We start from the raw sequence: 57,671 nt of genomic DNA, 5'->3' as shown, positions 1-57,671 counted from the left end.
GGACTCGCCCATCTTCAGCCGCAGCCGATTGAAGGAGAGGACCGGGTTCGAGAAAGCGACCTCCGAGGAGAGCTCGATGGGTCGCCCATCCAGGGCCGTCAGCAGCGGCGAGTTCAGGCGGATCTTGGCAAGATAGCGCGCGAGACGGTCGGATTGGTTGGAGGCCAACGCCACCTTGCCATTGATGCCGCCTCTCGTGTTGAGGCCGAGCTGGCCTTCGAGAGCCACCTTCGTGTCGCCCGGAGCCGTGAACTCGATCCGGTCCAACGTCGCCCGTCCGGTATCGAGGGACAGGCGCAGATTGGCATTCGTCAAATCCTCCTGGCCCAACCCGATGCTGTCGATCTTGAGATTCAGATCGATGGGCACCCGGATCAGCGGCAGGGACCATTGCTGAAGGCGGCTCGCAAAGTCCTGCCCATTGCCGGAGAGGATGAAGCTGTCCGCATCGAGCCTGCGCCCTTCGAGACGTAAGGAAATGCGCGGATCGGTAAGCCCGACTCTTCCCTCGCCGGTCATGCGCAGGCTCGCCCCGCCCTCGCCCGCTTCCACGCTGACGGGATTGAGCTCGACTGCGCCCGGCACCGTCTTGAACTCGGTCTCGACGACGATCGGAATCGGGATGCCGGCTGCGGCGACCTGCGCCGGGGGGCCGAACAGGATCTTCGCCTTGCCGGAAACGTTCGGGGTCGCAGCCTCGCCGGTGCCTTCGCTCAGTCCCAGACGGGCATCGAGATCGAAGCGCGGATAGATGTCGCCACCACCCGAGAGCTTGACCTGGATAGTCTTGTCCTCAGCCAGTTCTCCGGTCACGAGCCGGAAGGGAACTCCGGATGTCGTTCCCTCGACCCGCCAGGGGCCGATGAGCTTCTGCCCCTCGATAAGGACGTTCTCGGCAAAAGCCTGATTGGTGCGGCCGGTGCTTGCGCTCTGGGTGGTCACGAGGAGTTGCCCGACCGTGAGGTTCTCGATCGCCCATTCACGCGCTCGGCCGCTGCCCGAGACCAGTTCCGGCGGCAAGCGCCACTCGCCGTCGCCGGATACCGGGATGCGAATATCGGCGCGCCCGACCCGAGTTTCCGTGAAGCGCACCTCGCCCCGCAGCAGCGGCGTGAGGGCGACTTCGGCCCAGACATTGTCGGCGGTCAGAACCGGCGAGTCCGGCGTCTTCCCGCCAAGCCTCAGCCGGTCGAGGATGATCCGCGGCTCAGGCAGCAGGCGAATGCCGATGCTGCCCTCGGTCTGTGCCTCGGTTCCCGATGCGCGCGCGATCATCTGGTCGATGGTGTCGCGATGGGCCTCCCAGGAGATGAGGGGAGGAGCCGCCACGGCAATCGCCAGGATCAGGATCACGATGGAGGCGATGATCGTCAGGATATCGCGCAAGAAGCTGCCTTTTCTCCGTTACTCTGAGACGTCCTTAACCCATGACGGCCAGGACCGGGAGCGCTGTTCACCGTGGTCCACCGTCAAAGCACGATGATCTTGCCCGGATTCATGATGTTGTGTGGGTCGATGGCCTGTTTCAAGACGCGCATGAGGCCCAGCGCTACTGGTCCATGCTCGATCTCCAGGTACTTCATCTTCTTCTGACCGACGCCATGCTCGCCCGTGCAGGTGCCCTCCATGGCCACCGCCCGCCGCACGAGCCGGTCGATAAACGCCTCGCAGGCCTCGATTTCCGCCGGATCGTCCGTGTTCACGAGGGGCTGGACGTGGAAATTTCCGTCGCCCACGTGGCCCACGATGGGTGCGATGAGTCCGCTCTCAAGAATGTCCTGCTTCGTGGCATCGACGCATTCGGCCAAGCGCGAGATCGGCACGCAGACGTCGGTTGCCACCGATTGAGCCCCCGGACGCAGGCCCTTGGCGGCCCAATAGGCATCATGCCGGGCCTGCCAGAGGCGCGAGCGTTCCTCGGGCTTCGTGGCCCACTCAAATGGCCCGCCGCTGAACTCGGCTGCGATCTCGCCGAAGCGCTCGGCCTGTTCCTGCACGCCGGCCCCGGAGCCGTGGAATTCAAGCAGGAGCAGGGGGCTCTCCGGCAGGGCCAGCTTGGAGTGGAGGTTGACCGCCCTCACCTGGACCTCGTCGAGCAGCTCGATACGGGCCATTGGAATGCCGGACTGGATCGTCATGATCACGGCGTCGCAGGCGGCTTTCACCGACGGGAACGGGCAGATGCCGGCTGAGATCGCCTCAGGAATGCCGTTGAGCTTGAGGGTGATCTCGGTGACAATGCCCAGCGTCCCCTCCGAGCCGATCAGAAGCCGGGTGAGATCGTAGCCCGCCGAGCTTTTCCTGGCGCGGCTTGCCGTCTTCACGATCTCGCCATTGGGCAGCACGGCGGTCAGCGCCAGAACCACGTCCTTCATGGTCCCGTAGCGCACCGCGTTGGTGCCGGAGGCTCGCGTCGCGACCATGCCGCCGATGGAGGCATCCGCGCCGGGATCGATCGGGAAGAACAGGCCCTTGTCGCGCAGGTGCTCATTGAGCTCCTTGCGCGTCACGCCGGCCTCGACCACGCAGTCCAGATCCTCGTCATGGACGGCGATGATGCGCTTCATCAGGCTCAGATCGATGGAAACGCCGCCGTATGGGGCGTTGATGTGCCCTTCCAGCGAGGTGCCGGTGCCGTAGGGGATGATCGGGGTCTCGTGCGCTGCACAGAGCCTGACGATCTCCGACACTTCCTCCGTCGTCCGGGGATACACCACGATGTCCGGCGGCTGGTTCTTCACCCAAGTGAGAGAATGCCCGTGCTGCTCGCGCACAGCGGCCGAAGTGGCGACCCGGTCGCCGAAGCGCCCGGACAGTTCGGTCTGGAGGGAGGCAAGGGCGGCATCCGTCGCTTTCTGGCGGGTGGCAGCGTGGGGCGCATTCATGGAGGCTTCAGATCCGGTTGTGATGCTCAGGTGATCCATAGCTACCAGAACCGTTGCAAAGGCAACACTCGGATGAGAAAGATGCCGCACCCCTCATGCACAATCTGCCGGAACATGCTAACATTGTTTCTTCTGGCCCTGCAGGATGAGCATCCGAGAAGCGTCGAGGGACGAGACTGACCATGGAGAAGCGGACGCCCGTCTTTTTCTTCGCGCCCTTCGTGTCCTCCACGATGCGCATCGAGCCTGCTTGGATCGATTACAACGGCCACATGAACATGGCCTATTACCACGTGCTCTTCGACCGGGCCGTTGAGGAGGGCTTCAGCCTGGTCGGGCTGGGTCACGCCTATTTGGAGAAGCGCAAAGCTTCCTTTTTCGCGGCCGAGATCCACACGACCTACAAGCGCGAGCTGACGATGCACGACAGGGTGCGCGTCACGCTCCAACTGATCGATCATGACGAGAAGCGCATTCACTACTACATGGAAATCCGCCATGCGGGCGAAGGCTGGGTGGCCGCCACCATGGAGGGTCTGTCCCTTCACGTGGACATGGAGACCCGGAAGGTCAGCACTTTCCCGGATGACATCATGGCCAATCTTGCCGTGATGAGGACCACCCATGCCCGGCTGCCGAGGCCATCAGCCTTGGGCCGCATCATCGGCATCCCGCACCGGGCCGAAATCCAGGAGGCTTTATCAGCCTCGGGCACCCGTCACTAGCGCATCAAAGAAGAAGCATCGAATTGATCCCAAAAGTGCAAATCCACTTTTGGGTCCGATGCTCTAGCAGCTGATCGAGCCGCGCGGGCAGGCTCCGCGACGGATTGCGGGCAGTGTACGGGGCGCAAAGAGACGCTCGCGCTGGATGTCCTGCCGGATCTGGTTGTTCTCCATCTGGATGCGTTCCTCCAGGTTCAGCAGTTGCTGATCCTGACGGATCCTCCTGTTGGTCTCCTTCGAACTCCGCTCCGATGGGCTCACGCGGGGCAGGCGCGTCTGGGCGTCGGCGGGCACGGCCAGGGGCAGGATGAGGCTTGAGCCGATGGCAAGGGCCACCATGAAACGCATGGGATATTCCTCTTCAGGATCTTCATCCCCATATGAGGATGAGCCCTCTCGTCAACAATGACAACTTGGCTCCGAAGTTCACGCCTGCGGCAGGATCGACAGGCATTCAGGCTCGACGCCGTTCGCCTTTTGATCCATGGTCCCGCCGATGAATCAGTCCGATCCCAGACCCGATCCGCAGGACAGCTTGGCTCATGAGCCGGCGTCCGGCTCGCTGAGCGCCCGCGCCCGTGCGGCGGTTGCGCCGCAATCCCCTTATCTGAACGGCCTGAACCCGGAGCAGCGCGCCGCCGTGGAGGCGACCGAGGGCCCGGTCCTTGTGCTGGCCGGCGCCGGCACCGGCAAGACCCGCGTGCTCACCACGCGGATCGCCCACCTGATCGCCACCGGAAAAGCCTACCCGTCCCAGATCCTGTCCGTGACCTTCACCAACAAGGCCGCGCGGGAGATGCGCGAGCGCATCACGGCCGTGATCGGCCCTGTGGCCGAGGGCATGCAGTGGCTCGGCACGTTCCACTCCATCGGGACCAAGATCCTGCGCCGCCATGCGGAGCTTGTCGGCCTGCGCTCCGACTTCACGATCTTAGGGACAGACGACCAGCTTCGCCTGATGAAGCAGGTGATCGAGGTCGAGGGCATCGACGAGAAGCGCTGGCCGGCCCGTCAGCTTGCCGGCCATATCGATAACTGGAAGAACCGCGGCCTCGGACCGGATCAGGTGCCGGCCGGTGAGGCCGGGGCCTTCGCCAACGGCAAGGGCGGGCGGCTCTACCGAGCCTACCAGGAGCGCCTGAAGGTTCTGAATGCCGTCGATTTCGGCGACCTCCTGCTCGAATGCCTGCGCCTGTGGCGCGAGCATCCGGACATTCTGGAGCAGTACCAGAACCGCTTCCGCTACATGCTGGTGGACGAGTACCAGGACACCAACGTCGCCCAGTATCTCTGGCTGCGGCTTCTCGCCCAGACGCGCAAGAACCTGTGCTGCGTCGGCGACGACGACCAGTCGATCTATGGCTGGCGCGGCGCCGAGGTCGACAACATCCTGCGCTTCGAGCACGACTTTCCTGGCGCGACCGTGATCCGCCTGGAGCGCAACTACCGCTCCACCGGTCATATCCTCTCGGCAGCCTCCGGCCTGATTGCCAAGAACCAGGGGCGCCTCGGCAAGACGCTTCGCACCGAAGACGAGCCCGGCGAGAAGGTGACGATCACCGGCGCCTGGGATTCCGAGGAGGAAGCCCGGCTCATCGGCGAGGAGATCGAGGCGCTGCACGCTAAGAAGCATTCGCTCTCCGAGATCGCCATCCTGGTGCGCATCTCCGCTCAGATGCGCGAGATCGAAGACCGGCTCGTGACGCTCGGCGCGCCTTATCGGGTCATCGGCGGCCCGCGCTTCTATGAGCGTGCGGAAATCCGCGATGCGCTTGCGTACCTGCGCGTCGTCAACCAGCCGGCTGACGACCTCGCTTTCGAGCGGATCGTGAATACACCGAAGCGTGGCCTGGGCGATGCGACGATCCAGGTGCTGCACAACCATGCCCGTGCGGCTCGCGTGCCGCTGATGGAGGCCGCGCGCTTCATCGTCGAGACCGACGAGTTGAAGCCGAAGCCGCGCGGCACCCTGCGCGATCTTCTCATCTCCTTCGGTCGCTGGGCGAAGCTCTCCGAGACCCTGTCGCAGTCCGAAGTTGCGCAGACCGTGCTGGAGGAATCCGGCTACACCGACATGTGGCAGAAGGACAAATCGGCCGATGCGGCGGGACGGCTCGAAAACCTCAAGGAGCTTGTGCGCTCCATGGAGGAATTCCCGGACCTGCAGAGCTTCCTTGAGCATGTCTCGCTGGTCATGGAAGCGAACGAATCCGACACCACTGAGCGCGTGAGCCTGATGACGCTCCATGCGGCGAAGGGCCTGGAATTCGACACGGTCTTCCTGCCCGGCTGGGAGGAAGGTCTTTTCCCGAACCAGCGCGCTCTTGACGAGATCGGGCGCGCTGGACTTGAAGAGGAGCGGCGCCTCGCCCATGTGGGCCTCACCCGCGCCCGGCGCCGGGCAAAAATCTACTTTGCCTCCAACCGGCGCATCCACGGCCTGTGGAATTCGACCGTGCCGAGCCGCTTCATTGACGACCTGCCCGAGTCGAATGTGGAGATCGCCGAGGCTCCGGCCAATTTCTCCTATGGCGGCTCGCGCTTTGACCGCATGCAGCCCTTCAGCGGCTCGTCCTACCAGACGCCCGGTTGGCAGCGGGCCCAGGCCCATCGCGCAACGACGGACGATGGCGGCTACTCCGCCCGCCGCTCCGGCGACCGGCGCGGGCCGATGCTGATCGAAGGCGAGCTGGTGGCAAAGTCCAGCGGCGGCTCGGGCTTCAAGCTGGGTGGGCGCGTCCTGCACACCAAGTTCGGCCCCGGCACCATCGAGGCTGTGGACGGCAACAAGCTCACGGTCGAGTTCGACAAGGCCGGACGGAAGATGGTGCTCGACAGTTTCGTGGAAGCATTGGGCTGAGGCGCGGCACACTTCGGCTGTCATTCCGGGGCGAGCAAAGCGAGAGCCCGGAATGACAGTGGGACGTCAAAATGCAAATGGCCGGGACAAGCCCGGCCATGATGTAATTTAAAGTTGGTAGCGATCACTCCGCAGCAGCCGGCGGCACCGGCATCGGAGGTGTACCATAGGTGCGGGGATCCACCGGATTGAGGTTGCCCTCGTCCTCCGTATAGGCCGGCGGACGATCAATATAGGTGAAGGTGCCCTTCCCGTCCGGCGCAGGTCCCTGAGCCCAGCGGCCCTGCTCGCTCTCCGTGCCTTCGGAATGGTTGAGGAACTGGTAGGCGACTTCGCTCTTCTCCAGGTTCTGCGGGAAATTCGACGGGCACGGCGTCATCTCAAGGCCGTCCTCTTCCAGCTCGCGGATTGCGGCGAGCCACTGGTTCTGGTGCATGGTGTCGCGTGCGAGGAGATAGGACAGCATGTCCCGCACGCCGGTGTCGTTCGTCATGTTGTAGAGACGGGCGACCTGCAGGCGTCCCTGGCTCTCCGCTGTCACGTTGAAACGGAAGTCGGCCAGCAGATTTCCACTCGCGATGATGTAGGTTGCAGTCCACGGATTGCCGATGCTGTCCGACGGGCGCGAGCCGAGGCCGGATACGATGTAGTGCTGAGGATTCATGCCGGCCATGATGGCATCCTCGACCCGTGCACCGCCCATCACGGCCCCCACAACCGAATTCTTGGCCATGTCCTCCTGCTGCTCGATCGGCGAGGTCTCGAGCAGGCGCGCGATCATGGTGGCCAGCATCTCGACATGGCCGATCTCCTCGGTGCCGATATCCATGATCATATCTTTGTATTTCTGCGGACCGCGGCAGTTCCAGCCCTGGAACAGATAGGTCATCATCACGCTGATCTCGCCCCATTGGCCGCCCAGGGGCTCCTGGAGCATCTTGGCGAAGAGCGGGTCGGGTTTGTCAGGCTTGGCGTGATACGCCATCTGCTTCTGGCGGAAGAACATCGGCTGCTCCTGTCTGGTGGATTGAGTGGCGACTCTCAGCCCCACAAGAGTCAGCCTTCCAACCAAGGCGATTCCCTGTTGTTCCCATTTTAGGTCGTGGTTCCTGTACTTTAGACGAGTTCTGATCTGACCTCCCTCTAGCCACCTGCCCGCAACTGTGGAACCATCCGGCCCCAAACGACTGATCGCGAGAGGTACCGATGTTTCCCCTGTCCAACATGCTGAAATCCTTCATCCGCGCCGGAACCTTGAAGGTGATCGATGCGGAGGGCGGCACCCACACGTTCGGCGGGGAAAGACCGGGACCGAGCGTCACCATGCGGCTTACGGACCGCTCGCTCTATCATAAGCTGTTCCTCAATCCGGAACTGCATGCCGGCGAAGCCTATATGGACGGCCGCATGAGCTTCGAGGATGGCTCTAACCTGCGCGACTTCCTGAACCTCTTTTCGATGAACCGCTCGTCCCTGGCGAACTATCCGCTGCAGAGTGTGCTCAAGCGCATCTCACGGGGAGTGAAGCGCTTTCAGCAGGCAAACCCTGTCGGCAAGGCGCAACAGAACGTGGCGCATCACTACGATCTGGGCAACGACTTCTACAAGCTGTTCCTCGACAAGGGCATGCAGTATTCCTGCGCCTATTTCGTCAACGATGATGACACGCTGGAAGAGGCACAGCAGAACAAGCTTCGTCTCATTGCCTCAAAGCTCCGGCTAAAGCCCGGCATGAAGATCCTCGATATCGGCAGCGGCTGGGGCGATCTCGCGCTTTATCTCGCCGCCATGGAGGACGTGGACGTGACCGGCGTCACGCTGTCCAAGGAGCAGCATGAACTCTCCAACGAGAAGGCGCGGCGCGCGGGCCTGTCGGACCGGGTGCGCTTTGAACTCCTCGACTATCGCAAGGTCGACAGGAAGTTCGACCGCATCGTTTCGGTCGGCATGTTCGAGCACGTGGGCGTGCATCATTACGGCGAGTTCTTCGCCAAGATCAACGCGCTGCTCGACGATGACGGGCTGATGGTGCTGCACTCCATCGGCAAGATGAGCCCGCCCGGCACCGCAAGCCCGTGGCTGCGCAAGTACATCTTCCCCGGCGCCTACTCCCCTGCCCTGTCGGAGGTGTTCCCCGTCGTCGAGCAGAATCAGCTGTGGGTGACGGATCTCGAATTCCTGCGCCTGCATTACGCGAAGACACTCAATCACTGGCACCGACGCTTCGAGGCCAACCGCGAGAAGATCGCCGCCATGTACGACGAGCGCTTCTGCCGCATGTTCGAGTTCTATCTCATCAGCGCCGAGACCATGTTCACGACAGGCAGCCAGCTCGTGTTCCACATGCAGCTCGGGCGCAAGCGCGATGCAGCACCGATCGTGCGCGACTACGTCACGGATGTGCAGCGCGAGTACAAAGAAAAGGAGGCGGAGCGTCTCAAGGTTCTCGAGCCGGCCAGGGAGCTGACGCCGGTTTGAGGAACCGGCGTCAGCTTGATCTCAAGTCTTGATCAGCGTCGCTCGCCGGCAAGATGCCGTGACGTGATTGTCGGATCGACGGCGCCTGCACGACCGCCGAACCAGCCGGCAAGAGCCCCCAGGATGAGACCCAGCGCGCCGAGGAGTGCGGCGGTCGAGACACCTGTGGCGGCCGTGTCGGCTGCCTGCTTCGCCCGATCCACGGTCTGGCGGTATTGCTGCTCGTACTGCGTGACCCGGTTGCGGGCTTCCTCAGGCGGGATGTTCTGCGCACGAGCCAGGGCATCGGTCGCCCGGTCACGGGCTTGCTGAGCCTGTGCCTGATCGCCGGTCAGCATGGCGCGCAGGCTCGTGACGGCCGTGTCCCGCAGTTGCGCGGGATCAGTTCCGCCTGCTGCACCGCGCACCTGCTGCTCGATAGCCGCGAACGGATCCGGGTTCTGCGCCAAAGCGGGCGCTGCGGTCTGAACCGCCGTCCGGCCTAAGCCGCCGACTGCGCTGGACAGGGTGTTGTAGGCGCCACCCAGCAGGCTGCCGAGGGTCGAGGTCAGCAGGTAGAAGATGACCAAAGTCGTTGCAGCCCAGGCGATCAAGCCGTGGAAACCTGCCGTCGATTCCTTAGGACGTCCCGAGAGCCGGCCCGCCAGATAGCCGCCTGCGAAAGAGGCGATGATGCCCGAGAGCGTCCACCAGATGCCGGCGGCAATCGAGAAGGTTGATGCCTGCGGGTTGTCGCTCGTCGCCGGATCGAGCGTCGCCACGCCGATGCCGATCCCGAGCATGTTGAGGATAAGCTGGGTCACCAGCGCCGTCACCACACCGGCCAGCACTGCACCCCAGGAGATGCGGTTTAGCATGATGGTGCGCGCATCTTCGGCCGGAGTGACCGGGGACATATGCGGCGCATCTTTATCGCCAAGGTTTCGAGGCGTCGCCGGATGATCAACCATGGCTTTCTCCTATGGCTTTCGTGGCAAAGAGCAGCCCGTCCTGAACGGACTATTTTCACGCCCATAACCAGAGGGTCAGCACATATGTTCCATGATTTTGCCATGAGCCGAGAAGACGCAGCGCCTCATCGCTTGGGCCAGGGTCTCGTAATCCTTGTTTTCTCAAGCCGTACAGACTGAATATCCCGGATGAGAAAAGTGCCGCGGCTGCGATGCCGCTGGATAACGGCTGACAAATGGGTCACCTATGACGCTTCAGACAATCCCGACCTAACAGACAGGTGACCTGCGCCTCGAGCAGTGATAAGGCGACCGCATGCTTGAAGGTCTTCACCCCAACCGCCCCACCCACATCTTCCGTATCACCACGGACGAGCGCTCCGCGCGCGCCATGACCGACATGATCGGCGAGATATTCGATCCGGCCGAGACGGCCGTCGCGTCTTTTGAGACGGAAGACGACGGCCCCTGGATGCTGGAGGCCTATTTTGCGCATCAGCCGGATGAGGCGGCGATCCGCAACCTGCTGCGCCCCATCGTGGGCGCAGAGGCCGACAAGGGTGTCTTCCTGCCTCTCGAGCAGAAGGATTGGGTGAAGTCGTCGCTGGAAGGGCTCAAGCCCGTTCGCGCCGGCCGCATCTTCGTCCACGGCTCCCATGACCGCGAGCAGCGCCTGCCCAGCGACATCGCTATCGAGATCGAGGCGGGCCTCGCCTTCGGCACCGGCCACCATGGCACCACCAAAGGCTGCCTGCTGGCCTTTGTGGATGAACTGAAAATGCGCACGCCGCGTCACGTGCTCGATGTCGGCACCGGCACCGGCATCCTCGCGTTTGCTGCGGCAAAGGTTCTAAAACGTCCCGTCGTGGCGGGCGATATCGATCCGGAAGCTGTGCGGGTGGCGCGGGAGAACGCGCGGCTCAACGGGATCGGGACCTGGATGAGGCTCTATGTCGGTCCCGGCATCCGCCATGCGGACGCGGACCGTCCCGGGCACTTCGACCTTGTCTTCGCTAATATCCTGGCCAAACCCCTGCGGATGCTGGCTCCGGCGCTGGCGCATGTGGCGAGCGATGACGGGACGATCATTCTGTCGGGGCTTCTCTACCGCGACGTTCCTGGCGTCCTGTCGGCCTATGCGCACCAGGGCTGGTATCTGCAGCGCCGGTACAATCTGGACGGCTGGGCGGCGTTGGTCATGACACGAGGCAGCGCCCGGGCACTGCCTCGTCTGTGAGCGTACTTACTCGGACAGAACGCCTGGGTAGCGCTTGGAGAGTTCGCGGCGGAGCTTGAGGGTCTCGGTCCAGACTTCGCGGACGGCCTTGAGGGCGGTGATGATGATCATTGTCTTATCTTTCTTCGAAAATGGCGTGATTAAAGCTTGAAGGGCAAATCGTCGGACTGGTCGAGGAACAGCGGCGAGTGATCCTGCCGGCGGCCGAGATCCGACATGAGGGCCTCGTGGCGGCGCAGTTCCCGCGCGGCGCTCCGGGCACGGCTCTCGATGAGAGCGTTCATCACGCGCGTTGCGACCTGCGAAAGCCGGGATGGCACGGTCGAAGAATCGGCGAGGTGGGACGAAAATACAGCTGCGGTCATCGGTTTATCTCCAACAGATCGGTGCTGAGAACCCTTCAGCACTCCTCTCTTCTTGTTGTGAGGAAGATAAGCGCGGTTCGACTTTGGTTGTAGTCATAAGATCACATGCAAGCCATGCGCTAGTCGCAGGACGATATTAAAAATGATTAAGATCTAGTCACCTGACGCATAATCCTCGGGCATTCTGCCTGAAGACGCGGCCTGTCCGCCGAGGGTCGTAGCAGTTGCAGCCGCGCCCTCTCCGGCCTAGCGTGCAGACCTCTTCATTCCTGACTGCCGGTGCACCTTTCCATGGCTCAGTTCCAGTTCTTCGACGACACGACCTCTCCTGCCCAAGGCCCCAAACACATTGCCAAGCTGCGCGCCGAAATGGCCCGTCGCGGCTTCGATGGCTTCATCGTGCCCCGCGCCGACGAGCATCAGGGCGAGTACGTGCCGAAGAGCGCGGAGCGTCTGGCGTGGCTCACCGGATTTACGGGCTCCGCCGGGACGGCCGTCATCCTGCAGAACAAGGCCGCTCTCGTGGTCGACGGTCGCTATACGGTCCAGGCGGCCGAGCAGGTGGACACCTCCGTCATCGCGCCGGTTCAGCTCGCCGACTTCAGCCCTGAAGACTGGATTGCCGAGAACCTGCCGCAGGGCGGCACCTTCGCCTATGACCCGTGGCTTCACACCAGCGACAGCCTGAAGCGCCTGGATCAGGCGGTGAACCGGGCTGGTGGGCAGCTCGCTCCTGTCGACATGAATCTCGTCGATGTGGTTTGGATCGATCGCCCGGCCCCGCCGCAGGCACCTGTTCGGCCGCATCCGATCAACTATGCCGGCGAGACCGCGCCCGCCAAGCTAGAGCGCATCCGCCGCAAGATGGCGGAGGCCAAGATCGACGCTCTCGTCATTTCCGATCCTCACAACCTCGCCTGGGCCTTCAACCTGCGTGGTGGCGACGTGGGGCACACGCCCCTGCCGCTCGGCTACGCGATCCTCCCCAGAGAGGGCCGCGCCAGCCTGTTCTTCGATCCTGCGAAGGTGACGAATGAGGCCGGCAACGCGGTCGGCGACCTCGCCGCGTTCGCGCCGATCAGCGGCTTCCAGGGCGCTCTCGACGAGTTGGGTCAGACCAATGGCAAGATCCGCATCGACTCGGCGACCGGCGCAGTCGCGTTGATCCGGCGCATCGAGGCGGCAGGCGGCAAGGTGGATGTGGGGGCCGATCCGATTGCCCTCATGAAGGCCGTCAAGAACGAGGCCGAGATCGCAGGCTCGCATGCGGCGCATCTGCGCGATGGCGTGGCAGTGGCCCACTTCCTCGCATGGCTCGACCGAGAGGCGCTATCGGGCAAGCTCACAGAGATCGATGCGGTCGAGGCGCTGGAGGCGTTCCGCGTCGAGACGGGCGCGTTGAAGAACGTTTCATTCCCGAGCATTTCGGGCGCTGGCCCGAACGCCGCCCTGCCGCATTACCGCGTGACGAGTTCGAGCAATCGCTCCATCGAGCGCAATCAGATCTTCCTGATCGATTCCGGCGCGCAGTACGAGGACGGCACCACCGACATCACGCGCACGATCATCGTGGGCGAGCCGAGTGCCGAAATGAAGGACCGCTTTACCCGCGTGCTGAAGGGCCATATCGCCATCGCCCAGGCGGTATTCCCGAAGGGCACAACGGGTGCGCAGATTGACGCGTTCGCGCGCAAGCCCCTGTGGGAAGCAGGCCTCGACTTCGATCACGGCACGGGCCATGGCATCGGCAGCTATCTCTCCGTGCACGAGGGCCCGCAGCGCATCGCCAAGACCGGACACACGCCACTTGAGATCGGCATGATGCTGTCCAATGAGCCGGGCTTCTACAAGCCCGGCGCCTATGGCATCCGCATCGAAAACCTCATCCTCGTCGAGCCGCGCACGATCCCCGGTGGCGACCGCGAGATGATGGGCTTCGAGACGCTGACCTTCACGCCCATCGACTTGCGCCTCGTTGAACCCGCGATCATGACAGCCGATGAGATCGCGTGGCTCAACGCGTATCATGCAGCGGTGCGTGAAAAGACCGGTCCGCATCTCGATGCCGAGACGCGCGCTTGGTTGGAGAACGCGACGCAGGCGATCGGTTAGAGCAAGTTCCGCAACACCACGACCGCGATCACGCCGACCGCCACCGCGCCGAGCAGTGGAAGCCTGAACGCCGCAATCGCTGTGATCGCCGCCGCGATGGCTTCTGCCCATCCGGTGGTGAGTGCGGTCGGCGCAATAACTGCTACGAGCACAGCGGGCGGAATCGCGTCGAAGGCGGCCTTGGCGCGTCCCGTGAGCACGAGGCGATCCGCGACGAACAAGCCGGCGATGCGCGTGAAGTAGGTCACCACCGCCATGGCCAGGATGGCGATCAGGGTTGTCGTGTCGAGGTTCATGAGCGCGGCTCCTCAGGCGCTGCGAGATAGGCGGCCGCAATGCCTGCGAGCGCACCCGATGCCACGTGCCAGGGAGCGCCGATGAAGTAATGCACGAGGGCTGCGACGCCGGCACTGGCGGCAACGGTAACGAGGGTCACACGGCTCCTCCCGAAGCCGGCCACGAGGCCGATGAACAGCGCCGTGAAGGCGAAGTCGGCGCCGATGCGCTCGGGATCTCCGAGGAAGGAGCCGAGGATCGCGCCGATTGTCGACGAGAGCGTCCAGTTTGCCCAGAGCACCACTGCCATAGCGAACCAATAGGCTCCCGTCACAGGCCGCTCCAGCGCGCGGCGCTCGGACAGCGCCCAGGCCTCATCGGTGAGAAAGAAATAGGCCAACAGGGTCTGGACCCGCGACATGCGGACTTTCGGCGTCAGCGACGCCCCCATCAGCACATGGCGCGCATTGATCAGCAGGGTCGCGAAGGTAAGCGTGAGGATGGGCGCGGGACTGATCCAGGTCTCGATGGCGGCGAACTGCGCGCCGCCCGCGAAGACCAGAGCGGACATCAGCGTGACTTCGAGCGGCGACATCCCCTTGGCGGCAGCAACTGCACCGAACAGGAGACCGATGGGAAGCGCCGCGACGGCGACGGGCGCGATATCGCGCAGGCCTGCGCGGATCTCCCGGCGGGGTGTGGAGACGAAGGGGCTTGCCTGATCCATGACATTCCTCATTGTCCCGGCCTTATGCGGGATGAATGCCGCGGCGTCTTGGATGAAAGTGCTGTTTCAAGAATGGATCATCGGATAGATCCCAAAAGTGCAAATCCACTTTTGGGTCCGATGCTCTAGGCAGCCCGATACGCCCCTGGCGTCACGCCCATGCGAGCCTTGAAGACCCGGTTGAGATGGCTCTGGTCGAAGAACCCGCAGGCGGCCGCCACATCGCCTGGAGCCTCGCCCTGCTGCAGCAGGCGCGTCGCAGCCCGGAAGCGCCGGTCGAGCAGATAGGCATGGGGCGTCAGCCCGGTCTCCCTGGCGAAAGCGCGGATGAAATGGCTGCGCGACAGACATGCCAGGTTCGCCAGGTTGGCGAGGTCTGCCTCCTCGCCGATATGAGCATCGAGATAATCCCGCACTCGCAGGATGCTCGTCGATCCGTAGCGGACACTCGGCAGCGCATCGAGATCGGCCCAGCGGGCGATCAGACGGCTCAGGAAGTCGATGAGCCGGGTGTCCTGCTCCATCTCGGAGGCCCAGCTGTCCTCCTGGCAGAGGCAGGCATGGAGCCTGACCTGAGCCTGGAACAGTTCGGGATCGTTGATGACGGAATGCCGGAACCAGGGCGGACGGGAGAGCGGACGGCCCGCGACGTCCTCGGCGATCTCCTGCATCAGCTCGGGCGACGGATAGAAGGTGCGGTATTCGAAGCCGCCGCCATAGGGCTCGCCGTCGTGGATCTCGTCCGGGCAGACGACCGCTACGCAGCCGGCCGGGACATAACGCTGCTCGCCGCGATGGAAGAAGGTCTCGCAGCCTGCCAGTACCGCCGCGATGGCATAGGTATCGTGGCTGTGGCGGGCGTAAGAATGACGGCGGAAGGTCGCGCGCAGGCAGTCGAGGCCGCGATAGCGCGGCACCCGCCAGAAATGCGTCACGTCGCCTGCCCCAACCTGATTAGGATCGAGCGAGACCTCGGGGGTGATCACCGTCATGGGCGCACCATGGCACATTGAGCCTGCCGAGTCTTGGACAGGAGTCTCACCCCCGCCCGACGAGGGCGAACCAGCCGTCCTCGTCCATGACCTGGAGACCGAGCTCGGCCGCCTTGGCGAGCTTGGAGCCTGCCCCTGGTCCCGCTACCACGATGTCGGTCTTCTTGGACACGGAGCCCGCCACCTTGGCCCCGAGCCGCTCGGCCATGGCCTTGGCCTCTTCGCGGGTCATCTGCTCGAGGGAGCCGGTGAACACCACGGTCTTGCCCGCGACCGCCGAACTCGCGGAAGCCGGCGCCTCCATCGGCTCAGTGGTGACCTCGGCCAGCAGCGCATCGAGCATCTCCTCGTTGTGCTGTTCCTTGAAGAACTCGACGATGGCTTCCGCCACCACCGGGCCGATGCCGCCGATGGAGGTGAGTTCCGCGTGCGCCTCCGATGTCTCATCGGCTGCGGCCTTCGCGGCTTCGCGCAGATGCTCGAAGGTGCCGAAATGGCGCGCGAGCAGCCGCGCGGAAGTCTCGCCCACATGCGGGATGCCGAGCGCGAAGATGAAGCGGTTCAGCGAAATCGAGCGACGCGCCTGAATGGCCGCGAACAGGTTCTTGGCGCTCGTCTCGCCCCAACCCTCCCGGTTCTCCAGTCGCTTGAGGCTGCGCGCATTGCGCGCCTCCAAGGTGAAGATGTCCTGCGGGCGCTGGATCAAGCCTTCCTCATAGAACTCGTCGATGCGCTGCAGCCCGAGGCCCTCGATGTCGAAGGCGTTGCGCGACACGAAATGCTTTAAGCGCTCGCGGGCCTGCGCCGGGCAGATGAGGCCGCCGGTGCAACGGCGCACCGCATCCTCCTTAGCCGTACGCGGATTGACCTCGCGCACCGCGTGGCTGCCGCAGGCCGGGCATGTGGTGGGAAACTCATATGGCTTCGCCTCAGTTGGGCGCTTCTCCAGCACCACGTCGAGCACCTTGGGGATCACATCGCCGGCGCGGTTGATGACGACCGTATCGCCGATGCGGATGTCGACGCCGCCCCGGATCTTCTCGCCGTTGCCGCCGATGCCCTTGATGTAATCCTCGTTGTGCAGCGTCGCGTTCGACACCACGACGCCGCCCACCGTGACGGGCTTCAAGCGCGCAATCGGATTGAGAGAGCCCGTGCGGCCCACATTGATTTCGATGCCCTCCAGCACCGTAATCGCCTTCTGCGCCGGGAACTTGTGCGCCAGCGCCCAGCGCGGCGAGCGCGATACGAAGCCGAGGCGCTGCTGCAGGCTCAATGAATCGACCTTGTAGACGACGCCATCGATGTCGTAGCCGAGGGTGGCGCGGTCGGTCTCGATGGCGTGGTAATGCTCCAGCAATTCCGCAATGCTCTCGCAGCGGCGCGTCAGCGGATTGACCGTGAGGCCGAAGCTCCTGAAGCACTCCATCATGCCGTGTTGCGTGTCCGCCGGCATGGCGCTCACCTCGCCCCAGGCATAGGCGAAGAAGCGCAGGGGACGCGAGGCGGTGATCGACGCATCGAGCTGGCGCAGGCTTCCCGCAGCCGCATTGCGCGGGTTGGCGAAGAGCGCCTTGCCGGCCGCTTCCTGGCGCGCATTGATGGCGGCGAAATCCTCGTGCGAGAGATAGACCTCGCCGCGCACCTCGAAGATCTCCGGAACGCCGGAGCCCTTGAGCTTGTGCGGGATGTCGCCCACCGTGCGGGCATTGTTGGTCACGTCCTCGCCCATGGCGCCGTCGCCGCGGGTGGCGGCGGACACGAGCTTTCCGTTCTCGTAGCGCAGACTCAAGGACAGGCCGTCGATCTTGGGTTCGGCCGTGAAGGCGAGCGGCGCGTCGTCTTTCAGGTTGAGGAAGCGGCGGATGCGTTCGACGAACTCCTCCACCTCCTCGTCGGCAAAACCGTTGGCGAGCGAGAGCATCGGCACGCGATGCCGGACCTTGCCGAACTTCTCCGACACCTTGGAGCCGACCTTCTGGGTCAGGCTCTCGGGCGATTTCAGCTCGGGGAACTGATCCTCCAGCGCCTCGTAGCGCTTGCGCAAGGCATCGTATTCGGCGTCCGAGACGGTGGGCGCATCCTCCTCGTAATAGTGCCGGTCGTGCTCCGCGATCTCGGCGCCGAGCGCCTCGTGCTCGGCACGGGCTTCATCGGGCGTCAGGTGATCGGCGGGCGTTGAGGAGGTGTTGCGTGGGGGCATGATCGAATCGGGTTTGAGGATGCTTGAACCATAGCGCTCGGCGTTTCAGTCTCCAGAGCCTACCGCAGAGGTTTCACCGGTTTCCGGCATTCTCCTCTTTCGTGATGACCCATTTCTTAAGGTCACGTGAGGGCGTTCCCTCCCCTTGTGGGGCTGGCGGCTGTGGGCTTGGTCCTGGCTTGTCTCGGAAGTCGAGGGAAGCGCGGGACGTGAGGCAACCTCGCCGCTCCAGCGGAGCGCGCAGAGGTGAGTTCGGGACGGGAGGTCCGCCCGGACGGGAAGCAGCCTTGCTCCCGCGCACGGCTTTTCGGCCTTAAGCCTTGCGCTTCAGCCCATCAGGGACGAACCCTCAGAGAGCTTCACGGCGCTTGCATGCGCAGCCCCGGGTGCACCGGTGCCGGCAAGGCTTGGGAGGAGCGGAGACAGGAGCCTGCCCGAGCAGGTCGGTCTTTCTGCCTCCTCCACTAAAGGACCCTGACCACCGGAGGGTGCGACTCCCCTGGCGGGTCAGAACCGTATCCTGCCTCCACAACCGACGCCTCGGGCGCGTCCCTCGTGAGACAGGACGGCACCAGCTATAGCCAAGGTTAGGAGGAAAGTCAAGAACAAAGAGGGAACATAAGAAGGCTCTCACCTGCTCTCCTGTCATTCCGGGGCGACCGCAGGTCGAGCCCGGAATCCATAAACACGACGTCTCAATAAAGGACGAGCGGCGTTGCGCCTCTTTCTTGCACCGTTAGCGGTTATGGATTCCGGGCTCCGCTGCGCGGCCCCGGAATGACAGCGGCGGCAGCGCTCCACACTGATTCCACCATCAGCAAAGATGCCGCTGCGGAAGTTGACCTCCCGAGGAACCTCCATCCTCATAGGTGGGTGCTCAACGTGAGTCGGGATGGCTGCGATGAATGTGCTTGTGGTCGGCGGAACGGGGTTTCTGGGTGGGGCGGTTGCGGATGCTGCGCTCAAGGCGGGCCACAGGGTTGCAATCTTCACCCGCGGCCAGACCGTCAATCCGGCGGTCGGAGCCGGTTTCGAGACGATCGTCGGCGACCGGCACAGCGACCTCTCGGCTCTCAAGGGCCGCAGCTTCGACCTTGTCGTCGACACTTGCGCCTTCGCGCCCGACGCCGTGGCGGGCCTGCTCGATGCGCTCTCGCCGGATATCGGCCGCTATGCGCTCGTGACGAGCGCGTCCGTCTATGCGGATTTCGCAACGCCCGGCCTGACGGAGCAGGCGCCGACGAGCCGCGCGATCCCTGAGCAACTGGACCTCGCGCGATCGCTGCCCATGGAGCGACGCTCCAGCGCGGCATCCTACGGCACGGCTTATGGACCGCTGAAACGCGAATGCGAGCTCGTGGCGCTCGAGCGTCTCGGCGACCGGGCGCTCATTCTTCGCTCCGGGCTTCTGGTGGGCGCAGGCGATTATACGGACCGCCTCACCTATTGGGTGCGTCGTGTGGATCAGGGCGGCCCCATTCCGGCCCCCGGGGATCCGCAGCGGCTCGTTCAGCTCATCGATGTCCGCGATGCCGCGCGCTTCATCGTCGAGGGTGCCAAGAAGGGGTTGGGCGGTGTGTTCAACCTCACCGGTCGCCCTCTTCCGATGAGCGCCCTCCTCGCATCGTGCCGCGAGGTTTCAGGGTCGGATGCGCGCTTCGTCTGGCGCCCGGATGAGGCTATCCTGGCCGCGGGCCTCGAGCCCTGGAGCGAGGTTCCCCTCTGGTTGCCGCATTCCGACGAGCCGTTCCGCCATTTTCTGGAGATCGATACGGAGAAAGCCTTCGCCCATGGGCTTCGGCCCCGGCCGCTGGCTGAAACGCTCGACAACATCCTCGCCTGGGATCGGACCCGCCGTGCAACGCCCCTGAAGGCCGGGATGCCGCCCGAGAAGGAGGCCGCGCTGCTGGCGTCGGTTACTGCGGATGCAACCGGCTGAACCTGCAGCGCCTTCCTTAAATGTTCATCGATCCGGCATGATCGGGCGCGCACTCCGCAGCACCTGGGTCAGCGCATCGGTCATCTGCCCCAGCACCACGCGATCCACGTTCTCCGCATTGTCACAGGCCTTGTGATAGCAGGGATCGTAAGGCTGCCCGGCTTGGCCGCCGAAACGCGCTGCATGCTCGTCGCTCTTCGCATTGCCGGCGCCGGTGAAGAGGCCGAGCGTCGGGATGCTCTTGCCCGCGAAGGCCGCATCGTCGGAGCCGAAACCGCGCTGGTTGCGGGACCGCTCCTCCACGACAAGGTTTCTGGACGCGAACGTGTCGTTGAAGGCCTGGATGATGCCGGCGGTCTCGGCGGTGCGCTCCGTCTGCGACAGCTGGATGAAGCGCCCGGGATTCACCGAGCCGACCATGTCGAGATTGATGTAGAACCGGATCCGGCGCCGCTCCTCGTCCGTGAGCGCATCGACGTGATGGCGCGAGCCGATGAGGCCGCGCTCCTCCGCACCCCAGAAGGCGAAGCGGACCGGCGTGGCGGTGGCGGGCTCCTTTGCCAGCCGCAGGGCCGTCTCCAGAACGGCGGCCGAACCGCTGGCATTGTCGTTCATGCCGGGCCCCTCCGACACGCTGTCGAGATGCGCTCCCACCACGATGAAGGAACCGCTAATTTCATTGCGGTCAGCCAGGACGTTCCGGGTCGAGCGGGTGCCGGTCTCGACATCAACCTTCAGGCGCACCCGGCTGCGGGACGGATCCCGCGCCGCCTCGGCAAGCCTGCGGCCCACCTCGGTGGTCACGCCCAGCACGGGGATCGCCGCCTGCGTCGACAGGCGTCCGCCAAAGGTGCCGGTCTGGTCGCCGGTGCCCTGGTTCATGATGATGAGGCCTGCGGCACCCGCCGCCTGTGCCTGCTCCGCCTTGGTCTGGAACGGACAGGTGCCTCGCCGGACGAGGGCGATGCTGCCGGCGTTGAAGCCCGCGAAATCCTCACGCTCGCAGCCACTGGTCGAAATCTGCAGAGGCTCCTCGCCTAACCCGAGATCCACCGCCTGGACCGGCGCCGTCACGTCGCCGGAGCCGGAACTCGCCAGGGTACGCAGCGCCTCCCGAGGCGGCGTAAAGGGATCGGGTTCGCCGGGCCCCGAGACAAGGACTGGCGGAGACCGCTCCTCGAAAAACGGAAAGGTGAATTCCTCGAACCGCACCGTGTAGCCGGCGGCGCGCAGCTGGTCGGCCACGTACTCGGCGGAGCGGTCATAGCCGGGGGTTCCGGCCGCCCTGTTGCCGCCATTCGCCGTCGCAATGTCCTGCAGGGCCTGAACATGGCGGAACGGATCGGTCTGCCCTGCCGACGCTAGGCCGACATCGGCATGGGACGATCCTGCGCCCGTCAGGACGACGAAAGCCGCAAGGGCGGTTTGACGGATATTCGGCTGCAGACGGGGCACGCGGTTCTCATTTCCCATGGCCGCACTCTTGGTACGCCTTAAGGGAAATCGGGTTTGCGTGCGCCGCCACAAGTGCGGCAGCCTGTGCACTCACACAGACGTGAGACTTCGGGTCTAGTGCGCCGCCGCTTCGAGCAGGCGCGCGGCGGCCGCGCGGGCTTCCTCGGTGATGGTCGCGCCGGCGAGCATGCGGGCGATCTCTTCACGGCGCGGCGTGGCCTCCAGCGGGATGACGCGGGTGGCGACCCGGTCCTTTTCACCGCGCACGCCCTCCTTGGCGATGAGGAAGTGGCTCTCGGCCTTGGCGGCCACCTGCGGCGCGTGGGTCACGGCCATGACCTGGACCCTGCGGGCGAGCCGCGCGAGGCGCTGGCCGATGGCGTCCGCAACGGCCCCGCCGACGCCGGTGTCGATTTCGTCGAAGACCAGGGTCGGGGCTGAGCCCTTGTCCGCCAGCACCACCTTGAGCGCCAGCATGAAGCGCGAGAGCTCGCCGCCTGACGCCACCTTCATGAGCGGGCCTGCGCGGGTGCCAGGATTGGTCTGGGCCCAGAACTCGACGCGCTCGAAACCGCTCGGGTCGCGGCTCTCTTCGTCGGTGGTGATCTCGGTGATGAAGCGCGCCCGTTCCAGCTTGAGGGGCGGCAGCTCGGCCTGCACGGCGGCATCAAGAGCCTGAGCGGCCTTCTTGCGGCCGGCGGACAACGCTTTGGCGGCCTTCACATAAGCGGCGTCGGCCTCTTTGAGGGCCTTTTCCAGGCCGGCGAGCTTCTCCTCGCCGGCATCGATGGCGGCCACGTCCTCGTCGAAGCGCTGGCGCAGACCGGCCAGCTCATCGGCCGGAACATCATATTTGCGGGCGGCGGCGCGCAGCGCAAAAAGGCGCTCCTCCGTCTGCTCCAGCTCGCGGGGGTCGTATTCCGTGGCGCGGATCGCTTCCTCTAGGGCGGCACGCGCCTCGTCGATGGCGACCAGCGCGGCGTCGAGGGCTTTGACGCTCGGGTCCACGAGAGCCGGCGCTTGGGCGCCGCGGCGCTCCAGCTTGCGCACGGCAGCCGAGAGCTCGTTGACCGGGGATGCGTTGCCGGCCACGACCTCGTAGGCCTCGTTCAGGTCCGTCGACACCTTCTCCGACTGCATCATGATCACGCGCCGCTCGGCCAGCGTTTCCTCCTCGCCTGCCAGCGGGTTGAGCTTCGTCAGCTCCTCGACCGCATGGCGCAGAAAATCGGCCTCCTTGCGGGCCTTCTGGATGCGGTTGCGGTGATCCTGCAGGGCTGTGCGCGCCTCGCGCACTTTTCGCGCGGCATCGGACACGGCCTGAACCTCGGACGACAGGCCGCCGAAGGCATCGAGAATGGCGCGGTGGGAGACGGGATCAACGAGGGCGCGATCGTCGTGCTGGCCGTGGATCTCGACCAGGGTTGCGCCGATGGCCTTGAGCACCTGCACGCTGACCGGCTGGTCGTTGACGAACGCGCGGGTGCGCCCGTCGGCCACCTGCACGCGGCGCAAGATCAGATCGCCGTCGATGTCGATATCCGCATCCGCCGCGATGCGGCGGGCCGGGTGATTCATGGGGCAGTCGAAGACGGCCGTAACCTGGCCCTGGTTCTCGCCATGGCGCACGAGGCTGCCGTCGCCGCGGCCGCCGAGGGCCAGGGCGAAGGCGTCGAGCAGGATCGACTTGCCAGCGCCGGTCTCCCCCGTGAGGACGCTCAGGCCCTCATGGAAGTGAAGCTCAAGCCTGTCGATGAGGACGATATCGCGAATCGCCAGCTGGATGAGCATGGATGGTGAGGCTTAGCCCGTCCGCTGACCGACCTGGGGAACGCCGCGGAAGGCCTTGCTGATCCAGGACTGGGAGTCCTCGCGAGGCTCAACGCCGCCTTTCGTCAGAAGGGCGTGGGCGTCCTTGTACCAGGGAGAGTCGGGGAAGTTGTGGCCGAGAACGGCGGCGGCGGTCTGCGCCTCGCCCACGATGCCCATGGCCATGTAGGCCTCGGTGAGGCGCTCGAGAGCCTCTTCCACGTGGCGGGTCGTCTGGTAGCGCGAAACCACTTGGCGGAAGCGGTTGATGGCGCCCGCGTAGTTGCGCTTCTGAAGGTAGAAGCGGCCCACCTCCAGCTCCTTGCCGGCGAGCTGGTCGCTGGCCACCTGGATCTTCTTCTTGGCGTCAGCCACGTACTCGGAGCTGGGATAACGCTGGACCAGCTCCTGCAGGGCCAGAATGGCGCGCTCGGACTTCTCCTGGTCGCGGGTGATGTCCGGGATCTGGTCGTAATAGGACGAGGCCATCAGATACTGGGCATAGGCCGCGTCCGTGGTGTTCGGATAGCCCTGGAGGTAGCGCTTCGAGGCGGTAATGGCCTCGTCATAGAAGCCGCCCTCGTAATTGGCATAGGCCTCCATGATCAGGCCTTTGCGGGCCCAGTCGGTGTAGGGATACTGCTTGTCGAGGCTGCTGAACTTGGTGACCGCGCCGTCGAAGTCGCCCTTCTGCACCCGGGCGAGACCGTCGTTGTAGACCTCCTCGGCCGGCAGGTTGGAAACGATCTCGGGCTTGTAGGTGGTGTCCTTCTCGAACGGGTTCAGCGACGAAAGAGTGTCGCACCCCGCGAGCCCCAAGCCGCAGACGCCAAGGATCAGGGCGCGGGCGGCCGCGCCTTTCATACCCGAATAAGCCTTCGCGAACGACATGCTTCGCGGTCCTCCAAAAACCGTGCCCGATATTTTAACGGTGCATCAAAGGTTCTTTAACCCAAGCACAGGGCAAGAGCCAAGCCCATAGCACAGGGTTTACCCAATAGGAATTAAGAAAGCCTGCACGAAATCATGCGGCCAATGGGCGCCTTGAAGCCGATGGTGCCGAAGCGTTGCTTCAGAGAAGTGATTTAGTGGACTTCCGGAGCGAAAACGGAAGCGACCGCGCTGCCGATCTCGGCATAGCCCGTCTCGCGGCGCGGCGTGGCGTCGACGATGGCGTAGTTGGAGCGGCTCGAGAACAGGGCTTCCAGCACCGAGAAGTTCATGCGGTGACCGCCGCAATAGGAGCGGTAGGTGCCGAGCAGCGGCAGGCCGGCGAGCGACAGGTCGCCGACGGCATCGAGGAGCTTGTGTCGGACGAACTCGTCGGCATAGCGCAGGCCCTCGGGGTTCATGATGCCGTCGTCACCGATGGCCACAGTGTTCTCGAGAGAGGCGCCGAGCGCGAAGCCAGCGCTCCAGAGCTTTTCCACGTCGCGCATGAAGCCGAAGGTGCGGGCGCGGGAAATCTCGCGGCGGAACACAGAGGGAGACAGATCGATGGCCTTGCGCTGGCGGCCGATCACCGGGGTCGGGAAATCGATTTCCACGTCGAGGCGGAAGGCGCGCTCGTTCGGGAGCAGCTCGGCGAAGGCCCGGCCCTGCGTGACGCGGACGGGCTTGAGAACCTTGATATAGCGGCGGGTGACGCCCTGAACCGTGATGCCGACCTGGTCGATGGCATCGATGTACGGCGCCGAGCTGCCGTCGAGGATCGGAACCTCCGGCCCGTCGATCTCGACGAGAACATTGTCGATACCGAGTCCGGCAAGTGCCGCCATGAGGTGTTCGATGGTGGCGACCGCGCCCGAGTCGCGGTCGCCGATCACTGTGCAGAGCTCGGTGGCGGTCACCGCCAGATGCCGAGCATCGATCAGCCGGTCCAGGCCGCCCGGAAGGCCGGTGCGGAGGAAAGCAATGCCATGGTTCGCTTCAGCCGGATGAAGGATCATCTTCACTTCATCGCCGGAATGAACTCCGGTTCCGATGAGGGTCACGGCGGCGCGAAGCGTGGTTTGCTGGCTTTGCTTCATAAGTCCTGGACCTCAACTACCCTTGTCGCCTCGCAGAGCCTGTTTCGCCGAAGGAAGCTGCATTGGCTGCGTTTTGCTTCCCGTCGGCAGGCTTCTTGTGAGCACTGCCCCTTTTGATGTGAGGCACCATAGTCCCGCGGTCAGGCTAGGCCAAATCACGCTTTCTTACCGTGTGTTACAAAGGGGATAAGCCATAAACTCTTGTAATTAATACTTTTTTAACGAAGAAGGCCCCCAGCCGGTTGCGGACTGGGGGCCTTCTGTAACAGCCATTACAGTGCTGGCAGGCTCACTCAGTTGGCCTGGCGGCGGAGGAAGGCGGGAATCTCCAGCTGATCGTCCTCCGAAGCAGCGCGGGGGGCCGGAGCCGGCTGGCCCTGCGGCGGCCGCTGCGCCTGGGCCGGCGCAGGCCGGCGGGCGTATTCGGCGTGGACCGAGGACATGGACTGGCGCGGGGCTTCCTGCCGGGGCTCGGCCGGGGCCTGCTGCGGCTCCTCGCGGCGGCCGAAGCCGATGGTCGCGAGACGCTGGATCAGCGAGGGCTTGTGCTCCTGGACCGGCTCCTCGCCACGGCTGGCGCGCAGGGCGACCTGCCCGGGCATGGGCAGCTCGTCGATACGCGGCATCCGGGCCGGGCGCATGGCGCGCTCGGCGTGTGGCGGGATGAAGGCGCCCTGATCCATGGGCTCCTCGTAAGCCAGAGCCTGAGCCGGAGCCTCATAGGCAACCGCCTGCCGCGGCTGGGCCGGGGTGAGGACCACATCGTCGCGCACGATCGGCTGGAGAGTGTGCTCCAAAGGCTGGGCCGTGGCCATGGGGGCCGCAATCGGAGCCGGGGCCAGAACGGGCGAACCCTGGGTCAGGATCTGAGCCGCCTTCACCGGTTCGGGCTGGGCGGCGGAGCGAAAGGTCGGCGTGGCCTGGGTGGCGCGGGCGCGGGCTTCGGCCCGCAGGCGCTCGGCGACCTCGGAGATGCGCTGCTCGGTGGCGGTGAGATCGCCGCCGTTCTCCATGAGCGCGTGGTCGATGCCGGTCGCCACGACGGAGACGCGGATGATGCCTTCCAGGCTCTCGTCGAAGGTGGCGCCGAGGATGATGTTGGCGTCCTGGTCCACTTCCTCGCGGATGCGGGTGGCTGCCTCGTCGAGCTCATAGAGGGTGAGGTCGTTGCCGCCGGTGATGGAGATCAGCAGGCCGCGCGCGCCCTTCATCGACACGTCGTCGAGGAGCGGGTTGGCGATGGCTGCCTCGGCCGCGCGGATCGCGCGCTTCTCGCCGGAGGCTTCGCCGGTGCCCATCATGGCCTTGCCCATGCCGCGCATGACGGAGCGCACGTCGGCGAAGTCGAGGTTGATGAGGCCTTCCTTCACCATCAGGTCGGTGATGCAGGCGACGCCCGAATAGAGCACCTGGTCGGCCATGGCGAAGGCGTCCGCGAAGGTCGTCTTCTCGGTGGCGACCCGGAACAGGTTCTGGTTCGGGATCACGATGAGCGTGTCGACCGCCTGCTGCAGCTCGGTGATGCCGGCTTCCGCCAGCTTCATGCGGCGCACGCCCTCGAACTGGAACGGCTTCGTCACGACGCCGACCGTCAGTATGCCGAGCTCGCGGGCCGCGCGGGCCACGACCGGGGCAGCGCCCGTGCCGGTGCCGCCGCCCATGCCGGCGGTGATGAACACCATGTGCGAGCCTGCGAGCTGATCGCGGATCTCGTCGATCACCTCTTCGGCAGCCGCGCGGCCGACTTCCGGCTGCGATCCGGCGCCGAGGCCTTCAGTCACCTGAATGCCCATCTGGACCACGCGCTGGGCCTTGGAAGAAGCCAGTGCCTGCGCGTCGGTGTTCGACACCACGAACTCGACGCCTTCCAGACCGGATTCGATCATGTTGTTCACGGCATTTCCGCCGGCACCGCCGACGCCGAAAACCGTGATATGCGGCCTGAGTTCCCGGATGTCCGGAGCTTGCTGATTGATAGCCATGACCTGCGCCTCTTCTGGCATTTAGTGATGAGCGTTTGGCTGACGCTGACCTTTGCTAACTTTAACTCTCACGATGGCCCGCCGCGCCAACGCGTTACTCGTCTTAGAAACTGTCGCGAATCCAACGGCCCATTCGCGAGAAGTAGCCGTCGGTTCCCGTACTCTGAAACAAGCCGCTGGATTGCGGCTCGAAATACTCGATGTGTGCCACCTGCGGATAAACCAGGAGGCCGACCACCGCCGAGAAGGCAGGGCCCTTTGCCGCTTCGGGCAAACCCTTGATGCCGAGCGGACGCCCGACACGAACCTGGCCCTGCAAGATGCGGCGCGCCGTTTCCGGCAGCCCGACGAGCTGGCTTGCGCCGCCCGTCAGCACGACCCGCCGTCCGGCCTGGGCTGCAAAGCCCGCACCTTTCAACCGATCGCGCACGAGTTCGAGAACCTCCTCGACCCGCGGCTTGATGATGCGAACGAGGTGCGACTTCGGCAGATGATTCGGAACGTCCCGTTCGTCCTCATCGACCTGCGGCACCGCGATCATGTCCCGGTCATCCGCGCTCGAAGAGATGGCGGAGCCGTAGAAGGTCTTGAGCCGTTCGGCAGCGGACACGCGGGTCGTGAGACCGCGCGCAATGTCCATGGTCACATGATGACCGCCGACCGCAATGGCATCGGTGTGGACCAGATGCCCGTTGGAGAAGATGCCCACGCTCGTGGTGCCGCCGCCCATGTCGACGACCGCGCAGCCCATGTCGGCTTCATCGTCGACGAGAGCGGAAAGGCCTGCCGCATAAGGCGTGGAAATCACCGCCTCGACGCCGAGATGGCAGCGCTCGACCGCAATCATGAGGTTGCGCGCAGCAGCAGCCTCGGAGGTCACTACATGCAGATCCGCGCCGAGGCGCTCACCGATCATGCCGGCCGGATCGACGATGTGATTCTGCGCATCGAGCGAAAAGCCCGTAGGTAGAGCGTGCAGCACCGTGCGGCCGCGACGCAGATCGTAGCTCGATGCGGCATCGAGCACGCGATGCACATCGTTTTCGCTGACCGCGCCGCGCACGGGAACATGCGCCTCGAAATGCTCGGACGTGAGCCGCCCACCAGTGAGATTGACGATCACCGACTGGATTTCGACCTTCGCCATCCGCTCGGCCGCATGCACCGCCTGACGGATCGCAGCCTCGGCCGCCTCCAGATCGACGACAACGCCGCCCTTGAGGCCCATGGAGCGCTGATGGCCGATGCCGAGAATGCGCGCCACATGGGTGCGGCTGCGCAGCGACTCGACCTCGTCGGCCGGCTTCAGTTCCGCCACGACGCAGACGATCTTGCTCGTTCCCACGTCGAGCACCGAGAGAATGGCGCTCTTGCGTGCGGAGAGTGGCTTCAGGCGAGGTGTCAAACCGTGACCCGAGAGACTCATGTATCGACCCCCTTGCCGCGCATTGGTTTTTTCTTGAGCGCCTCGGCGCGGGCCAAGGCGGCCTCTTCCGTCAAGCGGACGACGACGCGATCCGCCATGCGCAGATCGATCGCCAGCACGTCCTTTTCCAGAATCTTCTGCTCGTTTTCGAGCTTCACGAGACGGGCCAGCGCGTCAGTTGCCCCGAGCTCCGGCAGGCGCACGTCCATGCCGTTATCCATCTTCAGCGTCCAGCGCCGCCCGGCAACGAGCGTGCCGGCGCGGATGCGCTGTTTCAGCGGACCGGCCGCCTCGACCAGAGCGAGATAATCCTTGCTGCGGGCGTTGGCGCCCTCACCTACCACGAAAGGCAGGCTCACATAGCGCTCGTCCTGCATCAGATCGATCACCGTGCCGTCCGCCGCGATGACGAAGAGCTCGCCGTTGTTCTGCCAGATGGCATGGGCTTCGCGCTCGGCGAGCGTGATGACGAGTTCGTTCGGATAGAGCTTGCGTACGGTCGCCGACTTGACCATCGGCACGCGCTCGAGGCGCTCGCGCAGGTCGTTCACGTCGAGGAAGGCGAGCGACAACTTGCCGTTGATGCCGGCCGCCGCGAGAACCTCGTTCTCGCCCATCTGCGAGATGCCGGAGATCGTCACCTGCTCGAGGCCGAGACCCACGGACCGCGCCAGCGCATGATGCGGCTCGCCGTGCTGGCGGATGAAATCGTCGATATGGCCGCCCTGCCACAGACCGTAGCCGACGACCGCCGAGAAAAAGGCAAGTGTCAGGCCGGTTCCGAGGAAACGCGGGAGGCGCTGCTCGATCGGAGCGGCCGAGGAGCGCCGGCGCACGCTGCCGGAGGCGCCGAACAGCTTTTTGATTCGGGAGGGCTGCTTGAACGAGGGGGCGGTCCTCCGGCCTCCGGAGGCAGCGCGCGCAACGGCGAATCCGGCCGGGTAGGCCGTCATCGGTTGCAGGTAGCGTCCTCCACCATCCATTGCACAAGCTCGCCAAACGTATAGCCCGCATGGGCTGCCAGTTCTGGCACCAAGCTCGTCTCGGTCATGCCGGGTTGCGTGTTGACTTCTAGAACGACGAGTTCCCCGGTTCCCCCAGGAGTGTCGTCGTACCGCAAGTCGGCGCGGCTGATTCCCCGACAGCCGAGCGCTTGATGCGCCGTTAACGCCAACTCTTGGACCTTTTGGTAAATATTCGGTTTAATTTCTGCCGGGAGGACGTGAATGGAGCCCCCCTTCACATATTTCGCGTCATAATCGTAGAAGACCCCGGTGGCGGGCCGGATGTCGATGACCCCGAGGGCCTTGTCGCCCATGACCGCGCAGGTCAGCTCGCGGCCTGCAACGTATGATTCCACAAGGACTTGGTCGCCGAAGGCCCAGTCCTCGCGCAGCAGCTCCTGGGGCGGATGGGAGCGGTCCTCGCGGACGATGATGACCCCGTAGGACGAGCCTTCGCTGATCGGCTTGATCACATAGGGCGCCGGCAGGACGTGGCTTTTCGCCGCCTCGAAACGGTTAACGACCATGCCCTTTGGAACCGGCACGCCGGCCGCCTCCATGACGATTTTCGCCTTGTCCTTCTGCATGGCGAGCGCCGAGGCGAGGACGCCGGAATGGGTGTAGGGAATTCTCAAGAGTTCGAGCAGACCCTGAATGGTCCCGTCCTCGCCCACCCGCCCATGGAGCGCATTGAACACCACGTCCGGCGCCACCGCCTGGAGAACGGTGGCGATATCGGACTGCACGTCGATGGGAGTGACCTTGTAGCCCTGGTCCTCCAGGGCCTTGCAGCAGGCCCGGCCCGACGCCAGGCTGACCTCGCGCTCCGCCGACCAGCCGCCATAAAGGATGGCAACATGCTTCGCCATGGTCTCTCTCCGTCATGCGCCCCGGCGCGCCGGGTCAAAAGTGATTCGAATCAGGCCTTAGGTAACCCGACCCGCTTGATCTCCCATTCCAGCTCCACGCCCGACGTCTCGCGGACGCGGCGGCGGACCTCTTCTCCCAAGCCCTCGATATCGGCTGCGGAGGCGGAGCCATGGTTGATCAGGAAGTTGCAGTGCATCTCGGACACCTGGGCATCGCCCACCCGTAAGCCCCGGCACCCAGCGGCATCGACCAGCTCCCAGGCCTTCTGGCCCGGCGGGTTCTTGAAGGTGGAGCCGCCCGTGCGGGTGTTGACCGGCTGGGTCGAGGAGCGCGCCTCGGTGATGGCGTTCATCTCGGCCAGAATGTCTTCCGGATTGCCGGGACGGCCCTCGAACAGCGCCTCGGTGAAGATCACGTCGTCCGGCACACTCGTGTGGCGATAGGTGAAGCCCATCTGGGCGTTGGTGAAGGTCACCGCCTCGCCGGTGCGGGTCACGCCTTTGGCCTCGACCAGCACATCCTTGGTCTCGCCCCCATAGGCGCCGCCATTCATGCGCAAGGCTCCGCCGATGGCGCCGGGAATGCCGCGCAGGAAGGACAGACCCGCAATGCCCGCTTCCGCCGCCGCGCGCGCCACCTTCACGTCGGGAGCGCCGGCGCCGGTGCGCACGCGCAGGTTCGGCTCGATCGTCACTTCGGTAAAGCCCTTGCCGAGACGAATGATGACCCCTTCCCACCCGCCGTCGCGGATGAGCAGATTGGAGCCGAGACCTACGACAAGAACCGGCACGCTGCGGTCGAGGTGCTGCAGAAAATACGCGAGATCGTCCGCATCCGCCGGCGTGAACAGCACCTGCGCCGGGCCGCCCGTACGAAACCAGGACAGGGGCGCCGTCGGCGCATTCGCCTCCAGCTTGCCGCGCAGCTCGGGCATGCGGGCTTTCAAGTCGGCGGTGATGTCGGCGAACATCAGGCTGCCTTCTCGCCCAGAGCCTCAAGCTCAGTGGGGAGCGCATAGGCCCATTGGGTGATGTTGCCGGCGCCGAGGCAGATCACGTAGTCGCCCGGCTTCGCCACGCCCTTGACGAGGCCCGCGAGCTCTTCCGACTTCTCCAGCGCCATCACGTTGCGATGGCCGCGGGCTTTCAGGCCCGACACGAGACCGTCGCGATCCATACCGGGGATCGGCTGCTCGCCCGCCGCGTAGACCGGCGCGACGATGACGGCATCCGCATCGTTGAAGCAGGTGCAGAACTGATCGAACAGGGACGACAGGCGCGAATAACGGTGCGGCTGCACTACGGCGATCACCTGACCGTCGGTCGAGGCGCGCGCGGCTTTCAGCACCGCGGCGATCTCGATGGGGTGGTGGCCGTAATCGTCGAACACCGTGACGCCGTTCCACTCGCCCGTGCGGGTGAAGCGGCGCTTCACGCCGCCAAAGCCCGCGAGCGCCTTGCGGATCGCATCGGGCGAGACGCCGAGCTCGTGCGCCACCGCAATGGCCGCCGTGGCATTGAGCGCGTTGTGTGCGCCCGGCATCGGCAGGACGAGGTCCTCGAGTTCGAGGCGGAAGCCGGGGCGACGGTCGCGGATCATCACGCGGAACTTGGTCTGCCCGCCGCGCGGATCGACATCCATGATCCGCACGTCGGCCTGCGGGTTCTCGCCATAGGTGATGATGCGCCGGTCCTCGATGCGGCCCACGAGGTCCTGCACGGTCGGATGGTCGATGCACATCACGGCAAAGCCGTAGAACGGGATCGAGTTGATGAAGGAGTGGAAGGAATCCTTGATCGCATCGAAGGTGCCGAAATGGTCGAGATGCTCGGCGTCGATATTGGTCACGATGGCCACATCGGCCGGCAGCTTGAGGAAGGTGCCGTCGGATTCGTCCGCCTCCACCACCATCCACTGGCCGTCGCCCATGCGTGCATTGGTGCCGTAGGCGTTGATGATGCCGCCGTTGATGACGGTCGGATCGAGGCCGCCCGCGTCCAGCAGCGTTGCGACGAGCGATGTCGTCGTGGTCTTGCCGTGGGTGCCGGCCACCGCCACGCAGGACTTGAAGCGCATGAGCTCGGCGAGCATCTCGGCGCGGCGCACCACGGGCAGGCGCTTCTCGCGGGCCACCACCAGTTCCGGGTTGTCGCGCTTGATGGCGGTCGAGACCACCACGATCTCGGCATCCTCTACGTTCTCGGCCTTGTGGCCGATGAAGGTCTTGATGCCTTTATCGGCCAGGCGCTTGACGTTGTAGTTGTCGGCCGCATCCGAGCCCTGAACCGTGTAGCCCAGATTGTGCATGACCTCGGCGATGCCCGACATGCCGATGCCGCCGATGCCGATGAAGTGAATGGGTCCAAGCTTCGGCGGCAATTTCATGGGGTTTTTCCGTTATGATTCGCAGAAATGAGGGTGAGAACGGCTTGAGCCAGCCGCTCCGCCGCATCCGTGATGCTGGCGCTATGTGCGGCGGCGGCGGCTTTGGTCAAGCGGTCAGGCTCTTGAAAAAAGGCGTGAATCTCGTTTGCCAGCCGCTCAGGGGTGAACTCCGATTGCGGGCAAACGATGGCGGCACCCAGATCGCCTAAGGTCTTGGCATTGGCCGCCTGGTCCTGATCGAGCGAGCCCGGAAGGGGCACGAGGATCGAGGGGCGGCCGATCACCGCAAGCTCCGCCACCGTCGAGGCGCCGGAGCGGGAGACGACGAGATGAGCCTGCGCCAGCCGGTGCGGCAGGTCCTTGAAGAAGGGCTCGGCCTCGAATTCCACATTAAGGCGCGTGTAATGATCGCGGACCCGGTCCAGGTCCTCGCCCCTCGCCTGCTGCGTGATGACGATGCGGGACCGAAGCTCTGGCGATAAAAGATCAATGGCGGGCGGCACCACGTCGCTCATCACCCGCGCGCCCTGGCTGCCGCCGACCACGAGGAGGCGAAGTTTGCCGTTGGGTTCAAGCGGCGCATAAGCCTGCTTGGCCGCCTCCAGCACCGCGGGACGGATCGGGTTGCCGGTATGGATCAGTTTGCCCGGCACGTTGGCGGGAACGCCCTTGATGTCGGCGAAGCCCGTTGCGATCACGGTAGCGCGGCGGGCGAGCAGGCGGTTGGCCCGCCCCATCACGCCATTCGCCTCATGGATCACGGTCGGCACCTTGAGGAGCGAGGCGGCGATCACCGGCGGCACGGTGGGATAGCCGCCGAAGCCTACGACCACCGCAGGCTTCATCCGGCGGATCGCCGACATGGACTTCAGGGTCCCCTGCCCGAGCATAAGCGCGGCCTTCGCCATCTGCGGGATGGAACGGCCTGACGGCGTGGCGGAGGGGATCTCGACGATCTCGTCGGCCGGGAACGAGCCCGCATAGGCGTTGGCGCGCTTGTCGGTGGCGAGCGCCACCCTCGCGCCGGATGCCTTCAGAGCATTGGCAAGCGCTTCCGCCGGAAAGAGATGACCGCCGGTGCCGCCGGCGGTCAGGAGGATGAGAGGAGCGTTCATTCTCAAAGTCGATCCTGGCCGAAATGGTTCATCATCTCGGCGCGCGGGCGCCGCCGCGTGAGCGCGATGAGGAAGCCCATGCCGAGCGCCAGAGACAGCAGCGACGAGCCGCCATAGGAGATGAAAGGCAGCGTCATGCCCTTGGCCGGCATCAGGTGGACGTTCACCATCATGTTGATGCAGGCCTGCAGGCCGAACATGAAGATGAGGCCCGTGGCCGCAAGGCGGCAGAAGGTGTCCTCGCTGCGGCGAGCCAAGGAGAGGCCGCGCAGCACGATGAAGGCGAAGACCATGAGCAGCGCGATACACACCACGATGCCGAACTCCTCCGCCGTCACGGCAAAGATGAAGTCGGTATGCGCATCCGGCAGGATGCGCTTGACCGAGCCCTCACCCGGGCCGCGCCCGAGCCAGCCGCCGCGGGAGAAGGATTCCATAGCCGTGTCGACCTGGAAGGTGTCGCCGGAATCCTTGTCGAGGAAGCGCTCGATGCGGGCGCGCACGTGCGGCAGGAACTGATAGGCCGCGCCGATGCCGAGGAGCCCTGCACCACCGAGGCCCATCACCCAGAACCAGTGCAGGCCGGCGACGAAGAACAGGCCGCACCACACGATGGTGACCAGCATGGTCTGGCCGAAATCCGGCTGCAGGATGAGCGGGATGATGGTGGCCGGCAGGAGCAGGAAGGCCAGCAACGTGCCCGGCACGTCCTTGCGCCGCGCGCCTTCCGAGAAGGCCCAGGCGGAGAGCACCACGAAGGCGGGCTTCACGAACTCGGAGGGCTGGAGACCCAGCGGCCCGATCATGATCCAGCGATGCGCGCCCTTGATCTCGGGACCGTACTGAAACGCCAGCAGGATCAGCACCATCCCGGCCGCATAGACGAAGAGAGCCACCCGCCGCAGATGGCGCAGGGACAGGAATGAGACCGTGACGATGATCAACATGGCGGGGACGAGGAACATCACCTGCCGGTTCACGAAGTGGAAGGTGGAGAGCCCGAGTCGCTCCGCAACCGGCGGACCGCCCGCCATGAGGAAGACGAGGCCAGCCAGCATGAGGATGGCGAGGCCTGCGAGCAGCGAACGATCGACCGTCCACCACCAGTCGCCGAAAGCCGAGCGTTCCGCGCGTGACACCATGTCTAAGCCCCCTTGGCTTCGATGCCGGGTAATGCCCGGACCAGATCGCGGAAATGGTTTCCGCGTATTTCGTAATTGGGAAATTGGTCGTAGGACGCGCAGGCCGGCGACAGCAGCACGACAGCCGGAGCACCGAGTGCCTGCGCATCGGATGCCGCCTGCTCTACGGCTTTGTCGAGGGTGCCGCAATGGACGTGCGGAACTTGCGTGCCCAGCGTCCCGGCAAAGTCATCCGCAGCGGCGCCGATGAGATAGGCCTTGCGGATCTTCGGGAAGTATTCCTTCAGCGGCTCGATGCCGCCTTCCTTCGCCTTGCCGCCGAGAATCCAGAAGATGTCGTCGAAAGACTTCAGCGCCTTCTCGGTGGAATCCGCGTTGGTGGCCTTGGAGTCGTTGATGAAGAGAGTCGACCGGATGCGACCGACCTCTTCCATGCGGTGCGGCAGGCCGGGGAAGGTATAAAGCCCCGAGCGAACTTTCTCTGGGGGTACGTTCAAAGCTAGGGCTATGGCGACAGCAGCGGCGGCGTTCTGCGCGTTGTGAGCGCCGCGCAGGGAGCCGATGCCCGACAGATTGGCTACAGCGGCTGTATCGGTCTCCGTCACTCCTACAAGAGTATCTTCGTCTGCAAATATGCCCTTTACACCAAGGGGCTCGACCGAAACGCGGGCGACGTTCACGCCCTTGGCTTCACAGGAAGCTGCAATCGCACGGCTCATCGGGTCGTCAACGCCAATAATGGCGAGACCCGCCTTCGCCACCAGCCGCTCCTTGATTGCCGCATAGAGCTCCATCGTCCCATGCCGGTCGATGTGATCGGGTGAGAGATTAAGATGAACGCCAATGGTAGGCGCAAGCGAAGGCGCGAGGTCGATCTGGAACGACGAACACTCGATCACGTGGATACGGCTGTCGGAGGGTGGATCCAGCGATAGGATCGCCGTGCCGATATTGCCGCCCATCTGCACATCGCGCCCCGCTTCGCGCAGGATATGGGCGATAAGGGCCGTCGTAGTGGACTTGCCGTTGGTGCCGGTGATCGCGATGAAGGGCGCGTTCGGCGCAATCTTTGCCCGCTCGCGGCAGAACAGCTCGATGTCGCCGATGGTTTCGACGCCTGCTTCACGCGCCAGCTTTGCCGACCAGTGCGGCTCGGGATGGGTGAGTGGCACGCCAGGCGAGAGGATGAAGGACGACACCTTCGACCAGTCGATCTGGCGCAGGTCGGCAGTCTCGATGCCCTTGGCGCCAGCTTCCGCCATTTTCGCCGGGTTGTCGTCGCAGGCGATGACCCGCGCCCCACCCTCCTTCAAGGCAAGCGCCGTCGCCAGCCCCGATCCGCCAAGACCGAAGAGAGCGACCGTTTTGCCTGAGAAGGAGGTGACGGGCGTCATGCGTCTTACCGGAGTTTCAGGGTGGCGAGGCCGGTGATCGCGAGAACCACGGCGATGATCCAGAAGCGGATCACCACCTGCGGCTCAGTCCAGCCCAGCTGCTCGAAATGGTGGTGGATCGGCGCCATCTTGAAGACGCGCTTGCCGGTGAGCTTGAACGACGTCACCTGGATGATCACGGACAGGATCTCCAGCACGAACAGGCCGCCCACGATGGCGAGAACGATTTCGTGCTTGGCCGCGACCGCAATGGCGCCGAGCATGCCGCCGAGCGCCAGGGAGCCCGTATCGCCCATGAAGATCTGAGCCGGCGGCGCATTGAACCAGAGGAAGCCGAGACCTGCGCCGATGAGGGCACCGCAGAGCACGGCGAGCTCGCCGGTGCCGGGCACGAAATGGATCTGCAGGTAGTTGGAGAACACCGCGTTACCGGACAGATAGGCGATGAAGCCGAAGGTGCCGGCGGCGATCATCACCGGCACAATGGCGAGCCCGTCGAGCCCGTCGGTGATGTTCACCGCGTTGCCGGCGCCGACAATCACGAAACCGGCGAAGATCACGTAGAACCAGCCGAGATTGATGATCAGATCCTTTGAGAAGGGCAGCGCCAGCTTGTTCGCCAATCCCGGCGTGGCCATGTAGGAGATCGCCAGACAGGCCACGACAGCGATCACCGCCTCGATGGTGAGACGCGAGCGTCCGGAGAAGCCCTTGTGCGACTGCTTCGTGACTTTCAAAAAATCGTCATAGAAGCCGATGGCACCGAAGCCCACGGTGACGAACAGCACGATCCAGACATAGTGGTTCTCGAGATTCGCCCAGAGCAGGGTCGAGACCAGCACGCCGGCGAGGATCATCAGGCCGCCCATGGTGGGCGTACCGCGCTTCGTCAGCAGGTGCGATTGCGGCCCGTCCTCGCGGATCGGTTGTCCCTTGCCCTGGCGCACGCGCAGGAGCGAGATGATCGCCGGGCCGAACAGGAACACGAACAGCATGCCGGTCGCCGTTGCGCCGCCGGTGCGGAACGTGATGTAGCGGAAGATGTTGAGAGGGCTGAAATAGGGGCTGAGCTCAGCCAACCAGGTTAACATCGATCATCCTTTCAGCGCGTGGGCCGTTGAGCTCGCGCCGTAACGTTCTTTCAGAGCTTTGACAACCAGGGCCATCTTCATGCTGAGCGAGCCTTTGACGGTCACCGCATCGCCGGGACGGATCGCCGCGCAGACCGCGTCGACCAGATCGGCGGAGGTCTCCGCATGAGCGGCCACAAGGGCTTTCGGCAGCGCATCGACGAGGTTCTGCATCAGGGCGCCAGCGGCAAAGACCAGGTCAATCCTGTGGGTGCGAACCGCCTCTGCCAATTCCGCGTGAAGTCGCGGCCCTATCTCGCCCAGTTCCTTCATGTCGCCCAGCACGGCAATCCGCCGCGCCCCGCGCCCGAGTTCGATCGCACCGAGATTGGCCAGCGCTGCGCGCATGGAGGCCGGGTTGGCGTTGTAGCTCTCGTCGATCAGCAGGGCCTCGCCCTCCCCGATCGCGAGCATGGTGCGCTCGCCGCGCCCGACCGGGGGCTTCAATTCGGCGAAGGAGAGCGCCACGAGCGCGAGATCCGCGCCGAGCGCATGGGAGGCTGCGAGCACGCTCAATGAGTTGAGCGCGTGGTGCCGGCCCGCTGTGCCGATCCTGTAGGTCAGCGGCTGGCCGAAGATCGTGGCGTCGACCACCGAATGGTCGGGCTTTACGATGATGCGGTTTGCGCGGATATCCGCCGCCTCATGCTCGCCGAAGCTGATCACGCGCCCGGCCGCGGAGGCGAACGCGTGAGCGCGCATGCGCTCGAAATAGGCGTTGTCGCGGTTGATGACCGCCGTGCCGCCGGGCTCCAGGCCTGAAAAAATCTCACCCTTGGCGTCCGCAATGCCCCAGAGCGAGGGAAAGAACTCGATATGAACCGGCTCGACCGTGGTGATTACGGCAACATGCGGCCGGACCATGCCGGTGAGCGGCAGGATCTCATGAGAATGGTTCATGCCGATCTCGAACACGCCAAATTCGGTTTCGCGCGGCATGCGGGCGAGCGTCAGCGGCACGCCCCAGTGGTTGTTGTAGGAGGCAACCGACGCGTGGGTCGCACCCTGGCGCGAGAGCGCAAGGCGCATGGCCTCCTTCGTGCCGGTCTTGCCGACGGAGCCTGTGACGGCGACGATCCTGGCATTCGTGCGCGCACGGGCCGCGCGACCCATCTGGCGCATAGCGTCGAGCACGTCCGGCACGACGATCAGCTTGTCGGAGCCCGCAAAGGCAGGAGCCTTTTCCTCGGACACGATTGCAGCGGACGCGCCCTTCTCCAGCGCGGCCAATACGAAATCGTGGCCGTCATGCACGTCGCCCTTGATGGCGAAGTAGAGATCGCCCGGCTCGAGCGTCCGCGTGTCGATGGACGCGCCCGTGCCTTTTGCAAAGCCAGCGCCGATGCGGGCGCCGGTGGCGGCTTTAATCTCGTCCAATGTCCAAAGGGGCGAATTCATCCCTGCCTCGCTGCAATGGCCGCCCGGACCTCGTCGTGGTCCGAGAACGGCAGGGTGCGGTCGCCGATGATTTGGCCCGTTTCATGGCCTTTGCCCGCCACGACGAGAATATCGCCCCGGCGAAGCTCGTTCACGGCGGTGCGGATGGCTTGAGCGCGGTCACCGATCTCACGAGCGAGAGGCGCGCCTTTCATCACTTCGGCCCGGATCGCCGCCGGATCCTCGGAGCGAGGATTATCGTCCGTGACGATAACCACATCAGCCTTGTCGGCGGCGATGCGGCCCATGAGCGGGCGCTTTCCCCGATCCCGGTCGCCGCCGCAGCCGACGATGCAGACAAGCTTTCCCTTCACGAAAGGGCGTAGAGCATCGAGCACATGAGCAAGCGCGTCGGGCTTGTGGGCATAGTCGACGATGCAGATGGCTCCATCCGTCTCGCCCACCTGCTCCAGGCGTCCCGACACGCCCTTGAGAAACTTGAAGCCTTCGAACACCTCGGCTGCCCTGCCCTCGCCTTCGACCGCCAGCACGAGGCCGGCCGCGACGAGCGCGTTCTCGACCTGGAAGGCGCCGAGAAACGGCAGATTCGTCTGGAATGTCCTCCCAAAGGCCTCGATGGTCAGCGCCTGCGTGAAGCCTTCAGCGCGGGCCTCGACGAGACGGATGGTCTCGCCGGCGCTGCCGGTGGTGAGGATCGCAAGGCCTCGATTGCGCACGCCGTGAAGGAACACGTCTGCATAGGGACCGTCCGCATTGATGACGGCAGGTGCGTCCTGCGGCAGAAGCGTATCGAAGAGGCGAAGCTTTGCCGCCGCATAGGCTTCCGTGGTGGCGTGATAGTCGAGATGGTCGCGCCCGAGATTGGTGAAGCCTGCCGCATGCAGACGCACCCCGTCGAGGCGGCGCTGGTCGATGCCGTGCGAAGAGGCCTCCATGGCAAGACGCGTGACGCCGTCATTTGCCAGGCGGTCGAAGCTTTCATGCAGGGAGATCGGATCGGGCGTCGTGAGAGAGCCGTAGGCTGCACCGTCCGACGTGATGATGCCAAGCGTGCCGACGCTGGCGGATTTGTAGCCCAGATGCGCGAAGAGCTGGCGGATGAAGTCAGCCACCGAACTCTTGCCGCTCGTACCCGTGACGGCGACGACCTTCTCAGGCTGCTTGGAGTAGAACCGCGCAGCCGCAAGAGCCAACGTCCGGCGCACATCCTTCACCTGCACATAGGCAACAGATTCCGGCAGATCGGCTGGACGCTCAGCCTCGCCCACGATGGCGACCGCGCCTGCGGCAGCGGCCTGCGGCACGAAGCTCATGCCGTCCACCTTGGTGCCGGGCACGGCGAAGAACAGGGTGCCGGGCTCCACCTTGCGGCTGTCGGACGCGATCTTCGACACGGAAAGGGACGCCTGAGCGTCGCCTGCCGCGAGGTCGAGAAGATCGCCGAGATTTATGGACCCTGCACTCATCGGTTGCTGCCCCAGGCGCCGAGGCGCGACATGAGCGGGAACGGCTGAGTCGGCGGCTCGAAGCGCGGCGGCACGCCGAGCAGCGGCGCAATGCGCTCGATGATGTTCCCTGTCACAGGAGCGGCATTCCAGCCTGCTGTCGAGAAGCCATGGGTGCCTTCCACCGCCTGCGGCTCGTCCAGGATGGTGAGGAACACGTATTTCGGCTTGTCGGAAGGCACCACCGCCGTGAAGGTAGTAAGGTTCTTGTTCTTGGCGTAGCGGCCGTTGATCACCTTTTCCGCAGTGCCGGTCTTGCCGCCGACGAAGAAGCCGGCAATCGAGGCATTTCCAGCAGAGCCTTCCGGCGTCGAAGCATTGAGGCGCATGACATAGCGCATTGCCTCGCTGGTTTCGGGCTTGAGAACCTGCAGGGCGTTCTGGCGCGCCTCTTCCTGCGTGCGCTTGAGGAAGGTCGGCCTGATCATGACGCCGCCGTTCACCAGGGTACCTACGGCCGAGAGAGCCTGGAGCGGCGCAACCGCGAGACCGTGGCCGAATGCGATGGTCATGGTGTTGAGTTCGCCCCAGCGCGGCGGGACGATTGGCAGGGCACTCTCCGGCAGTTCCGTCTCAAGGCGGGTCAGCTGGCCCATCTTGCGCAGGAAGGCCTTGTGGCCTTCGACGCCGATGCCGAGCGCCATACGGGCGGTGCCGATGTTGGAGGAGTGCACGAATACTTCCGGCGTGGAGAGAACGCGCCGCGTCGGATGATAGTCGCCGATGGTGAAGCGGCCGTAGCGCAGGCCGGAGCGTGCATCGAAGGTCGAGTTGATGTTGTACTTGCCGGAATCGAGCGCCATCGCGACCGTCAAGGCCTTGAAGGTCGAGCCCATCTCGAACACACCGACATTGATGCGGTTGATCCGATCTTTATCCAGCGCATCGACCGGGTTGTTCGGGTCGTAATCGGGCAGCGACACGAGCGCGATGATCTCGCCCGTGTTCACGTCCAGGATCGCGCCGGCCGTGGCCTTGGCCTTGAACTTCGCCATGCCTTTGGCAAGCTCGTCGCGAAGGGCATGCTGTACACGCAGGTCGAGGGAAAGCTGGATGGGCTTCAGGTCGGCGGCCGAGATGTTGAAGCCTGCGCCGTTGAGGTCCTGCAGGCCCATGCTGTCAATGTATTTCTCGATGCCGGCGATGCCCACATTGTCCACATTGGCGAAGCCGAGCACGTGAGCGGCGGCCTCGGCGTTCGGATAAACGCGCTTGTTCTCCGGCAGGAAGCCGATACCGGGAATGCCGAGCCGATGAACTTCCGCCTGCTGGCGCGGTGTGATTTCGCGCTTGACCCAGACGAAGCCCTTCTTGGTGCCGAGCTTGTTGCGCAGGTCCGTGGCGTCGAGATCGGGCAGCACGGCGGTGAGGAGCTCGACCGCCTCGTCCTTGTCGACGATGTTGCGCGGCTCGGCAAAGACCGACACCATCTTCACATCGGTGGCAAGGATATCGCCATTGCGGTCGACGATGTCCGGGCGCGCAGCGGAGATCTCGGACGACGCCGCACGGCGCACTTCGCTCGTATTTTCGCTGGTCAAAGCGAGGTGGACAAGGCGCCCGCCGATCAGGCCGAACAGGCCGACGAAGCACACGGCCGCGAGGCCGACGCGCGACGTGCTCTTGTCATGACGCAGGCGAAACAGCTCGCGGGCGTGCCCGAGCACGCCGCGTTTTGCGGGAAGGCTCTTACCCTGCCATTCGGTTTGGGGCTCTTGCGACACGAGGCTCACCGTTTCGGAGTTTGAGTCGTCGGGGTGCGGGCGTCCGAATTCCTGTCCTTCGGCGTCGAGGTCGGCTCGAGCAGTCCGAGCGCTTCGAGCTTGCGGCCGATCTCGTCCTCGCGGGATGGCCGGTTCGGCAGGTCGGACAGACGCGCGAGCTGCTGAATCTTCAGCGCCTGCAGATCGAGGTGCTTGTCGGCAGCCTCCTGGAGGCGGTCCGGGCGATCGAGATACTGCCACTCGGCCTGCAGCACGGCGATGGCCTCGCGCTCGCGGCTGACCTGCGACTTCAGCTTCGCCACCTGCTCCACATAGTAGAGGGTCTCGTACTTGACCGAATAGGCGTAGCCCGCCGATGCGATGAGGGCGGAGATCGCGATGATGTGGAGCAGTCGGATCACCGGCGCCCTCCCTTTTTCTCGGCGGTCTGCGGCAGTTCGGCCAGCATGGTGATGGCGCTCAACGGCTCCTGCGGCGGCGTATCGGTGCGAGCGCCTGCGCGCAGCTTCGCCGAGCGCGCCCGCGGATTGCGCGCCATCTCCTGCTCGCTCGGAGCGATGGGACCGCGGGTGATCGCATCGAAGGTGGGCTCAGGCGCTGCTGCCGTCGGCAAATGGCGCGAGCCGGTAGGCGCACGCCCGGTGCGGGAGGCAAAGAACTGCTTTACGATCCGGTCTTCCAGAGAATGGAACGTGACGACCACGAGACGTCCGCCGGGCTTGAGGATGCGCTCGGCCGCATGCAATGCGCGCGCCAGCTCCCCGAGTTCGTCGTTGACGGCGATGCGCAGCCCCTGGAACACGCGCGTGGCCGGGTGGATGCCGCTGGGCTCCTGCCTGATCAGAGAAGCCACGAGATCGGCCAACTGCCGCGTGGTCTCGAAAGGCTGGCGACGGCGCGCTTCGATGACCGCGCGCGCAACGGCGCGGGCGCGCCGCTCCTCACCGTAATGATAGAAGATGTCAGCGAGTTCGGCCTCGGACGACTCATTGACGAGATCCGCTGCGCTTGGGCCGCTCTGCTCCATGCGCATGTCGAGCGGGCCTTCGTTGCGGAACGAGAAGCCGCGCTCGGCCTGATCGAGCTGCATGGACGACACGCCGATGTCGAGCACCACGCCGTCGACGCTGTCAAACCCTTGTGTGTGTGCGGTCTCGTCGAGGTCGCCGAAGCGGCCTGGCACGAGCATCAGACGTTTCTTGAATTTGGCCGCGAGCGGTTCACCGCCAGCGATCGCATCGGGATCGCGGTCGATGGCGATCACCTTGTTCTGCGGATGGGCATCGAGAATGGCGCGCGTGTAGCCGCCTGCGCCGAACGTGCCGTCGATGAAAACGCCACCACGGTTTGCATCGAGCGCCGTGCCAACCTCCGCCAGGAGAACAGGAACGTGACGGGACGGTCCGCCAGCGGCTCCGGCTCCTGGGCCGTCGCCGCGTCCCATCATCGTTCCCGTACTCCTGGTGAGGTGTTCTGCATCGGTTCCAGACCTCGGTGTCCCAACGCTTTCTTCAGGTCTCTGACCTTCGTGCGCGCCTCCTCCAAGTGCGCACGGAAGCGTTCGGGCTCCCAAATCCGGAACTTGTGACCAAGTCCGACGAACGTCACCGTATCGCCGATCCCGGCATGCACTTTTACTGTGTCCGTCAGGATGACACGCCCCTCCGGATCGACTTTCAGAATCTCGCTGGTCCCGAACAATGCCGTCGACAGCTGATCCCGTTCGTCCGAATAGGGCGACAGCGTCGACAAGAACGCATCGATCTCGTTCAGAAGCACGTTGCCGCCTGCGTCCAACGCCGACGCATCGAGCGCCGGGTGCACGTAGAGCCCCTCGAATCCATCCCGGGCCAGCACGGCCCTGAAGGATGCGGGGATCGAGACACGACCCTTCGAATCCAACTTGTTGGTGAAATTGGACACGAAGCGGTTCATTGGCCGCAGCTCTCACGCTCCTGATTGTCAGCCCCCCGGCAGATCTTGAAGATCCGCCACCCGTTGGCAGTGGAGACGCTACTTTCTGAAGCAGTACGCCAGCACTTCTCGGGTGCTTGACGCCCTCTTCGGAAGACACCGTCGACGGGATGGTTTGGGATAACATGGGATAATATGGTCGTCAACGGAACGGAGAGGGAGCGCACGCCTTATGGCATGCGTTCTCCATGAGACGCATTTACGGTTAATGAATCGTAAGCGGAGCAAAGGTTTGCTCCGCTTTCTTGCAGATTGTAGCCTGTGGATAGATGGGGTCAGCCGGCCTGTAAGCCGGGTTCTGTAGGGCCCAAAGTCTAAGACTTTGAACGTGGCGACCATTCCTCTGGGACGATCATTGCTGACCGCCTCTAGCAACCAACCCGGACGACCAGCCTGGAAGCAGGCCTGGCGCGAGCGCCTGTCGTCCCTATTCGGTTTTGCTCCTGGTGGGGTTTACCATGCCGTCCGCATTGCTGCGTCCGCGGTGCGCTCTTACCGCACCCTTTCACCCTGACCCCGGGGTCCGGAGACCTTGTGGGGCGGTCTGCTTTCTGTGGCACTTTCCCTAGGGTTGCCCCCGCCGGACGTTATCCGGCACCTTGCTTCCATGGAGCCCGGACTTTCCTCCCCGAGATGAACTCGAAGCGGCCGCCCGGCCGGCTGACGGGGGGATGTGGTGCCAAAAGGGTCCTGCCGTCAAGGGCAGCCGGTCAATCCGCTGCCGCCGTGATGACCTTCACCCTGGCGCAATAGGCCCGGGAGGCCGCCGTCATGGTCTGGGTGCGGTGGCCGAACTGATAGCGCAGGATCGTGCCGCAGGTATCCCCTCCCGCAAGCTTATAGGCGGTGGCCAGGTACTTGAGGCCATAGCGGAGGTTCGTCTCCGCATCGAGTAGGCCGGCCGCATCGCCTTTGTAGCCAAGCGACTGGGCCGTGCGGACATTGATCTGAGTGAGGCCCATGTGCGGACCGTTGCGGGCGCCGGCATTGTAGCGGCTCTCGATCCTGATCACGGCATCCGCCAGCTCGTAAGGCAGCCCGTTCTCGGAGGCGTAGCGGGCAACGAGAGGCTTGAGCGCGCCGGCCCGAGTCGCGTCGGAGATGCGGGTTCTCGACTTGGCATCGGCCGATACCGCAGGAAGGGATGCGGTCTGCTGATCCGCTCCTTCCGGCAAGGCTGCCCCTTTTGCCACCAACTCGGGTTGTGTCTCTTCTGCCTTGCCCACTTGAGGCTTGGAGGACTTGGAAGCGGCAGCCTCCTTCAGCTTCTTCTTGCCCGCTCCCTTGGTGTCCTGCTCCGGCGCTTCCTCCGTAGAGGCCGCGGCAGCCTCCTCCTTGACGAAGGCAGCTGCTTCAGCCGCTGCAGCACCAAGAAACTGCTCGGCCTGATCGGGCGAGATGGGGCCATTCTCGCGTCCATTGGCCCGGGCCTGTGATGCTGCGACAAGGGCCGCTGCGCCAAGGCCTGCAACTGTTAGCGTTCTGAGGAAGTGCTTCCAAGTCAAACCGAAACTCCACCCGGCGATAGCCATGAGGGGGCGGTGGGTGAAGGCGAAATGAGGCGAAGATGTGACACTATCAGGCGCGATTTTGTTCAGAATTCGTTCAAGCTTGACCGTGTTCCCTCTACGCTGCTTGGATTTGCGGCCATAATTATTGCCTCGGACAGGTCTGATTTTTTCGTCGCTTTCGGGGATTGGAGGAACTCTTTCTCCGCACAGGAGTTGGCGACAGCGTAAGGTCAAGCTAAACAGGGCTGCCTATAGCCCGCTCAACAACAGGGAAGCCTCCATGAAGAAGATCATGACAGCCATTGCCGCCGGTGCCCTCACCCTCTCGATGGCAGCCTGCAATACTCCTGGTGAGCGTGCCGTCGGCGGCGCCGCAATCGGCGGCCTTGCTGGTGCAGCCATCGGCGGTGCAGCAACCGGAACGGCAGGCGGCGCCCTGGCCGGTGCAGCCATCGGTGGCGCCGGTGGTGCGATCGTCGGCGCCTCGACGACTCCGCGCGGCCCGGCCTGCCCCTACGGCACATACCAGGACGTCTACGGCAACGTGTACTGCCGCTAATCACGCCTGACAGCGAATTTCAGGGGCCGAGACATTCTCGGCCCCTTTTCTTTTGCCTGCACTTGAGCGTACGACTGATCTCAAGATGATTCAGTCGATTTGGGGTAAGCTCGGCGGTGCCGGCATAGGCCTCGCGTTTGGCGGGCCGATCGGTGCTCTCCTGGGCGGCGTAGCCGGCCATGTTCTCGTCGATCGCGAAGGCGCTTTGTTCGGAAAGCCGCCGCGCGACGTCATGTTCACCATGGGCCTCGTGGCGCTCGCCGCCAAGATGGCCAAGGCCGACGGCGTTGTGGTGGACGTGGAGGTCCGGGCCTTCGAGCAGATTGTCGAGGTCCCCGATAGCGAGCACGAGCGCGTCGAGCGCCTGTTCAACCTGGCCATGCAGACCTCGGACGGGTTCGAGGCTTATGCCCGGCAGATCCATGACGAGTTCAAGGAGGAGCCTGCGCTTCTCGAGGACGTGCTCGACGGCCTTTTCCACATCGCCAAGGCGGACGAGGCCGTTCACGAGGCCGAATACGCCTACCTCAAGGACGTGGCGACAATCTTCGCCTTCTCGGAAACGGACTTTGAGCGCATCGCCGCCCGCCACGTGAAGCGCAAGGACGATCCTTATCTCATCCTCAAGGCCGACAGGAGCCTGAGCGACGAGGAGCTGAAGCGGCACTACCGCAAGCTTGTCGCCGACAACCACCCGGACCGGGAGATCGCCCGTGGCCTGCCGCCGGAAGCTGTAAAGATCGCGACCGAGCGCCTTGCCACCATCAACGCGGCATGGGAACGCATTGCCGCCGAGCGGAACATCAGGTGACCGCATGAGCGCGCTGACACCGGAGAGCCCCCTCGCCGCCAAGGTGTTTCCTTCCCCCAATCACGGGGAGCGTAAAGACGGCCGGCGCCCCAGCATGCTCATTCTCCACTACACAGGCATGCCTGACGAGGGCGAGGCCCTGCAGTGGCTGTGCAATCCGGTCTCGCAGGTCTCCGCCCATTACTTCGTGTTCAGCGACGGGCGCGTGCTGCAATTGGTGCCGGAAGCACGGCGGGCCTGGCATGCGGGCCTCTCCACCTGGGACGGGGAGAACGACATCAACTCGTGCTCCATCGGCATCGAGATCGCCAATCCCGGCCATCCGGGCGGCCTGCCGCCCTTCCCCGATGGGCAGATCGAGAGCGTGGCTGCACTGGCGAAGGATATCGTCACACGTTGGCGCATTCCGGCCACCCGGGTGCTCGCCCATTCGGATGTGGCGCCCGGCCGCAAGGTCGATCCCGGCGAGCTCTTTCCCTGGAAAGCCCTGTATGAGGCGGGCGCCGGCCACTGGGTCGCGCCGGCCGCTATGAGCGACGGCCGCTTCTTCTCCCGCGGTGACCAGGGCATGCCGATCGAGGCGCTGCAGGCCATGCTCGTGATGTACGGCTACGGTCTGAAGATCAACGGCGTGTTCGACGAGGATACGGAGAAGGTGGTGGCTGCCTTCCAGCGTCATTTCCGGCCCGAGCGCGTCGACGGTGTGGCGGACGCCTCCACCATCATGACCCTGCGCAATCTGATCGCAGCCCGGCCGCAGGCGGCCACATGACAAAGAGTTAACTCGCAACACTATAGGAAATCGGCCACAATTGCCCCGCATGGATGGTCATGTGGTGCTGAGGGTTGTCGGGTGCGTCGCGTCTGGTTCTGGCTGATCGTCATTCTCCTGGTGGCAGGAGGCGCCGGGTTCTTGCTGTGGACGCCAACAGGCGGCAATGCCTCGGACCAGGCCTATCGTCTCGGGGCGATTGATCGCGGGCCGATTACCGCGAGCGTACGCGCCACGGGGACGCTCAACCCCGTCACGACGGTTCTCGTCGGCTCGCAATTGTCCGGCCAGGTGGTCGAGATCCTCGCCGACTACAACACGCCCGTGAAGGAAGGCCAAGTCGTGGCTCGCCTCTACGCGGAGCAGATCAAGTCGCGCAGGGATGCGGCGCTGGCCGACCTCGCCCAGGCGAAAGCCGATCTCGACACCAAGCGCGCCCAGATCGACAAGGCCCGCTCCGCGCTGGCGCGTGCAGAAGCGCAGGCCGCTGACCTTCGGGCGCAGCGCGACCGGACGCAGGCCCAGCTGGAGGAAGCCCGGCGTGGTCTCGATCGGCAAACTGCGCTGAACACTCGCGCGGTCGGAACGCAGACAGCCCTCGAGCAGGCTGGCACGCAAGTTGAGATTCAGACAGCCAATCTCGCTTCGGCCGACGCGCAGATCGCGTCCAACCAGGCAGAGACGCTTGGGCTGAAAGCCGATCTCGCGCTGTCGGAAGCGAACGTGAAATCCTCCGAGGCGATCATCCTACAGCGGCAGGCGAAGCTGAGAGACATCGAGATCGATCTTGCTCGCACGGAGATCAAGTCGCCGGTCGATGGCGTGGTGGTGAAGCGCGAGGTAGAGCTCGGTCAGACGGTTGCCGCCTCGCTCTCCTCGCCGACCCTGTTCACCGTCGCGCAGGACCTGAGCGAGATCGACATCTACGCCAATATCGACGAAGCGGACGTAGGCCGCCTCAAGGAAGGACAGAAGGTCTCCTTCACGGTCAATGCCTATCCGAACCGCACTTTCAATGGCCGGGTTCGCATGGTGCGTCTTGCCGCGCAGACGGTGCAGAACGTGGTCACCTACACGGCGGTCATCAGCGTGCGCAACCAGGACCAGGCGCTGCTCCCCGGCATGACGGCCAACCTCCAGATCATCACCGACGAGCGCGAGGAGGTGTTGCGCATTCCAAATGCTGCATTGCGCTTCCGGCCCGCCATCACGACAGCGGCGACCGAAGCACGAGACGGCACGCCCGATGGCCAGCCGCCAAGACGTCGGCCTCGTCTACCGGATGAGCAGGCTGGTAACGGCGAAGGAAGAGGCACGGCGCCGGATGGCCAAGGGCCACGGCGGCGGCCCCGTGGCGAACAGGCCGGGTCCATTCAGGATGAGGGCACCAGAGCGCGCATCTACCGTGTCGGACCCGACGGCAATCCGCAGCCCCTGCCCGTGCGTCTCGGCGTGACGGATGGAGCCTACACGGAGATCCTTCGTGGCGATCTGCAGGAAGGCGCTGCGATCATCGTCGGGGCTGCGCGTACCGATGCTGCGGATAACGCGAACGGCGGCGTCAATCGCCGCCCGCGTCCGCCGCGGATGTTCTAGGAGCGCTCCCTGTGGCTCTCATCGAAACGCGCGATCTCAGCCGGGTCTACGACCTCGATGCCGGACGCGTCGTGGCGCTCGACAGCGTGTCCCTCGACATCGACCAGGGTGATTTCGTGGCTGTCATGGGACCTTCGGGTTCGGGCAAGTCCACTTTCATGAACCTGATCGGCTGCCTCGACCGGCCGACGGGCGGTCAGTACCGGCTCGCGGATACCGCCGTCGAGAGCCTCGATGCGGACGGTCTAGCGCGCCTGCGCAACCGCGAGATCGGCTTCGTGTTCCAGCAGTTCAACCTGCTGCCGCGCGTGGACGCCCTGGCCAATGTGGAACTGCCGATGATCTATGCGGGCTTCGACCGCAGGACCCGCCGCGAGCGCGCGCTGCAGGCGCTCGGTCGTGTCGGTCTCGCGGACCGCGCCCATCACCGCCCGATGCAATTGTCCGGCGGGCAGCAGCAGCGCGTGGCAATTGCCCGGGCGCTCGTCAACAGCCCGAGCCTCCTGCTCGCCGACGAGCCGACCGGCGCCCTGGACAGCCGCACGGCGAACGAGATCATGGCCCTGTTCCAGGAACTCAACCGCGAGGGCGTCACCATCGTGCTCGTGACGCACGATGCGGAGGTGGGGCGCCATGCACATCGTCTCGTCCGCTTCCGGGATGGTCGCGTGATCGAAGACCACCGCCAGACACCCGTCGATGCCCGAGATCTCGCGTCGGAGGCCGCCGAATGAGGCTGATCGAAGCCATCCGCTCCGCGCTCTCCGCCATCACGGCCAATGCCCTGCGCAGCCTGCTCACCATGCTGGGCATCGTGATCGGCGTGGCGGCCGTCATCGCCATGGTGGCGATCGGCTCCGGCGCGCGCAATCTCGTCGACCAGCAGATCCGCTCGCTCGGCGCCAATCTCGCCATCGTCACGCCCGGCAACGTGACACAGGGCGGGGCGCGACTCGGCGCGGGCGCGGCCTCCTCACTCACGGATGATGATGCCGAGGCCATTCGGCGCGAGATTGACGGTGTAGTGGCGGCAGCGCCCTTCGTCCAAGGTGGCGCGCAGGTGGTGGCCGGCGGCAGCAATTGGGGCACGCGGATTTACGGCGTCGATCTCGATTGGTTTTCTGCGCGCGAATGGGATGTCGCCTCTGGCCGCACCTTCGATCCAGAGGAGGTGCGCCGCGGCGACATCGTCATCCTCCTCGGGCAGACGGTGGCGCGTAACCTGTTTGGCGAGGACGACCCCGTCGATCAGATCGTGCGCGTGCGCAACGTGCCGTTCCGCGTCATCGGCGTGATGGCCTCGAAGGGACAATCGGCCTTCGGGCAGGACCAGGACGACGTGATCTTCGTGCCGCTTGATGCGGGCCGCCGCCGCGTGATCGGCCGCAATTATGCCAAGGACGGCTCCGTTGGTTCGATCTTCGTGAAGTTCGCCAACGAGAGCGACATAGAGCCCGGCATCGAGAGCATGACGGAGCTGCTGCGACAGCGCCATCGGATCACCGGCGAGCAGGAGGACGATTTCTCGATCCGCAACCTGACCGAGATCGCCAACACCGCGTCGGCTTCCGCCAACACATTGTCGATGCTGCTCGCGGCGGTCGCGGCCGTCTCGCTTCTCGTCGGCGGTATCGGCATCATGAACATCATGCTGGTCTCGGTGACCGAGCGCACCCGCGAGATCGGCCTGAGGCTTGCAGTCGGCGCGCGCCCGCGCGACATCCTCAGCCAGTTCCTCATCGAGGCGACGACGCTCTCCACCATAGGCGGCGCGCTCGGCATCGGCCTTGGCGTCGGTGCCGCCTATCTCGTGGCGCAACTCGCCGGCTGGCCCTCGCTCGTGTCGACGAACGCCATCCTCATGGCCGTGGGCTTCTCGGCGCTGGTCGGCATCTTCTTCGGGTTTTATCCGGCGCAACGCGCGGCAAAGCTCGATCCGATCGAGGCGCTGCGGCGTGAGTAGTTGTCAAAAAGACGTCATCCCGGACGGCACAGCCGATCCGGGATCGCAGGGCCAGTAGAGCAGTGTCATTCCGGGGCCGCGTAGCGGAGCCCGGAATCCACAACCGCTGACGGTGCAGACTGGAATGAGGTCGGGGTTATGGATTCCCGCCTTCGCGGAAATGACAGTATCGCGGTTTCAGCGCGTGCTCGTCCGACGATCCCGGGTTCTGCTGCGCAGCCCGGATGACAGCTAAAATCACTCCGCCGCCATCACCCGATAGCTCGCCGGATCGTAGTTGAGGATGGGGCCCAGCCAGCGCTCGACCTCCGTCACGCTCATGCCCTTGCGCTCCGCGTAATCCTCAACCTGATCGCGCTCGACCTTGGCGACGCCGAAGTAGTAGGACTGCGGATGCGACAGGTAGAGGCCCGACACGGACGAGCCCGGCCACATGGCGTAAGACTCCGTGAGGCTGACGCCGATGCGGCGCTCGGCCTCGAGCAGGCTGAACAGCGTCGCCTTCTCGGTATGATCGGGTTGCGCCGGATAGCCCGGAGCCGGGCGGATACCCTGGTATTCCTCGCCGATGAGTCCATCATTGCCGAGGTTCTCGTCCGACGCGTACCCCCAGAACTCCTTACGCACGCGCTGGTGCATGCGCTCGGCAAAAGCCTCCGCGATGCGGTCGGCCAGCGCCTTCACCATGATCGAGCGGTAATCGTCGTTGGCGCGCTCGAATCTCTCGGCGATGCGCACCTCCTCGATGCCGGAGGTGACGACGAAAGCGCCGATCCAGTCAGGCTTGCCGCTCTCGGCGGGAGCGACAAAATCGGACATGCAGACGTTCGGCTTGCCGTCGCGCTTGGAGAGCTGCTGGCGCAGGCCGTGGAAGGCGGCCAGCTTCTCTGTGCGGCTCTCACCGGTGAAAAGACGGATGTCGTCGCCCACCGCATTGGCGGGCCAGAAGCCGATGACCGCCTTCGGGTTGAACCAGCGCTCATCGACGAGCTGCTTGAGCATTTCTTGCGCGTCTTCCCAGAGCTGACGTGCCGCCTCACCCTGCTTCTCGTCTTCGAGGATCGCCGGGAAGCGACCCTTCAGTTCCCAGGTCTGGAAGAAAGGCGTCCAGTCGATATAGGGTACGAGCTCGCCCACATCGTAGCTGCGGAACACGCGCGCGCCGGTGAAGGTCGGCTTCGGCGGCTGATAGGAGGCCCAGTCGAAAGTCAGCTTGTTGGTGCGTGCCTTCTCGATGGGGAGACGCTGCTTGTCGGCTTCCGAGCGTGCATGCGCATCCGCGACCTTCCGGTACTCGGCCCGGAGCGTCTCAACGTAGCCGTCCTTCATGTCGGGGGAGAGCAGCGAGGACACGACGCCGACGGCGCGGCTCGCATCCGTCACGTAGACCGCCTGGCCCTTGTTGTAGTTCGGGTGGATCTTCACCGCCGTATGCACGCGGCTCGTGGTGGCGCCACCGATCAGCAGAGGGATCTCGAAGCCCTCTCGCTCCATCTCGCTCGCCACGTTCACCATCTCGTCGAGCGAGGGGGTGATGAGGCCCGAGAGCCCGATCACGTCCACCTTCTCCCGGCGTGCGGTATCCAGGATCTTCTGTGCCGACACCATGACGCCGAGGTCGATAACCTCGTAGTTGTTGCAGGCGAGGACCACGCCGACGATGTTCTTGCCGATGTCGTGCACATCGCCCTTCACGGTCGCCATCAGCACCTTGCCGGCCGTCGAACGCTCGCTTGTGCCATTGGCCTTCTTCTCGGCTTCCATGAATGGCATGAGGTAGGCAACCGCCTGCTTCATCACGCGGGCGGATTTCACCACCTGCGGCAGGAACATCTTTCCGGCGCCGAAGAGATCGCCCACCACGTTCATGCCGGCCATGAGCGGGCCTTCGATCACGTGCAGCGGACGTTCGACCGTTAGCCGCGCCTCTTCCGTATCCTGCTCGATGAACTCGGTGATGCCGTTCACGAGCGCATGCTCGATGCGCTTCCCGACAGGCCATGAGCGCCATTCGAGGTCGGCCGTTCTCACGGCACCGGCACCATCGCCCTTGAAGCGAGAAGCTGCTTCCAGCAGGCACTCCGTGGCGTCGGGGCGGCGGTTGAGCACCACGTCCTCGCACAGTTCGCGCAATTCCGGATCGATCTCGTCATAGACCGCGAGCTGGCCTGCGTTGACGATGCCCATATCCATGCCGAGCTTGATGGCGTGGAAGAGGAATACCGAGTGCATGGCCTCGCGCACGGGCTCGTTGCCGCGGAAGGAGAACGACAGGTTCGACACGCCACCCGAGATGTGGGCGTGCGGCAGCGTCTCGCGGATGATGCGGGTCGCCTCCAGGAAGTCGACGCCGTAGCCGTTATGCTCCTCGATGCCGGTCGCAACTGCGAACACGTTGGGGTCGAAGATGATGTCTTCCGGCGGGAAGCCCACCTGCTCGGTGAGAATTTTGTAGGCGCGGGTGCAGATTTCGACCTTGCGCTCCAGCGTATCCGCCTGGCCTTGCTCGTCGAAGGCCATCACCACGACGGCAGCCCCATACGCACGGCAGATCCGCGCCTGCTCGATAAAGGCCGCTTCGCCCTCCTTCATGGAGATCGAGTTCACGATGGCCTTGCCCTGAATGCACTTCAGGCCAGCCTCGATCACGTGGAACTTGGAGGAGTCGACCATCACCGGCACGCGGGCGATGTCGGGTTCGGCCGCCACGAGGTTGAGGAATTCCACCATGGCCTTCTCGGAATCGAGCAGGCCTTCGTCCATATTGACGTCGATGATCTGAGCGCCGTTCACCACCTGATCGCGCGCTACGTCAAGGGCGGCGGCGTAGTCGTTGTTGGTGATGAGCTTGCGGAATTTGGCAGAGCCGGTGACGTTCGTGCGCTCGCCCACGTTCACGAACGGAATATCTGAGGTCAGCGTGAACGGCTCGAGGCCCGACAGGCGCATGAGCGGCTGCATCTTGGGCACGCTGCGCGGTGCCTTGCCCGCGACGGCCTCCGCGATAGCGCGGATGTGCTCAGGCGTGGTGCCGCAGCAGCCGCCGACCACGTTCACGAGACCGGCATCGGCAAACTCCGCCAGCATGGAGGCCGTCGCCTCCGGACGCTCGTCGTAGAGGCCGAACTCGTTCGGCAGGCCGGCATTCGGATAAGCACAGACGAGGGTGTCGGCGACCCTGCCGATCTCCTGGACATGCGCGCGCATCTCACGCGCGCCGAGGGCGCAATTGAGGCCGATGGAGAACGGCTCCGCATGGCGCACGGAGTACCAGAAGGCCTCAGGGGTCTGCCCCGAGAGCGTGCGCCCGGACAGATCCGTGATCGTGCCCGAGATCATAACCGGCAGCTTCACGCCCTTCTCAGCAAAGACCTGCTGCGTGGCCACGATGGCAGCCTTGGCGTTGAGCGTGTCGAAGATGGTCTCGATCAGGATGATCTCGGAGCCGCCATCGACAAGTCCCCTCACCTGCTCGGCATAAGCCTCGCGCACCTGATCGAAGGTGACCGCGCGATAGCCGGGGTTGTTCACGTCGGGCGAAATGGAGAGTGTGCGGTTCGTCGGGCCCACGGCGCCAGCCACGAAACGGCGGCGGCCATCCTCCTTCTCGGCGATCAGCGCAGCCTCCCGGGCAAGACGCGCGCCATCGAAGTTCAGCTCGTAGACGATCTCCTCCATGCCGTAATCGGCCTGCGCAATGGAGGTACCGGAGAAGGTGTTGGTCTCGACGATGTCCGCGCCGGCGCGGAAGTAATCGAGATGCACGCTTCGCACTGCATCGGGCTGCGTGAGGATCAGGAGGTCGTTGTTGCCCTTGACGTCCTGCTTCCAATCCTTGAAGCGATCGCTCCGGAAGTCCTCTTCCGAGAAGCGCGAGTTCTGCAGCTCCGTGCCCATGGCCCCATCGAGAACGAGGATACACTTGGAGGCAGCTTCGCGAAGTGCCTTGAGCACTTCCGAACCATTGGCAGGGCGAGGATTGAACGCAGTCATTCGATTTGTTCTCTTTTCATCGCAGCAGATTTGGCTCGGCCGTCGATGCTGATGTCATTGGGCACATGCAAATGCCCGGCGAGTGGCCGGGCATGGAATGGACTTTAGGCCGCAGCCTTCAAGCCCTGGTCGCGCAATCCAAGCAGATGGCAGATGGCATAGACCAGATCGGCGCGGTTCATGGTGTAGAAGTGGAACTCGTTGACGCCGCGATCGACGAGGTCGATCACTTGCTCGGCTGCAACGGCTGCGGCCACGAGCTTGCGGGTCTCGACATCAGTTTCGAGGTCCTCAAACCGGGCGGCCAGCCAAGCGGGCACGCTCGCGCCGGTCTTCGAGGCGAAACTCGCCGTCTGCTTGAAGTTCTGCACCGGCACGATGCCGGGCACGATCGGGATGTCGATGCCACGGGCGCGCACGCGGTCGAGAAACCGGAAGTAGTGATCGTTATCGAAGAAGAACTGCGTGATGGCGCGATCCGCGCCGCAATCCACCTTGGCCTGCAACGCGTCGATATCCGCATCCAGCGATGACGCTTCGGGGTGCTTTTCCGGATAAGCGGAAACCGACACCTCGAAATCGCCGATGGCCTTGATGCCGGCCACCAGATCGCAGGTCTGCCGGTAGCCGCCTGGATGAGCTTCGTACGCCGTGCCAATGCCACCCACCGGATCGCCACGCAGTGCCACGATGTGGCGCACGCCGGCATCCCAATAGGAACGCACGACATCGTCCACCTCTGCCTTCGTGGCCGCCACGCAGGTGAGATGCGCTGCAGGCTTCAGGTCTGTTTCCTGTACGAGGCGGGACACCGTGGCGTGAGTGCGCTCCCGAGTGGAGCCGCCTGCGCCGTAAGTCACTGAGACGAATTGCGGGTTAAGAGGAGCAAGACGCTGGATGGATGACCACAGGGTGGCTTCCATCTCCGGCGTCTTCGGCGGGAAGAACTCGAAGGAGACCTTGATCGGACGGGAGGCCTGCCGGCTGGGGCGAAGGGTGAGCGGTGACATCAGGCGACCTCTCTGTCGGGTTCATTCAAGGGCCAATCCGCCAACACGCGGCGATCCTGGCCAAGCCAAAGGGATACGGTCAGATGCTCGTCGCCCTTCTTGGGCGGAGCGATCTCCCGGTTAAGCGTGCAGTCGAGCCCGGCCTCGTCGAGCCAGCCGGCAACCTGGGCCGGGGCAAAGCCAAGGCGGCGGTGAGCCTGGGCTTCGCGCAGGAACTCGAGGCTATGGGGCGCAAAATCCACCACGAGGATGCGCCCGCCCGGAGCCACAAGGCGTGCCGCCTCGCGGATCGCCCGGGCCGGATCGTCGAGGTAGTGCAGGACCTGATGGATGACGACGAGGTCGAAGGTGTCGCGCGGAAACGGCGGAGCATAAATGTCGCCCTGGCGCAGCTCGATCCCGCGCAGGCCGGATTTTTCCAGATTGGCGCGGGCGACCGAGAGCATGGCATGGCTGGCATCGAGGCCGACCGTCCTTAAGGCGCGTGGCGCCAGCAGCTGCAGCATGCGGCCAGTGCCGGTGCCGAGATCGACGAGGTTGCGGATCGAGCGCGTGCCCAGGGCGTCGAGCACGGCGGCCTCAACCACCGTTTCAGGCGCATGGAGGGAGCGGATCCTGTCCCATTCGGGGGCCAGGCGCGAGAAGAAGGCCTGTGCCGCCTGGGACCGCTGGGCGCGCACCCCCTGGAGCCGGGTGCGGTCCTCCAACAGCTGCGGATCGGAGCGGTCGAGGCTCTCCAGGGTCGGGCGGATGATGCGCAGGGCCACGCCTCGGTCGGTGAGCCGGAAGAAGGCCCAGGCGCCCTCCCGGTGCCGCTCCACGAGACCGGCCTCGACCAAGAGCTTGAGGTGGCGGGAGATGCGGGGTTGGGACTGTCCCAGGATGTCGGTGAGGTCGGAAACGGAGAGCTCGCCCTCCGTCAAAAGGGCCAGGATCCGCAGGCGCGTCTCTTCCGCGGCGGCCCGCAGGACGTCCACGGTCAGGTTCAGCGATGGAGACGGGGTGTCAGGCACGGCCAAATCTCGCTCTTACATATAAAGATATGTTTATATCTTTTTCGGCGTATGTGCAAGCAGAGGCGTTAGGACTTTTCTCTGCGGACCTTCGCGCGCCCTGACAGGACAACCAGCATGAAGACCGCTCCGGCGACGAACCAGGCGGAGAGCGCAATGTCCTCTTGGTTGAGAACGGACGCGATCAGCAGGGTGATGAAGGTCTGCAGGAGCTGGACTTGGGCGACATGGGCGATGCCACCGATGGCGAGCCCCGCGTTCCAGGCGAAGAAGCCGAGATACTGGCTCATCAGGGCAACATAGGCGAAGCCGATCCAGCTCCTGGCCGGAACCGATTCCAGGTTCGCCGGC

General features: G+C 64.6%; 47 protein-coding genes and 1 other RNA gene (2 of these 48 running past the window's edge). 12 read left to right on the top strand and 36 right to left on the bottom strand.

Annotation, left to right across the window (positions count from 1 at the left end):
- Positions 1-1,386 carry the start of an AsmA family protein gene (locus VB618_RS12695; RefSeq protein WP_329797030.1) on the bottom strand. Its footprint begins 2,184 nt before the window's first position, so the window shows 1,386 of its 3,570 coding nt (coding positions 1-1,386); its start codon is at positions 1,384-1,386; the stop codon falls past the left edge of the window.
- Between the two features lie 83 nt (positions 1,387-1,469).
- Positions 1,470-2,885 (bottom strand): FAD-binding oxidoreductase, encoded by a 1,416-nt coding sequence (locus VB618_RS12690; protein WP_329797029.1) that lies wholly within the window; start codon positions 2,883-2,885, stop codon positions 1,470-1,472.
- A gap of 182 nt (positions 2,886-3,067) precedes the next feature.
- Between VB618_RS12690 and VB618_RS12685 the strand changes: the two genes are divergently transcribed.
- Entirely contained in the window at positions 3,068-3,610 is a 543-nt protein-coding gene (locus VB618_RS12685; RefSeq protein WP_329797028.1) for a thioesterase family protein, read from the top strand.
- Positions 3,611-3,673: 63 nt separating this feature from the next.
- Here VB618_RS12685 and VB618_RS12680 read toward each other — a convergent pair whose 3' ends face one another.
- Complete coding sequence (locus tag VB618_RS12680) at positions 3,674-3,958, bottom strand: hypothetical protein (RefSeq protein ID WP_329797027.1); 285 nt, start codon at positions 3,956-3,958, stop codon at positions 3,674-3,676.
- A gap of 148 nt (positions 3,959-4,106) precedes the next feature.
- Here VB618_RS12680 and VB618_RS12675 point away from each other — a divergent pair, with 148 nt between their 5' ends.
- Entirely contained in the window at positions 4,107-6,470 is a 2,364-nt protein-coding gene (locus VB618_RS12675) for an ATP-dependent helicase (protein ID WP_329797026.1), read from the top strand.
- Positions 6,471-6,594: 124 nt separating this feature from the next.
- On the opposite strand, the gene VB618_RS12670 is transcribed toward VB618_RS12675, so the two are convergent.
- A complete protein-coding gene (locus tag VB618_RS12670; protein WP_329797025.1) occupies positions 6,595-7,476 on the bottom strand; it encodes a manganese catalase family protein in 882 nt (293 codons plus the stop codon).
- 200 nt (positions 7,477-7,676) lie between these two features.
- On the opposite strand from VB618_RS12670, the gene VB618_RS12665 reads away from it, so the two are divergent.
- Positions 7,677-8,948, top strand: a complete 1,272-nt coding sequence (locus VB618_RS12665) for a cyclopropane-fatty-acyl-phospholipid synthase family protein (protein WP_329797024.1) — start codon at positions 7,677-7,679, stop codon at positions 8,946-8,948.
- A gap of 32 nt (positions 8,949-8,980) precedes the next feature.
- Here the strand turns inward: VB618_RS12665 and VB618_RS12660 are convergent, their stop codons facing one another.
- A complete protein-coding gene (locus VB618_RS12660) occupies positions 8,981-9,898 on the bottom strand; it encodes a PhnA-like protein (RefSeq protein ID WP_329797023.1) in 918 nt (305 codons plus the stop codon).
- A 316-nt stretch (positions 9,899-10,214) separates the two neighbouring features.
- On the opposite strand from VB618_RS12660, the gene VB618_RS12655 reads away from it, so the two are divergent.
- Positions 10,215-11,135, top strand: a complete 921-nt coding sequence (locus VB618_RS12655; protein ID WP_329797022.1) for a 50S ribosomal protein L11 methyltransferase — start codon at positions 10,215-10,217, stop codon at positions 11,133-11,135.
- Between the two features lie 140 nt (positions 11,136-11,275).
- Here VB618_RS12655 and VB618_RS12650 read toward each other — a convergent pair whose 3' ends face one another.
- The gene (locus VB618_RS12650) at positions 11,276-11,500 is read right to left on the bottom strand and encodes a hypothetical protein (protein WP_329797021.1); all 225 of its coding nucleotides are present in this window, start codon (positions 11,498-11,500) and stop codon (positions 11,276-11,278) included.
- Positions 11,501-11,791: 291 nt separating this feature from the next.
- Here VB618_RS12650 and VB618_RS12645 point away from each other — a divergent pair, with 291 nt between their 5' ends.
- On the top strand, positions 11,792-13,612 hold the full coding sequence (locus VB618_RS12645; RefSeq protein ID WP_329797020.1) for an aminopeptidase P family protein: 1,821 nt from the start codon (positions 11,792-11,794) through the stop codon (positions 13,610-13,612).
- Here VB618_RS12645 and VB618_RS12640 read toward each other — a convergent pair.
- The 4 genes from VB618_RS12640 to ligA form a co-directional block, all read right to left on the bottom strand.
- A complete protein-coding gene (locus tag VB618_RS12640) occupies positions 13,609-13,908 on the bottom strand; it encodes an AzlD family protein (protein ID WP_329797019.1) in 300 nt (99 codons plus the stop codon). The genes VB618_RS12645 and VB618_RS12640 overlap by 4 nt on opposite strands.
- On the bottom strand, positions 13,905-14,615 hold the full coding sequence (locus VB618_RS12635) for an AzlC family ABC transporter permease (protein WP_329797018.1): 711 nt from the start codon (positions 14,613-14,615) through the stop codon (positions 13,905-13,907). Before VB618_RS12635 ends, VB618_RS12640 begins: the two co-directional genes overlap by 4 nt.
- Before the next feature lie 125 nt (positions 14,616-14,740).
- Complete coding sequence (locus tag VB618_RS12630; protein WP_329797017.1) at positions 14,741-15,607, bottom strand: AraC family transcriptional regulator; 867 nt, start codon at positions 15,605-15,607, stop codon at positions 14,741-14,743.
- Positions 15,608-15,653: 46 nt separating this feature from the next.
- Positions 15,654-17,810 carry an NAD-dependent DNA ligase LigA gene (ligA, locus tag VB618_RS12625; protein WP_329797016.1) on the bottom strand — a complete coding sequence of 719 codons (2,157 nt, stop codon included), beginning with the start codon at positions 17,808-17,810 and terminating at the stop codon, positions 15,654-15,656.
- Between the two features lie 901 nt (positions 17,811-18,711).
- Here ligA and VB618_RS12620 point away from each other — a divergent pair.
- On the top strand, positions 18,712-19,749 hold the full coding sequence (locus VB618_RS12620; protein ID WP_329797015.1) for an NAD-dependent epimerase/dehydratase family protein: 1,038 nt from the start codon (positions 18,712-18,714) through the stop codon (positions 19,747-19,749).
- 24 nt (positions 19,750-19,773) lie between these two features.
- Here VB618_RS12620 and VB618_RS12615 read toward each other — a convergent pair whose 3' ends face one another.
- From VB618_RS12615 to VB618_RS12510, 22 genes are all read right to left on the bottom strand, one after another.
- Positions 19,774-21,222, bottom strand: coding sequence for a M20/M25/M40 family metallo-hydrolase (locus VB618_RS12615; RefSeq protein ID WP_329797014.1), 1,449 nt, complete (start codon positions 21,220-21,222; stop codon positions 19,774-19,776).
- Between the two features lie 96 nt (positions 21,223-21,318).
- Positions 21,319-22,995: a DNA repair protein RecN gene (recN, locus tag VB618_RS12610; protein ID WP_329797013.1), complete on the bottom strand. Its 1,677-nt coding sequence runs from the start codon at positions 22,993-22,995 to the stop codon at positions 21,319-21,321.
- 12 nt (positions 22,996-23,007) lie between these two features.
- Positions 23,008-23,904, bottom strand: coding sequence for an outer membrane protein assembly factor BamD (locus VB618_RS12605; RefSeq protein ID WP_442931770.1), 897 nt, complete (start codon positions 23,902-23,904; stop codon positions 23,008-23,010).
- 194 nt (positions 23,905-24,098) lie between these two features.
- The gene (gene lpxC / locus VB618_RS12600; protein WP_329797012.1) at positions 24,099-25,043 is read right to left on the bottom strand and encodes a UDP-3-O-acyl-N-acetylglucosamine deacetylase; all 945 of its coding nucleotides are present in this window, start codon (positions 25,041-25,043) and stop codon (positions 24,099-24,101) included.
- 293 nt (positions 25,044-25,336) lie between these two features.
- Entirely contained in the window at positions 25,337-27,025 is a 1,689-nt protein-coding gene (gene ftsZ, locus VB618_RS12595; protein WP_329797011.1) for a cell division protein FtsZ, read from the bottom strand.
- 103 nt (positions 27,026-27,128) lie between these two features.
- The gene (ftsA, locus tag VB618_RS12590; protein WP_329797010.1) at positions 27,129-28,451 is read right to left on the bottom strand and encodes a cell division protein FtsA; all 1,323 of its coding nucleotides are present in this window, start codon (positions 28,449-28,451) and stop codon (positions 27,129-27,131) included.
- The gene (locus VB618_RS12585; protein WP_329797009.1) at positions 28,448-29,434 is read right to left on the bottom strand and encodes a cell division protein FtsQ/DivIB; all 987 of its coding nucleotides are present in this window, start codon (positions 29,432-29,434) and stop codon (positions 28,448-28,450) included. Before VB618_RS12585 ends, ftsA begins: the two co-directional genes overlap by 4 nt.
- Positions 29,401-30,324, bottom strand: coding sequence for a D-alanine--D-alanine ligase (locus VB618_RS12580; protein WP_329797007.1), 924 nt, complete (start codon positions 30,322-30,324; stop codon positions 29,401-29,403). Before VB618_RS12580 ends, VB618_RS12585 begins: the two co-directional genes overlap by 34 nt.
- A 50-nt stretch (positions 30,325-30,374) precedes the next feature.
- Positions 30,375-31,298 carry a UDP-N-acetylmuramate dehydrogenase gene (gene murB / locus VB618_RS12575; protein ID WP_329797207.1) on the bottom strand — a complete coding sequence of 308 codons (924 nt, stop codon included), beginning with the start codon at positions 31,296-31,298 and terminating at the stop codon, positions 30,375-30,377.
- Positions 31,295-32,710, bottom strand: coding sequence for a UDP-N-acetylmuramate--L-alanine ligase (murC, locus tag VB618_RS12570; RefSeq protein WP_329797006.1), 1,416 nt, complete (start codon positions 32,708-32,710; stop codon positions 31,295-31,297). Before murC ends, murB begins: the two co-directional genes overlap by 4 nt.
- Positions 32,707-33,831: an undecaprenyldiphospho-muramoylpentapeptide beta-N-acetylglucosaminyltransferase gene (murG, locus tag VB618_RS12565; RefSeq protein WP_329797005.1), complete on the bottom strand. Its 1,125-nt coding sequence runs from the start codon at positions 33,829-33,831 to the stop codon at positions 32,707-32,709. Before murG ends, murC begins: the two co-directional genes overlap by 4 nt.
- Entirely contained in the window at positions 33,828-34,967 is a 1,140-nt protein-coding gene (locus VB618_RS12560) for an FtsW/RodA/SpoVE family cell cycle protein (RefSeq protein WP_329797004.1), read from the bottom strand. Before VB618_RS12560 ends, murG begins: the two co-directional genes overlap by 4 nt.
- 2 nt (positions 34,968-34,969) lie before the next feature.
- The gene (murD, locus tag VB618_RS12555; RefSeq protein WP_329797003.1) at positions 34,970-36,361 is read right to left on the bottom strand and encodes a UDP-N-acetylmuramoyl-L-alanine--D-glutamate ligase; all 1,392 of its coding nucleotides are present in this window, start codon (positions 36,359-36,361) and stop codon (positions 34,970-34,972) included.
- Between the two features lie 5 nt (positions 36,362-36,366).
- On the bottom strand, positions 36,367-37,452 hold the full coding sequence (gene mraY / locus VB618_RS12550) for a phospho-N-acetylmuramoyl-pentapeptide-transferase (RefSeq protein ID WP_329797002.1): 1,086 nt from the start codon (positions 37,450-37,452) through the stop codon (positions 36,367-36,369).
- A 3-nt stretch (positions 37,453-37,455) separates the two neighbouring features.
- The gene (locus VB618_RS12545) at positions 37,456-38,889 is read right to left on the bottom strand and encodes a UDP-N-acetylmuramoylalanyl-D-glutamyl-2,6-diaminopimelate--D-alanyl-D-alanine ligase (protein ID WP_329797001.1); all 1,434 of its coding nucleotides are present in this window, start codon (positions 38,887-38,889) and stop codon (positions 37,456-37,458) included.
- Positions 38,886-40,355 carry a UDP-N-acetylmuramoyl-L-alanyl-D-glutamate--2,6-diaminopimelate ligase gene (locus tag VB618_RS12540; RefSeq protein WP_329797000.1) on the bottom strand — a complete coding sequence of 490 codons (1,470 nt, stop codon included), beginning with the start codon at positions 40,353-40,355 and terminating at the stop codon, positions 38,886-38,888. Before VB618_RS12540 ends, VB618_RS12545 begins: the two co-directional genes overlap by 4 nt.
- Complete coding sequence (locus VB618_RS12535) at positions 40,352-42,127, bottom strand: peptidoglycan D,D-transpeptidase FtsI family protein (protein ID WP_442931769.1); 1,776 nt, start codon at positions 42,125-42,127, stop codon at positions 40,352-40,354. The genes VB618_RS12540 and VB618_RS12535 overlap by 4 nt, the downstream gene beginning before the upstream one ends.
- Positions 42,124-42,519 (bottom strand): cell division protein FtsL, encoded by a 396-nt coding sequence (ftsL, locus tag VB618_RS12530; RefSeq protein ID WP_329796999.1) that lies wholly within the window; start codon positions 42,517-42,519, stop codon positions 42,124-42,126. The genes VB618_RS12535 and ftsL overlap by 4 nt, the downstream gene beginning before the upstream one ends.
- Positions 42,516-43,565, bottom strand: a complete 1,050-nt coding sequence (rsmH, locus tag VB618_RS12525) for a 16S rRNA (cytosine(1402)-N(4))-methyltransferase RsmH (RefSeq protein WP_329796998.1) — start codon at positions 43,563-43,565, stop codon at positions 42,516-42,518. Before rsmH ends, ftsL begins: the two co-directional genes overlap by 4 nt.
- A complete protein-coding gene (locus VB618_RS12520) occupies positions 43,562-44,053 on the bottom strand; it encodes a division/cell wall cluster transcriptional repressor MraZ (protein WP_329796997.1) in 492 nt (163 codons plus the stop codon). Before VB618_RS12520 ends, rsmH begins: the two co-directional genes overlap by 4 nt.
- A 310-nt stretch (positions 44,054-44,363) precedes the next feature.
- Positions 44,364-44,756: RNase P RNA component class A (rnpB, locus tag VB618_RS12515), an RNA gene on the bottom strand.
- 46 nt (positions 44,757-44,802) lie between these two features.
- Positions 44,803-45,597 (bottom strand): lytic transglycosylase domain-containing protein, encoded by a 795-nt coding sequence (locus VB618_RS12510; RefSeq protein WP_329796996.1) that lies wholly within the window; start codon positions 45,595-45,597, stop codon positions 44,803-44,805.
- 286 nt (positions 45,598-45,883) lie between these two features.
- Here VB618_RS12510 and VB618_RS12505 point away from each other — a divergent pair, with 286 nt between their 5' ends.
- The 6 genes from VB618_RS12505 (at position 45,884) to VB618_RS12480 (ending at position 51,304) form a co-directional block, all read left to right on the top strand.
- The gene (locus VB618_RS12505; RefSeq protein ID WP_202056153.1) at positions 45,884-46,162 is read left to right on the top strand and encodes a hypothetical protein; all 279 of its coding nucleotides are present in this window, start codon (positions 45,884-45,886) and stop codon (positions 46,160-46,162) included.
- Positions 46,163-46,247: 85 nt separating this feature from the next.
- On the top strand, positions 46,248-46,973 hold the full coding sequence (locus VB618_RS12500; RefSeq protein WP_329796995.1) for a TerB family tellurite resistance protein: 726 nt from the start codon (positions 46,248-46,250) through the stop codon (positions 46,971-46,973).
- 4 nt (positions 46,974-46,977) lie between these two features.
- On the top strand, positions 46,978-47,745 hold the full coding sequence (locus VB618_RS12495; protein ID WP_329796994.1) for an N-acetylmuramoyl-L-alanine amidase: 768 nt from the start codon (positions 46,978-46,980) through the stop codon (positions 47,743-47,745).
- Positions 47,746-47,826: 81 nt separating this feature from the next.
- Positions 47,827-49,341, top strand: a complete 1,515-nt coding sequence (locus VB618_RS12490; RefSeq protein ID WP_329796993.1) for an efflux RND transporter periplasmic adaptor subunit — start codon at positions 47,827-47,829, stop codon at positions 49,339-49,341.
- 11 nt (positions 49,342-49,352) lie between these two features.
- The gene (locus tag VB618_RS12485; RefSeq protein WP_329796992.1) at positions 49,353-50,075 is read left to right on the top strand and encodes an ABC transporter ATP-binding protein; all 723 of its coding nucleotides are present in this window, start codon (positions 49,353-49,355) and stop codon (positions 50,073-50,075) included.
- Positions 50,072-51,304 (top strand): ABC transporter permease, encoded by a 1,233-nt coding sequence (locus VB618_RS12480; RefSeq protein WP_329796991.1) that lies wholly within the window; start codon positions 50,072-50,074, stop codon positions 51,302-51,304. The genes VB618_RS12485 and VB618_RS12480 overlap by 4 nt, the downstream gene beginning before the upstream one ends.
- 237 nt (positions 51,305-51,541) lie before the next feature.
- Here VB618_RS12480 and metH read toward each other — a convergent pair whose 3' ends face one another.
- The 4 genes from metH to VB618_RS12460 all read right to left on the bottom strand — a co-directional run.
- Entirely contained in the window at positions 51,542-55,297 is a 3,756-nt protein-coding gene (gene metH / locus VB618_RS12475; protein ID WP_329796989.1) for a methionine synthase, read from the bottom strand.
- Between the two features lie 104 nt (positions 55,298-55,401).
- The gene (gene metF / locus VB618_RS12470; RefSeq protein WP_329796988.1) at positions 55,402-56,307 is read right to left on the bottom strand and encodes a methylenetetrahydrofolate reductase [NAD(P)H]; all 906 of its coding nucleotides are present in this window, start codon (positions 56,305-56,307) and stop codon (positions 55,402-55,404) included.
- On the bottom strand, positions 56,307-57,320 hold the full coding sequence (locus VB618_RS12465) for an ArsR/SmtB family transcription factor (RefSeq protein WP_329796987.1): 1,014 nt from the start codon (positions 57,318-57,320) through the stop codon (positions 56,307-56,309). The genes metF and VB618_RS12465 overlap by 1 nt, the downstream gene beginning before the upstream one ends.
- Positions 57,321-57,388: 68 nt before the next feature.
- A protein-coding gene (locus tag VB618_RS12460; RefSeq protein WP_329796986.1) for an EamA family transporter crosses the window boundary here: on the bottom strand, positions 57,389-57,671 show its 3' portion. Its footprint extends 50 nt past the window's final position; 283 of the gene's 333 nt are visible here — the last part of the coding sequence; the start codon falls outside the window, past its right edge; it ends in the stop codon at positions 57,389-57,391.

It is taken from the genome of Microvirga sp. CF3062 (assembly GCF_036314045.1).
Lineage (GTDB): Bacteria > Pseudomonadota > Alphaproteobacteria > Rhizobiales > Beijerinckiaceae > Microvirga.
This window is presented reverse-complemented; position numbering and strand designations above follow the sequence as displayed.

Excerpts from the sequence above, each read along its gene's own strand:
- VB618_RS12690 (WP_329797029.1), bottom strand. The coding sequence starts at position 2,885 with ATGAATGCGCCCCACGCTGCCACCCGCCAGAAAGCGACGGATGCCGCC.
- VB618_RS12685 (WP_329797028.1), top strand. The coding sequence starts at position 3,068 with ATGGAGAAGCGGACGCCCGTCTTTTTCTTCGCGCCCTTCGTGTCCTCC.
- VB618_RS12680 (WP_329797027.1), bottom strand. The coding sequence starts at position 3,958 with ATGCGTTTCATGGTGGCCCTTGCCATCGGCTCAAGCCTCATCCTGCCC.
- VB618_RS12675 (WP_329797026.1), top strand. The coding sequence starts at position 4,107 with ATGAATCAGTCCGATCCCAGACCCGATCCGCAGGACAGCTTGGCTCAT.
- VB618_RS12670 (WP_329797025.1), bottom strand. The coding sequence starts at position 7,476 with ATGTTCTTCCGCCAGAAGCAGATGGCGTATCACGCCAAGCCTGACAAA.
- VB618_RS12665 (WP_329797024.1), top strand. The coding sequence starts at position 7,677 with ATGTTTCCCCTGTCCAACATGCTGAAATCCTTCATCCGCGCCGGAACC.
- VB618_RS12660 (WP_329797023.1), bottom strand. The coding sequence starts at position 9,898 with ATGGTTGATCATCCGGCGACGCCTCGAAACCTTGGCGATAAAGATGCG.
- VB618_RS12655 (WP_329797022.1), top strand. The coding sequence starts at position 10,215 with ATGCTTGAAGGTCTTCACCCCAACCGCCCCACCCACATCTTCCGTATC.
- VB618_RS12650 (WP_329797021.1), bottom strand. The coding sequence starts at position 11,500 with ATGACCGCAGCTGTATTTTCGTCCCACCTCGCCGATTCTTCGACCGTG.
- VB618_RS12645 (WP_329797020.1), top strand. The coding sequence starts at position 11,792 with ATGGCTCAGTTCCAGTTCTTCGACGACACGACCTCTCCTGCCCAAGGC.
- VB618_RS12640 (WP_329797019.1), bottom strand. The coding sequence starts at position 13,908 with ATGAACCTCGACACGACAACCCTGATCGCCATCCTGGCCATGGCGGTG.
- VB618_RS12635 (WP_329797018.1), bottom strand. The coding sequence starts at position 14,615 with ATGGATCAGGCAAGCCCCTTCGTCTCCACACCCCGCCGGGAGATCCGC.
- VB618_RS12630 (WP_329797017.1), bottom strand. The coding sequence starts at position 15,607 with ATGACGGTGATCACCCCCGAGGTCTCGCTCGATCCTAATCAGGTTGGG.
- ligA (WP_329797016.1), bottom strand. The coding sequence starts at position 17,810 with ATGCCCCCACGCAACACCTCCTCAACGCCCGCCGATCACCTGACGCCC.
- VB618_RS12620 (WP_329797015.1), top strand. The coding sequence starts at position 18,712 with ATGAATGTGCTTGTGGTCGGCGGAACGGGGTTTCTGGGTGGGGCGGTT.
- VB618_RS12615 (WP_329797014.1), bottom strand. The coding sequence starts at position 21,222 with ATGGGAAATGAGAACCGCGTGCCCCGTCTGCAGCCGAATATCCGTCAA.
- recN (WP_329797013.1), bottom strand. The coding sequence starts at position 22,995 with ATGCTCATCCAGCTGGCGATTCGCGATATCGTCCTCATCGACAGGCTT.
- VB618_RS12605 (WP_442931770.1), bottom strand. The coding sequence starts at position 23,904 with ATGTCGTTCGCGAAGGCTTATTCGGGTATGAAAGGCGCGGCCGCCCGC.
- lpxC (WP_329797012.1), bottom strand. The coding sequence starts at position 25,043 with ATGAAGCAAAGCCAGCAAACCACGCTTCGCGCCGCCGTGACCCTCATC.
- ftsZ (WP_329797011.1), bottom strand. The coding sequence starts at position 27,025 with ATGGCTATCAATCAGCAAGCTCCGGACATCCGGGAACTCAGGCCGCAT.
- ftsA (WP_329797010.1), bottom strand. The coding sequence starts at position 28,451 with ATGAGTCTCTCGGGTCACGGTTTGACACCTCGCCTGAAGCCACTCTCC.
- VB618_RS12585 (WP_329797009.1), bottom strand. The coding sequence starts at position 29,434 with ATGGATGGTGGAGGACGCTACCTGCAACCGATGACGGCCTACCCGGCC.
- VB618_RS12580 (WP_329797007.1), bottom strand. The coding sequence starts at position 30,324 with ATGGCGAAGCATGTTGCCATCCTTTATGGCGGCTGGTCGGCGGAGCGC.
- murC (WP_329797006.1), bottom strand. The coding sequence starts at position 32,710 with ATGAAATTGCCGCCGAAGCTTGGACCCATTCACTTCATCGGCATCGGC.
- VB618_RS12560 (WP_329797004.1), bottom strand. The coding sequence starts at position 34,967 with ATGGTGTCACGCGCGGAACGCTCGGCTTTCGGCGACTGGTGGTGGACG.
- murD (WP_329797003.1), bottom strand. The coding sequence starts at position 36,361 with ATGACGCCCGTCACCTCCTTCTCAGGCAAAACGGTCGCTCTCTTCGGT.
- mraY (WP_329797002.1), bottom strand. The coding sequence starts at position 37,452 with ATGTTAACCTGGTTGGCTGAGCTCAGCCCCTATTTCAGCCCTCTCAAC.
- VB618_RS12545 (WP_329797001.1), bottom strand. The coding sequence starts at position 38,889 with ATGAATTCGCCCCTTTGGACATTGGACGAGATTAAAGCCGCCACCGGC.
- VB618_RS12540 (WP_329797000.1), bottom strand. The coding sequence starts at position 40,355 with ATGAGTGCAGGGTCCATAAATCTCGGCGATCTTCTCGACCTCGCGGCA.
- rsmH (WP_329796998.1), bottom strand. The coding sequence starts at position 43,565 with ATGATGGGACGCGGCGACGGCCCAGGAGCCGGAGCCGCTGGCGGACCG.
- VB618_RS12520 (WP_329796997.1), bottom strand. The coding sequence starts at position 44,053 with ATGAACCGCTTCGTGTCCAATTTCACCAACAAGTTGGATTCGAAGGGT.
- VB618_RS12505 (WP_202056153.1), top strand. The coding sequence starts at position 45,884 with ATGAAGAAGATCATGACAGCCATTGCCGCCGGTGCCCTCACCCTCTCG.
- VB618_RS12500 (WP_329796995.1), top strand. The coding sequence starts at position 46,248 with ATGATTCAGTCGATTTGGGGTAAGCTCGGCGGTGCCGGCATAGGCCTC.
- VB618_RS12495 (WP_329796994.1), top strand. The coding sequence starts at position 46,978 with ATGAGCGCGCTGACACCGGAGAGCCCCCTCGCCGCCAAGGTGTTTCCT.
- VB618_RS12480 (WP_329796991.1), top strand. The coding sequence starts at position 50,072 with ATGAGGCTGATCGAAGCCATCCGCTCCGCGCTCTCCGCCATCACGGCC.
- metH (WP_329796989.1), bottom strand. The coding sequence starts at position 55,297 with ATGACTGCGTTCAATCCTCGCCCTGCCAATGGTTCGGAAGTGCTCAAG.
- metF (WP_329796988.1), bottom strand. The coding sequence starts at position 56,307 with ATGTCACCGCTCACCCTTCGCCCCAGCCGGCAGGCCTCCCGTCCGATC.